General features: G+C 52.5%; 52 protein-coding genes and 1 tRNA gene (1 of these 53 only partly in view). 26 read left to right on the forward strand and 27 right to left on the reverse strand.

Features of this window, described 5'->3' with window-relative positions; translation table 11 throughout:
* The 5 genes from OGX94_RS04660 to OGX94_RS04680 form a co-directional block, all read right to left on the reverse strand.
* Nucleotides 1-142, reverse strand: partial view of a hypothetical protein gene (locus OGX94_RS04660; protein ID WP_162604169.1) — the 5' portion only. The gene continues 95 nt to the left of window position 1, outside the view; only the first 142 of its 237 coding nucleotides appear in the window; its start codon is at nt 140-142; the stop codon falls past the left edge of the window.
* 602 nt (nt 143-744) lie between these two features.
* Nucleotides 745-821 (reverse strand) — tRNA-Pro (locus tag OGX94_RS04665).
* A gap of 91 nt (nt 822-912) precedes the next feature.
* Nucleotides 913-2,607, reverse strand: a complete 1,695-nt coding sequence (eptB, locus tag OGX94_RS04670) for a kdo(2)-lipid A phosphoethanolamine 7''-transferase (protein WP_003827412.1) — start codon at nt 2,605-2,607, stop codon at nt 913-915.
* 210 nt (nt 2,608-2,817) lie between these two features.
* Complete coding sequence (locus tag OGX94_RS04675; protein ID WP_063941883.1) at nt 2,818-4,020, reverse strand: L-lactate MFS transporter; 1,203 nt, start codon at nt 4,018-4,020, stop codon at nt 2,818-2,820.
* Between the two features lie 251 nt (nt 4,021-4,271).
* Nucleotides 4,272-4,973 carry an autotransporter outer membrane beta-barrel domain-containing protein gene (locus OGX94_RS04680; protein WP_003827405.1) on the reverse strand — a complete coding sequence of 234 codons (702 nt, stop codon included), beginning with the start codon at nt 4,971-4,973 and terminating at the stop codon, nt 4,272-4,274.
* A gap of 159 nt (nt 4,974-5,132) precedes the next feature.
* Here OGX94_RS04680 and tag point away from each other — a divergent pair, with 159 nt between their 5' ends.
* Nucleotides 5,133-5,702: a DNA-3-methyladenine glycosylase I gene (gene tag / locus OGX94_RS04685; protein WP_003827403.1), complete on the forward strand. Its 570-nt coding sequence runs from the start codon at nt 5,133-5,135 to the stop codon at nt 5,700-5,702.
* A complete protein-coding gene (locus OGX94_RS04690) occupies nt 5,692-6,132 on the forward strand; it encodes an N-acetyltransferase (RefSeq protein WP_003827401.1) in 441 nt (146 codons plus the stop codon). Before tag ends, OGX94_RS04690 begins: the two co-directional genes overlap by 11 nt.
* Here the strand turns inward: OGX94_RS04690 and OGX94_RS04695 are convergent.
* Nucleotides 6,101-8,434 (reverse strand): molybdopterin guanine dinucleotide-containing S/N-oxide reductase, encoded by a 2,334-nt coding sequence (locus OGX94_RS04695; protein WP_257662193.1) that lies wholly within the window; start codon nt 8,432-8,434, stop codon nt 6,101-6,103. The two genes, OGX94_RS04690 and OGX94_RS04695, sit on opposite strands and share 32 nt — an antisense overlap.
* A gap of 159 nt (nt 8,435-8,593) precedes the next feature.
* Here OGX94_RS04695 and OGX94_RS04700 point away from each other — a divergent pair, with 159 nt between their 5' ends.
* The 6 genes from OGX94_RS04700 (at nt 8,594) to ghrB (ending at nt 14,509) form a co-directional block, all read left to right on the forward strand.
* Nucleotides 8,594-9,256, forward strand: a complete 663-nt coding sequence (locus OGX94_RS04700) for an OmpA family lipoprotein (protein ID WP_257662192.1) — start codon at nt 8,594-8,596, stop codon at nt 9,254-9,256.
* A gap of 104 nt (nt 9,257-9,360) precedes the next feature.
* A complete protein-coding gene (locus OGX94_RS04705) occupies nt 9,361-10,377 on the forward strand; it encodes a LacI family DNA-binding transcriptional regulator (protein ID WP_100271779.1) in 1,017 nt (338 codons plus the stop codon).
* Nucleotides 10,378-10,476: 99 nt separating this feature from the next.
* Nucleotides 10,477-11,226, forward strand: a complete 750-nt coding sequence (locus tag OGX94_RS04710) for a sugar phosphate isomerase/epimerase family protein (RefSeq protein ID WP_126956459.1) — start codon at nt 10,477-10,479, stop codon at nt 11,224-11,226.
* A gap of 3 nt (nt 11,227-11,229) precedes the next feature.
* A complete protein-coding gene (locus OGX94_RS04715) occupies nt 11,230-12,168 on the forward strand; it encodes a sugar kinase (protein WP_003827390.1) in 939 nt (312 codons plus the stop codon).
* 64 nt (nt 12,169-12,232) lie between these two features.
* Nucleotides 12,233-13,513, forward strand: a complete 1,281-nt coding sequence (locus OGX94_RS04720; protein WP_048215328.1) for an MFS transporter — start codon at nt 12,233-12,235, stop codon at nt 13,511-13,513.
* Between the two features lie 21 nt (nt 13,514-13,534).
* Nucleotides 13,535-14,509, forward strand: coding sequence for a glyoxylate/hydroxypyruvate reductase GhrB (gene ghrB, locus OGX94_RS04725; RefSeq protein ID WP_063941887.1), 975 nt, complete (start codon nt 13,535-13,537; stop codon nt 14,507-14,509).
* 58 nt (nt 14,510-14,567) lie between these two features.
* On the opposite strand, the gene OGX94_RS04730 is transcribed toward ghrB, so the two are convergent.
* Nucleotides 14,568-15,278, reverse strand: a complete 711-nt coding sequence (locus tag OGX94_RS04730; RefSeq protein WP_003827386.1) for a DUF3053 domain-containing protein — start codon at nt 15,276-15,278, stop codon at nt 14,568-14,570.
* A 380-nt stretch (nt 15,279-15,658) separates the two neighbouring features.
* Here OGX94_RS04730 and OGX94_RS04735 point away from each other — a divergent pair, with 380 nt between their 5' ends.
* The 3 genes from OGX94_RS04735 (at nt 15,659) to cueP (ending at nt 17,169) form a co-directional block, all read left to right on the forward strand.
* Nucleotides 15,659-15,949, forward strand: coding sequence for an HTH-type transcriptional regulator (locus OGX94_RS04735; protein ID WP_003827383.1), 291 nt, complete (start codon nt 15,659-15,661; stop codon nt 15,947-15,949).
* Between the two features lie 279 nt (nt 15,950-16,228).
* Nucleotides 16,229-16,441 carry a transcription antiterminator/RNA stability regulator CspE gene (gene cspE / locus OGX94_RS04740; protein ID WP_000014594.1) on the forward strand — a complete coding sequence of 71 codons (213 nt, stop codon included), beginning with the start codon at nt 16,229-16,231 and terminating at the stop codon, nt 16,439-16,441.
* Between the two features lie 188 nt (nt 16,442-16,629).
* A complete protein-coding gene (cueP, locus tag OGX94_RS04745; protein WP_003827382.1) occupies nt 16,630-17,169 on the forward strand; it encodes a copper-binding periplasmic metallochaperone CueP in 540 nt (179 codons plus the stop codon).
* 66 nt (nt 17,170-17,235) lie between these two features.
* Here cueP and glyS read toward each other — a convergent pair whose 3' ends face one another.
* From glyS to OGX94_RS04760, 3 genes are all read right to left on the reverse strand, one after another.
* Nucleotides 17,236-19,305: a glycine--tRNA ligase subunit beta gene (gene glyS / locus OGX94_RS04750; RefSeq protein WP_257662191.1), complete on the reverse strand. Its 2,070-nt coding sequence runs from the start codon at nt 19,303-19,305 to the stop codon at nt 17,236-17,238.
* Between the two features lie 9 nt (nt 19,306-19,314).
* A complete protein-coding gene (gene glyQ, locus OGX94_RS04755) occupies nt 19,315-20,226 on the reverse strand; it encodes a glycine--tRNA ligase subunit alpha (protein ID WP_001168551.1) in 912 nt (303 codons plus the stop codon).
* 95 nt (nt 20,227-20,321) lie between these two features.
* Nucleotides 20,322-20,630: a YsaB family lipoprotein gene (locus OGX94_RS04760; protein WP_020996059.1), complete on the reverse strand. Its 309-nt coding sequence runs from the start codon at nt 20,628-20,630 to the stop codon at nt 20,322-20,324.
* A gap of 172 nt (nt 20,631-20,802) precedes the next feature.
* Here OGX94_RS04760 and OGX94_RS04765 point away from each other — a divergent pair, with 172 nt between their 5' ends.
* Nucleotides 20,803-21,798 (forward strand): acyltransferase, encoded by a 996-nt coding sequence (locus tag OGX94_RS04765; protein WP_149335507.1) that lies wholly within the window; start codon nt 20,803-20,805, stop codon nt 21,796-21,798.
* Here the strand turns inward: OGX94_RS04765 and yiaB are convergent.
* The 3 genes from yiaB to xylA all read right to left on the reverse strand — a co-directional run bounded on the left by yiaB (nt 21,795) and on the right by xylA (nt 25,176).
* Nucleotides 21,795-22,160, reverse strand: coding sequence for an inner membrane protein YiaB (yiaB, locus tag OGX94_RS04770; RefSeq protein ID WP_003827369.1), 366 nt, complete (start codon nt 22,158-22,160; stop codon nt 21,795-21,797). The two genes, OGX94_RS04765 and yiaB, sit on opposite strands and share 4 nt — an antisense overlap.
* Nucleotides 22,161-22,327: 167 nt before the next feature.
* Nucleotides 22,328-23,782 (reverse strand): xylulokinase, encoded by a 1,455-nt coding sequence (gene xylB, locus OGX94_RS04775; protein ID WP_257662190.1) that lies wholly within the window; start codon nt 23,780-23,782, stop codon nt 22,328-22,330.
* Between the two features lie 71 nt (nt 23,783-23,853).
* Nucleotides 23,854-25,176: a xylose isomerase gene (gene xylA / locus OGX94_RS04780; RefSeq protein WP_257662189.1), complete on the reverse strand. Its 1,323-nt coding sequence runs from the start codon at nt 25,174-25,176 to the stop codon at nt 23,854-23,856.
* Nucleotides 25,177-25,537: 361 nt separating this feature from the next.
* Here xylA and xylR point away from each other — a divergent pair, with 361 nt between their 5' ends.
* The gene (gene xylR, locus OGX94_RS04785; protein ID WP_003827365.1) at nt 25,538-26,716 is read left to right on the forward strand and encodes a D-xylose utilization transcriptional activator XylR; all 1,179 of its coding nucleotides are present in this window, start codon (nt 25,538-25,540) and stop codon (nt 26,714-26,716) included.
* Nucleotides 26,717-26,760: 44 nt separating this feature from the next.
* Here xylR and OGX94_RS04790 read toward each other — a convergent pair whose 3' ends face one another.
* Complete coding sequence (locus OGX94_RS04790) at nt 26,761-27,585, reverse strand: protein bax (RefSeq protein WP_003827364.1); 825 nt, start codon at nt 27,583-27,585, stop codon at nt 26,761-26,763.
* A gap of 316 nt (nt 27,586-27,901) precedes the next feature.
* Between OGX94_RS04790 and malS the strand changes: the two genes are divergently transcribed.
* Together malS and avtA are read left to right on the forward strand one after the other, a co-directional pair.
* Nucleotides 27,902-29,932 (forward strand): alpha-amylase, encoded by a 2,031-nt coding sequence (gene malS, locus OGX94_RS04795; protein ID WP_257662188.1) that lies wholly within the window; start codon nt 27,902-27,904, stop codon nt 29,930-29,932.
* A 176-nt stretch (nt 29,933-30,108) separates the two neighbouring features.
* A complete protein-coding gene (avtA, locus tag OGX94_RS04800; protein ID WP_003837697.1) occupies nt 30,109-31,359 on the forward strand; it encodes a valine--pyruvate transaminase in 1,251 nt (416 codons plus the stop codon).
* A 34-nt stretch (nt 31,360-31,393) separates the two neighbouring features.
* Here the strand turns inward: avtA and OGX94_RS04805 are convergent, their stop codons facing one another.
* On the reverse strand, nt 31,394-31,867 hold the full coding sequence (locus OGX94_RS04805) for a 4Fe-4S dicluster domain-containing protein (protein WP_008786443.1): 474 nt from the start codon (nt 31,865-31,867) through the stop codon (nt 31,394-31,396).
* A gap of 117 nt (nt 31,868-31,984) precedes the next feature.
* The gene (gene yiaJ / locus OGX94_RS04810; protein WP_003827359.1) at nt 31,985-32,800 is read right to left on the reverse strand and encodes an IclR family transcriptional regulator YiaJ; all 816 of its coding nucleotides are present in this window, start codon (nt 32,798-32,800) and stop codon (nt 31,985-31,987) included.
* Nucleotides 32,801-33,017: 217 nt separating this feature from the next.
* On the opposite strand from yiaJ, the gene yiaK reads away from it, so the two are divergent.
* From yiaK to araD, 8 genes are all read left to right on the forward strand, one after another.
* The gene (gene yiaK, locus OGX94_RS04815) at nt 33,018-34,016 is read left to right on the forward strand and encodes a 3-dehydro-L-gulonate 2-dehydrogenase (protein ID WP_003827358.1); all 999 of its coding nucleotides are present in this window, start codon (nt 33,018-33,020) and stop codon (nt 34,014-34,016) included.
* An 11-nt stretch (nt 34,017-34,027) separates the two neighbouring features.
* Complete coding sequence (locus OGX94_RS04820; protein WP_103014694.1) at nt 34,028-34,492, forward strand: YhcH/YjgK/YiaL family protein; 465 nt, start codon at nt 34,028-34,030, stop codon at nt 34,490-34,492.
* 14 nt (nt 34,493-34,506) lie between these two features.
* On the forward strand, nt 34,507-35,439 hold the full coding sequence (locus OGX94_RS04825; protein WP_164562374.1) for a DUF4862 family protein: 933 nt from the start codon (nt 34,507-34,509) through the stop codon (nt 35,437-35,439).
* A 31-nt stretch (nt 35,440-35,470) separates the two neighbouring features.
* Nucleotides 35,471-36,790: an MFS transporter gene (locus OGX94_RS04830; protein ID WP_003827355.1), complete on the forward strand. Its 1,320-nt coding sequence runs from the start codon at nt 35,471-35,473 to the stop codon at nt 36,788-36,790.
* Nucleotides 36,791-36,888: 98 nt separating this feature from the next.
* The gene (locus tag OGX94_RS04835) at nt 36,889-38,391 is read left to right on the forward strand and encodes an FGGY-family carbohydrate kinase (RefSeq protein ID WP_257662187.1); all 1,503 of its coding nucleotides are present in this window, start codon (nt 36,889-36,891) and stop codon (nt 38,389-38,391) included.
* Nucleotides 38,391-39,053 (forward strand): 3-keto-L-gulonate-6-phosphate decarboxylase UlaD, encoded by a 663-nt coding sequence (gene ulaD / locus OGX94_RS04840; RefSeq protein WP_126956584.1) that lies wholly within the window; start codon nt 38,391-38,393, stop codon nt 39,051-39,053. The genes OGX94_RS04835 and ulaD overlap by 1 nt, the downstream gene beginning before the upstream one ends.
* Complete coding sequence (locus tag OGX94_RS04845) at nt 39,046-39,906, forward strand: L-ribulose-5-phosphate 3-epimerase (protein WP_003827352.1); 861 nt, start codon at nt 39,046-39,048, stop codon at nt 39,904-39,906. The genes ulaD and OGX94_RS04845 overlap by 8 nt, the downstream gene beginning before the upstream one ends.
* Nucleotides 39,900-40,598, forward strand: a complete 699-nt coding sequence (araD, locus tag OGX94_RS04850) for an L-ribulose-5-phosphate 4-epimerase (protein WP_286568812.1) — start codon at nt 39,900-39,902, stop codon at nt 40,596-40,598. The genes OGX94_RS04845 and araD overlap by 7 nt, the downstream gene beginning before the upstream one ends.
* Before the next feature lie 77 nt (nt 40,599-40,675).
* Here araD and OGX94_RS04855 read toward each other — a convergent pair whose 3' ends face one another.
* On the reverse strand, nt 40,676-41,491 hold the full coding sequence (locus OGX94_RS04855; protein ID WP_257662186.1) for an AraC family transcriptional regulator: 816 nt from the start codon (nt 41,489-41,491) through the stop codon (nt 40,676-40,678).
* A 252-nt stretch (nt 41,492-41,743) separates the two neighbouring features.
* Here OGX94_RS04855 and OGX94_RS04860 point away from each other — a divergent pair, with 252 nt between their 5' ends.
* Both OGX94_RS04860 and OGX94_RS04865 read left to right on the forward strand, forming a co-directional pair.
* The gene (locus OGX94_RS04860; protein ID WP_148361329.1) at nt 41,744-43,144 is read left to right on the forward strand and encodes an MFS transporter; all 1,401 of its coding nucleotides are present in this window, start codon (nt 41,744-41,746) and stop codon (nt 43,142-43,144) included.
* A gap of 10 nt (nt 43,145-43,154) precedes the next feature.
* Nucleotides 43,155-45,110, forward strand: a complete 1,956-nt coding sequence (locus tag OGX94_RS04865) for a glycoside hydrolase family 127 protein (RefSeq protein WP_257662185.1) — start codon at nt 43,155-43,157, stop codon at nt 45,108-45,110.
* A gap of 99 nt (nt 45,111-45,209) precedes the next feature.
* On the opposite strand, the gene OGX94_RS04870 is transcribed toward OGX94_RS04865, so the two are convergent.
* Nucleotides 45,210-45,950: a MipA/OmpV family protein gene (locus OGX94_RS04870; RefSeq protein WP_003827347.1), complete on the reverse strand. Its 741-nt coding sequence runs from the start codon at nt 45,948-45,950 to the stop codon at nt 45,210-45,212.
* Between the two features lie 121 nt (nt 45,951-46,071).
* On the opposite strand from OGX94_RS04870, the gene OGX94_RS04875 reads away from it, so the two are divergent.
* On the forward strand, nt 46,072-47,034 hold the full coding sequence (locus OGX94_RS04875) for a LysR family transcriptional regulator (RefSeq protein WP_197385434.1): 963 nt from the start codon (nt 46,072-46,074) through the stop codon (nt 47,032-47,034).
* Between the two features lie 7 nt (nt 47,035-47,041).
* On the opposite strand, the gene OGX94_RS04880 is transcribed toward OGX94_RS04875, so the two are convergent.
* The 9 genes from OGX94_RS04880 to OGX94_RS04920 form a co-directional block, all read right to left on the reverse strand.
* A complete protein-coding gene (locus OGX94_RS04880) occupies nt 47,042-48,178 on the reverse strand; it encodes an HlyD family secretion protein (protein WP_257662184.1) in 1,137 nt (378 codons plus the stop codon).
* 5 nt (nt 48,179-48,183) lie between these two features.
* Entirely contained in the window at nt 48,184-48,507 is a 324-nt protein-coding gene (locus OGX94_RS04885; protein WP_003024200.1) for a DUF3302 domain-containing protein, read from the reverse strand.
* A 251-nt stretch (nt 48,508-48,758) separates the two neighbouring features.
* Nucleotides 48,759-50,297, reverse strand: coding sequence for an aldehyde dehydrogenase AldB (aldB, locus tag OGX94_RS04890; protein WP_003827344.1), 1,539 nt, complete (start codon nt 50,295-50,297; stop codon nt 48,759-48,761).
* 92 nt (nt 50,298-50,389) lie between these two features.
* Nucleotides 50,390-51,541 carry an L-threonine dehydrogenase gene (gene yiaY, locus OGX94_RS04895; protein ID WP_003827343.1) on the reverse strand — a complete coding sequence of 384 codons (1,152 nt, stop codon included), beginning with the start codon at nt 51,539-51,541 and terminating at the stop codon, nt 50,390-50,392.
* 188 nt (nt 51,542-51,729) lie between these two features.
* The gene (gene selB / locus OGX94_RS04900; protein WP_003827342.1) at nt 51,730-53,574 is read right to left on the reverse strand and encodes a selenocysteine-specific translation elongation factor; all 1,845 of its coding nucleotides are present in this window, start codon (nt 53,572-53,574) and stop codon (nt 51,730-51,732) included.
* Complete coding sequence (gene selA / locus OGX94_RS04905; protein ID WP_003827341.1) at nt 53,571-54,962, reverse strand: L-seryl-tRNA(Sec) selenium transferase; 1,392 nt, start codon at nt 54,960-54,962, stop codon at nt 53,571-53,573. Before selA ends, selB begins: the two co-directional genes overlap by 4 nt.
* A 98-nt stretch (nt 54,963-55,060) precedes the next feature.
* The gene (locus tag OGX94_RS04910) at nt 55,061-55,669 is read right to left on the reverse strand and encodes a glutathione S-transferase (RefSeq protein ID WP_286568817.1); all 609 of its coding nucleotides are present in this window, start codon (nt 55,667-55,669) and stop codon (nt 55,061-55,063) included.
* 97 nt (nt 55,670-55,766) lie between these two features.
* Nucleotides 55,767-56,903: an HlyD family secretion protein gene (locus tag OGX94_RS04915; protein ID WP_003827339.1), complete on the reverse strand. Its 1,137-nt coding sequence runs from the start codon at nt 56,901-56,903 to the stop codon at nt 55,767-55,769.
* Nucleotides 56,904-56,905: 2 nt separating this feature from the next.
* The gene (locus tag OGX94_RS04920) at nt 56,906-57,268 is read right to left on the reverse strand and encodes a DUF3302 domain-containing protein (protein WP_003827338.1); all 363 of its coding nucleotides are present in this window, start codon (nt 57,266-57,268) and stop codon (nt 56,906-56,908) included.
* Between the last annotated feature and the right edge of the window lie 403 nt (nt 57,269-57,671).

Consider the following 57,671-nt stretch of genomic DNA (forward strand, 5'->3'; position numbering starts at 1 on the left):
CCAAATGTGATGTTTGTTGTTTTACCCTTTGCAGTGGGTTTGCACCGCCTGGCCTTTTTTGTTTTTTACCCGGCCGGGTCGGCGTTAAGAGGATGGGGATTCCGTTCACATAAGCGACTGAGTTGCAGTGCGGATTCTCCATGAAATGCCCCTCATACCCTACAATCTGTCAACAGAATGTGAAAACGTCAATACAGGTCACCGTGATTTACGCCAACGGTGAGAATTCACAAACAAAGATTAAAAAAAGTGCGGAAGGACATTTTCAGCAGGGAAATTTGTGCTACGCGTACTATGCCAGAATAAACATCTTCATATTTCGCAACATTTGGTGATTAACATTTATGCAATTTATTCAAACTTTCTAAATTAATGCTGCATATCTGAGCGATTAATACCATGAACGTTAAAGCGCACAGCGTAAAATGCCAGCTTCAGCCATAAGTAGCGCAAAAAAAGTTTCAAGCAAATATAAAAAAAGGCAATGGAATATGTCACAGAATCGTTAACAGTCAGTGGGAAGTGGTGCACAATTTTTGCAGATAAAATGAAGGTCAAACATGGGGTCGGAAAAACAAAAAATACGCCCTGCCAGCGCTTTGCCTGTAGGCCGGATAAAGCGCTTGCGCCGCCATCCGGCAGTGTCTGTTATAGCGTGATGTTTTGCCTGATGGCACTTCGCTTATCAGGCCTACAAAAGCCACAAATGCAAAAAGCCCGCTCAGAGAGCGGGCTTTTTAAATTTGGTCGGTGATAGAGGATTCGAACCTCCGACCCCTTCGTCCCGAACGAAGTGCGCTACCAGGCTGCGCCAATCACCGAATGCGGGGCGCATCTTACTGCTCAGCTGCGCGCCCGTCAATCCCTTAGTATCAAAATGCCATTTGATCGGTGAGAAAGTCAGCAGCTCAGTTACTGGGCTGTAGCCTTATTCGCGTCCGGGATACGGCACCAGTTGTTATTCTCGTTAATACCACCATTTGGCGAGGTATAACCGAGGCAACCCAAAATGGTGTCGTACAGTTCAACATGACGACGCGGCACCTTCATATCAGCTTCTTGCTTAAGGTGTGCAAACGCCTTCGCATGGTCGGGGTCTTCCAGATACTTGTCAGACATCCACACCATCATAGGAACGCGGAACTGCTCAGGTGGCGCCATTTTACGCGGCGTACCGTGCAGGTGCTCGCGCTCGTTAATCGACTCACCGTGATCGGCGGCGTAGAACACGATCGCTTTCTTATCGCGTAGTTGATCAAACACTTTGGTAATAAAGTGATCAACATAGGTTACCGAGTTATCGAATGAGTTGATCATCTGGGCCTTCGAGCAGCCACTATCAACATTGACACATTCCGGCTTCCACTGCGCATATTCGCGGGTGTAGCGCTGGGTGTAGTTAAAATGCGAGCCCTTAGTATGCAGAATAATCAGATGCTTGCCACCATCTTCATTATTTTGTAGAGACTGCTGCATCTCGGTAATCAACAGCATATCGTCAACGTTCTTGCCACGGTTGCGCGGCTCTGCGCCAATCTGCTCACGATAGGCGATGTTCTCCGCCATGGTGTTACTGTAGAACCACATCTCGCTTTGCATCGCGTAAAGATCGGTCTTGAACCCTAACTGGCCGAGCACGGAGAAGACGTTTTGTTCTTTCAGAGTACGCTGCGGGTTTTCTTCTGCCCCACCCTCACGCACGAACATACAACGCAGCGAAAGTTTTGTTGCCGTATCACAGGAATATCCACGGAAGGCGGCCAGATTTTTCTCCTGGGCGAGCCTTGGCGTGGTATTACGCTCATAGCCAAAAATCCCCATATGATCCCAGCGGGTCGTTTCGCCGATAATAAAGACCACATAGGTGTCGTCGAGGTTTTTGGGGGCAACATAGGTAAACTTCTTCGCCGGGTTCATCAACGATTTGTTGTCTGAGGATTCATCCACCTGTGCCCAGGCGTACAGACCCAGCGCGGAGAGCCAGTTTGACGGCAGATAGGAATTCGCCACTACCCCGCCATAGCTGGGTAAATCGATTCCCGTTGCTCGCTCAACGCTTCTCTGTTGCATGCTCAGCAGGCGAATCGGCGCCCATACCATCAAGCCAGCCAACAATACCACCGCCACGCTACGCCATCTCATGCCAGGTGTACGGATCTGTTTCATCAGGGTATAGCGGCAGCGATTACTCCAAATCAGAACCAACGGTAAAATGCTGACCGAAACCAGCCACACGACAAAATGCCAGCCAACAACTTCTTTCGATAAATCAATATCCGTGGTCATTACGGAGGCAATAATACCGTAACCAATTACCACATTCAGGAAGGTCATGTAATAGCTGGCACCGGCAGAACACAGCACCACTAAGGTTGTCAGGACACGCCAGGCGCGCCGACCAAATAAAGAGAGAAGCCGTAGTAAAAAGAAGGTCACCAGAACAGTGCCGGCTAATTCAACAACCGCAGAGAGTCCTTTCCAGACGGTAAACTCGTGTGCATATCCGCTAAAGCGCCGGAAAAATACAGCACAGTTCATAAACAAACCGATATAGATTGCCAGCAGGAAACTGAGTTTCTGCTGCGTCATCGACTTAATGTATCTCATGCAAACAAACCCTGGGAATCGGGATAAAAACACCCTGTGCAGTAGTCAAACAGACCAGGCAGGGGAAAATGCGACAACAGCAGAGGTGAAATGTCTACGGGCGCGGGTAAGTAGACCACAGGAGGGTGAAAAAGTGCTTATGGAGAATGCAAATGGCGCATATATTTTTGTAAATATATGCGCCAGGTATTAATCAGACTACTAATAGGTTTAGGCGTGCGCCTCGGTATATACGCTACGCTGTGGCTGGCGGATGGTGGTGGAGAGTGCCAGTGAGATAATTAACAGCGCAAAGATAACGCAGAAGGTCACATAGAAACCGCCGAACAGCGAGGCGATAATGGAACCACAAATGCTGCCGATACCGAAACCTAAGTAAATGACACCGTAGTTTTTAGCCAGGTTGTTCAAACCGAAGAACTCGCTCACCAGTGACGGGAACACGGTGATGGTACCGCCAAAGTTAAATGCTACACAGGCAATCGCCGCAAAGAAGGTCACATCATTCAGCGGGGCGAACAGCAGTGCCGCCATACCGACCAGCGAAACGACCTGCCCAATGGTGATAACGCGAATACGAGAGATTTTGTCGGACAGAATCCCCAGAACCAGACGACCGGACAGGTTAGCTATAGAAATGACGGTAACCGCATTTGCCGCCGTTGCCACATCCATATGCGCCAGGCTTTGTGCAATATCTTTCGCCACGCCAATCACATACAGCCCACTCATACACGCCGTCAGGAACATCACTGCCAGCATCCAGTACTGCGGTTTACGCATGGACTGCGCCAGGGTGTAGTCATTCTCAACCACGCCATTTTTCGTTTTCACTTCCTGATTCGGCGCGTCTTTCATCAGCGTGGAGCCAAATACGATCATCACCAGCACAATCGCGCCCCAAATCATGAAGGTTTTTTCCAGACCCACAGTGCTCAACAGTTGGCTGTCGATGAATTTAAAACCGAGGCTGCCAAGACCGTAAGAACCGATGGCAAAGGCGGAAATCAGCCCTTTACGCTCAGGGAACCATTTTACACAGTTGGAAAGTGTTAACAGGTAGCCTGCTCCATCCGCCAGACCGACCAATACACCGGCGCTCAGCCACAGCATAATCAGGCTGTCAGAGTGGGCGGTTAAGAAGAAGCCGACACCCAGTAAAATACCGGAGGCCATGGTGACGCGTTTCACGCCAAAACGTTCCTGCAGTTTCCCGGCGACGGAAGAAGAAATTGCCAGCCCGAGGCTCAGCAGGCCAAAGGAAAAGGCAACCTGACTCACTGGCGCATCAAGCTTAGAAGAGAGCGCACCGTTAAACAGGCTCCAGGTATAAACAGAACCTAAAGCAAATTGAGTAATGATGGTGCCGATCAGTGTCAGCCAGCGGGTACGCTGATAATCAGAAGTTTTCATGGCAGTCTTCCTGCATAAACAAAATGGGAAATTCTCTGCCAACAACCATACCGAAGCGCTTTTATGAGCAGGAGAAAACGGCATGAAATGCCGCCAGGACGGAATGAAATGCCTGGAATGTGGAATGAATGACGAGACAAAAAGTCGGGTTACTGAATTTTATCGCATGAGTTAGTACACGCTATCGCTGGAGTGCGTGTGATTGTTGATCTCAACATGTAATCAAGATGTTTATGTGCTGATTACTTACGTTAAAATTTGGCGCTCACTCCCATGGTGTACATATAGTCACTGTTGTTGGTGCTGTTTTCAGCCTGCGAAAGCGCTGCGTAAGCCGCCATGTGCGGGTTCAAGAGCATATCCGCACCGACGGTGACATCCACCCAGTTACCATCCTGACCCGCTGCTGACATGCGGCTGAGACCCGACTGCGCCTTCCAGATATTCTCGCCAAACTGCTGGTTATAGCTGATTTGCGCCCACGGTCGCACATCACCGAACTGCGAATTGACTCGCCAGCCCAACGAGCTCACGCTGGCATGCCACAGCGGATCGTTCTGCGTTACCGAAGTCGCGCTGTCGCCAAATTCGTTGTAAGTAGATGTGGTTGAACCGTCATAATGCAGTGCGGCAACCGGACCGGTCGTTACCTGCCTGGACAGCGGGAAGTTCCAGCCCATACTCATGCCGCTGGTCGCATCCATAGGCGTCTCATCCGCAAGATTCACCACGGGACCCGCCACGTTCTGAGTGGAACGAATACGTTCTTCCAGAATGTCGTTATAACGTGGTTGGTGATCGCTGTCCCATGTATAACGTTCAGCCGTATGCCCTGACATAGCATCAACGATATATTCTTGTTGCCAGCCATATGCTGTATTGATGGACAGCGCACAAACTACGACGCTCGCCAGAGTTAACCTTTGGCGACCACTACTGTTTCTTATAATCATCAACGCGACTCCAGAAAAGAGCCGAATTCGGCGATATTATTGTCATTGTGTGAAGGATATCGGGCCCATCAGGCCCTGTATTAAATATTGTCTTTTTAGCTGGCGCGTCAAGGCGGGCCGAATGAAATTTTTACGCCAGTAAAAACAGCGAGGAAGAATATGCAGCGTTGCGGATGGGTCAGCCAGGATCCACTTTACATTGCCTACCACGACAAGGAATGGGGCGTCCCCGAAACTGATGGTAATAAACTGTTCGAAATGATCTGCCTGGAAGGTCAGCAGGCCGGGTTATCGTGGATTACCGTACTCAAGAAACGGGAAAATTATCGCCACGCTTTCCACCATTTTGATCCGGAAAAAGTGGCGGCCATGACCGAAGAGGATGTGGAAAGGCTGGTACTGGATGCCGGCATTATTCGTCATCGCGGAAAAATTCAGGCCATTATCGGCAACGCTCGCGCTTTTCTGACGATGGCGCAAAACGGAGAGTCGTTTAGCGAATTCGTCTGGTCATTTGTTGATAACCAACCGCAAGTGACTCGCGCCGCCAACCTGAGTGATATTCCCACCTCCACGCCTGCGTCAGACGCGCTGTCTAAAGCGTTAAAAAAACGTGGATTTAAGTTTGTCGGCACCACCATTTGTTACTCCTTTATGCAGGCGTGCGGCCTGGTCAACGACCATGTCACCAGCTGCATCTGTTATCCGGGAGAACAACATGATTCGTGAATCCAAGGCTGAAGATCTGCCGTCAATTCTGGCGCTGTGGATGGAAAGCACAATCCATGCCCATCCGTTTATCGAAGAGCGCTACTGGCGCGAAAGTGAATCCGTGGTGCGGGATGTTTATCTGCCAGCCGCGCAAACCTGGGTTTGGGAAGAAGAAGGCGAGCTCAAAGGCTTTGCCAGCGTGATTGATGACCGCTTTCTCGGCGCGCTGTTTGTCGCACCTGCCGCCATCAGAAGCGGGATCGGCAAAGCGCTGGTGCAGCATGTCCAGCAGCGCTTTTCGATACTCAGCCTTGAGGTCTACCAGAAGAATCAATCAGCGGTGAACTTCTACCATGCGCTGGGTTTTCGCATTGAAGACGGCGCATGGCAGGAAGAGACTCACCACCCCACGTGGATTATGGGCTGGCAGGCGGATCAAACGCCGTAAGCGCCAACATTGGTCCGCTATATTTTTCAAGCCACGCCAGCGCAGTATTGCCCGCGCAGCCATTCCCCAACTTCGAGCTGGGGAGATCTTTGGTCAGCACGTTGACGGCGCCATTTTTACAAATACCGTTCACTGCGAGATCCAAATCAGGCCACGCGCCTTCATGAATACAGATGACGCCGGGTTTAATACCCGCCGTCACCACCGCGCCCGCCAGAACTTGCCCGCGCTGGTTCCACACCCTGACCGTATCGCCATCCGCAATGCCGCGCGCGTGGGCGTCCTGCGGATGAATCGTTATCGGCTCACGATCCGCTACCGCGTACTGCTCACGTAGCGCACTGTAGTTAAGCTGACTATGCAAACGGTGCGCCGGATGGGCGGAAAGCAGCTGTAGCTGGTCCGGTTCGGCGTTACCGAACCACTCATCCGGCTCCAGCCACATCGGGTGCCCCCCGCAGTCCGCGTAACCGTAACCTGCAATCCTCGCGGAGTAGATTTCAATTTTTCCGCTGTCCGTTTTCAGCGGATGCGCCTGCGGGTCGCGGCGAAAATCCGCAAAACGGATAAACTGTGCGCTGGCGGCGTTTTCCGGCATTTCGATCAGGGCGTTGCGCTGCCAAAACTCGGCGAAAGGCGGCAATGTCACATGCTGACTGGCCCCACGTTGCCCGGCAATATTGTAAAAAGTCTCCAGCCACGCCAGTTCGCTTTTACCTTCGGTGAACCGTTCATATCCGCCCTTTTCCCAGCGCTCACTCAGCTCGGCAAAGACATCAAAATCATTTCGCGCTTCGTCCTGCGGCGGTACGACCTGCTTCATCGGCACCAGGTGCTGGTTGCTGTAATCGCCGGTCATGGTCAAATCATTACGCTCAAAGGAGGTGGTTGCTGGCAGCACGATATCGGCATGCTTTGCTGCTGCGGTCCAGAAACACTCCGAGATGACCACCAGCTCCGGTTTTTGCCAGGCGCGAATTAAACGGTTAGTGTCCTGATGATGGGTGAAGTTAGCGCCACCCGCCCACCACAACATGCGAATGTCCGGGAAATGACGGTCCATGCCGTTGTGCTGGTAAAAACCACCGGGGTTCTCCAGCGCTTCAACAATTCGTGCCACCGGAATTTTATCTACCGCGTCGGTGCCGCCTTTAACGCTGCCCTGCATTGAAGCCAGTACCGCAGCCCGGCGCGTTGGGTTGCCGCCGTTGGCAAAATGGTACGACAGCCCAAAACCGCCGCCTGGCGTCCCGATTTGTCCGAGCATGGCGGCCAGGGTGACAATCATCCAGTGTTTCTGCTCGCCATACTGCTGGCGCTGCATGCCCCATCCGGCCATCAGCATGGTGGTATTTTGGTGAAATATCGCCGCAAGTTCGCGTATCTTCGCCGCCGGAATGCCACAAATATCTGCCGCCCATTCTGCCGTTTTTGCAACATCATCAGATTTACCCAGAAGATAGTCGGCAAAACGGTCATATCCGGTGGTACACCGGGCGAGAAAGTCCTCGTCATGCCAGCCGTTTTCCACCAGCGTATGCGCGATGCCCAGCATCAGCGCTACGTCGGTCCCCATATGCGGGGCAATCCATTCCATCTTATCGCCAAAGAAATCGACGCTTTCCGATCGCATCGGATCGATACAGATCAACCGTTTACCGCTGTCGCGCAATGCCTCAAAGTACGCGAGGCCCTGCTCATCGGACGCGTTCCAGGCAATCTTGAGAGTGTTGAGCGGATTGGCGCTCCACAACACCACCACTTCGCTGTTCTCCAGCACCACCGGCCAGCTGGTTTGCTGCTGGTAAACTTCGTTCCCGCCCACCACGTACGGCATGATCGCCTGCGCAGCCCCCGTCGAGTAATCCCCCAGATGCCCGGTATAACCGCCCGCCAGCGCCATATAACGCTGTAACAGGGTCGCCGCTTTGTGTAACACGCCGTTGGAACGCCAGCCGTACGAACCGGCAAAAATTGAGGCCGGGCCGTAGCTGTCACGGATGCGTTTATGCTGCGTATGGATAAGATTCAGCGCGTCGTCCCAACTGACGCGAACAAACTCATCCTGCCCACGTACGCCCTGTGGGTTCTCCGGCGAGGCGAGAAACCCTTTACGCACCATCGGAAAACGTACCCGCGTTTTACTGTGAACCTGGTCGCGCACCACGGTTTGCAAAGAGTTGGGATGAGCGGTGGGCAGCGCGCCACGCGAGGAGAAAACCGTCTCACCATCAGTGTCGACGAGGATTGGTCCCCAGTGGGCGGCGGTTAACACCGAGTAATGTGCGGGTGAATTAGCCAAGATGGCGCTCCTGAATGCGATGTGACGGCTTATTTATTATGCCGTTCAATGTTACTTACAAATTTCAGAGTCTTCCCTGGAATTTTCTTCATGTTCACACGTCATAATCAACCGCCACGGTCGCTGTGGCAAAGAAGAAAAAGTCATTAAGGAATTAAGATGAAGAAACGTGTATTTGTTATTGCTGCCATCGTGAGCGGCGCCCTGGCGGTTTCTGGCTGCACAACAAACCCTTACACCGGCGAACGCGAAGCGGGTAAATCCGGCATTGGCGCAGGTATTGGCTCTCTGGTCGGCGCGGGTATTGGCGCACTCTCTTCTTCGAAGAAAGATCGCGGCAAAGGCGCACTGATTGGCGCAGCGGCTGGCGCGGCCGTTGGCGGTGGTATCGGCTATTACATGGACGTGCAGGAAGCGAAACTGCGCGAAAAAATGCAGGGAACGGGCGTCAGCGTGACGCGCAGTGGCGATAACATCATTCTGAACATGCCAAACAACGTCACCTTCGACAGCAGCAGTGCCAACCTGAAGCCTGCGGGTGCTAACACCCTGACCGGCGTGGCGATGGTACTGAAAGAGTACAATAAAACCGCCGTCAACGTGCTGGGCTTCACCGACAGCACCGGTAGCCAGGATCTGAATATGCGTCTGTCGCAGCAGCGCGCAGACTCCGTTGCCAGCGCCTTGATCACTCAAGGGGTCGCAGCTAACCGCATCCGCACTCAGGGTATGGGCCCAGCAAATCCAATCGCCAGCAACAGCACAGTGGAAGGTAAAGCGCAAAACCGCCGCGTAGAAATTACCTTAAGCCCGATCCAGTAACGTTTTGTGCCGGATGGAGACAGTCCGCGTCCATCCGGCATGAAGCACTTGCCATCGTTGATTTTCGCGTTAAGGTGTTGTCACCAAATTCAGGGAAATCAGCGATGAGCAAATCAACACGGGCAACCATCAGCGATGTGGCGAAAGCTGCAAAAACCGGCAAGACCAGCATTTCACGTTATCTCAACGGTGAAAAGCACCTGCTTTCCGACGCGCTGCTGGCCCGCATTGAACAAGCCATTGCCGATCTCGACTACCGTCCCAGCCTGATGGCAAGAGGCCTGAAACACGGTCGTACCCGCCTGATTGGCCTGATCATCGCCGATATTACTAACCCCTACTCCGTCAACGTGCTAAGTGGTATTGAAGCCGCCTGCCGCGATAAAGGCTTTACTCCGCTGGTGTGTAACACCAACAACGAAGTGGATCAGGAACTGCATTATCTCGACCTGCTGCGCAGCTACCAGGTCGAAGGGATTGTGGTCAACGCCGTCGGGATGCGCGAAGAGGGGCTGAACCGCCTGCAACAGTCTGCGCTGCCGATGGTACTGATTGACCGTAAAATTCCCGATTTCGCCTGTGATATGGTCGGGCTGGATAACACCCAGGCGGCAACGGTTGCCACCGAACATCTGGTCGAACAAGGTTTTGAAGCCATCCTGTTCCTCAGCGAACCACTCGGCATGGTGAATACCCGCCGCGAACGCCTGAGCGCTTTTCGCACCACGCTCGCGCAATACCCCGGTGTTATCGCGCAAAATGCCGAAGTCCCGCTCACGGACAATACGCAACTGGACGACACCCTGCGCCAGTTTCACCAGCAGCATCGTGGCATGCGCAAAGCCGTTATCTCTGCCAACGGTGCCCTCACGCTACAAGTAGCCCGCGCCCTGAAACGCATTGGCCTCAACTGGGGGAGCGACATTGGCTTACTCGGCTTTGACGAACTGGAATGGGCAGAGCTGGCGGGCGTTGGTATTACCACGTTGAAACAACCCACCTGGCAGATTGGTTACACCGCCGTTGAGCAGGTTGTGCGCCGGATTGATGGCGGCTCCGCTGCCATTCAGGAACAGGTCTTCTCCGGCGAGCTGATCGTGCGCGGCTCTACCGCCCGTTAAATTACCTTCGTGATGGTGATCATAAATTCGACATCATAGGCTTTTCTTTGGAACCGGTTCCACCTAGCGTTATAACAAGAACGCTAGTCTGGAGTTTCCATGAAAAGAAAAATTATGGTGGTCACCGCCGCTTACGGCCACGACCAGGTACGGGCCGCAGGCGGGCAAACGGCAATGCTGCCCATCATCGCTGAAGCCGGTGCTGACGGCGTCGAAATCCGCCGCGAGCTATTAACCGACGCCGAGCTGAAGACGCTGTCAACGATGGCTTCTGCGATCGAAATCTTCGGCCTGCTGGCCTGTTACTCAGCGCCTGAACCGTTGTTCCTTGAGGATGGTAACCTCAACCCCCGTCTTCCAGAACTACTTGAGGAAGCGCAGGCCTTGCAGGCACTGTGGTTAAAAGTCTCCCTCGGCCATTTTTCCCATACCGAACAGTTCGACGTTCTACGCCAATGGCTGGACAACAGCGGAATGGAGCTGGTTGTCGAGAACGATCAGACCGACTGCGGACGCCTGCAGCCAATGCAGCGCTTTAACGAAGCCTGTCAGGCGCAAAACCTGCCGATATCTCTGACCTTCGATATGGGCAACTGGCTGTGGGTGGGCGACTCCCCAGAAGAAGCAGCACAAAACCTGGCGTCAACCGTTGGCTATATCCATGTCAAAGCCGCAGTTGCATATCACGACAGCTACCGCGCCGTACCGCCTGATGAAGCCGATCCGCGCTGGCTGGCGCTGCTAAAAACGCTGCCCAACGATGTCCCACGCGGCATTGAGTTCCCCCTGGAAGGGCAGGATTTGGTGGCGGTTACCCGCCGCTACGTTGAGCTGTTACGCGAGGAGTAACGCATGAAAAATTCACTGGATGTGGTCACTATTGGTGAAGCGATGGCGATGTTTGTCGCCACGCAAACCGGCGAACTGGCGGATGTGGAGCAGTTTATCAAGCGCGTTGCAGGTGCTGAGCTTAACGTAGCGACCGGTCTTGCTCGTCTGGGCCTGAAGGTCGGTTGGGTGAGCCGCGTTGGCAACGACAGCTTTGGCCGTTTTATCGTTAAGTCGCTGGAAAAAGAAGGGATTGATGCGCAGGGAGTCACCCAGGACGGGCGTTACGCTACCGGCTTTCAGCTTAAATCTAAGGTTGAAAATGGAACCGATCCCATTGTGGAATATTTCCGTAAAGGTTCCGCTGCCAGCCACCTCAGCATTGAAGATTATCACGAGGCCTATTTCGCCAGCGCGCGCCACCTGCACCTGAGCGGCGTAGCAGCAGCACTTTCTGCCAGCTCTTATGAACTACTGGCGCATACCGCCCGCACCATGAAGGCCCAGGGGAAGACCATCTCGTTCGACCCGAATTTGCGCCCGGTATTGTGGAAAAGCGAAGCCGAAATGGTGGAAAAACTGAACCGCCTGGCATTCCAGGCAGACTGGGTTTTACCAGGGTTAAAAGAGGGCATGATTTTAACCGGTCAGCAAACGCCTGAAGCCATCGCCGACTTTTATCTGCGCCATGGCGTGAAGGCCGTGATCGTGAAAACCGGGGCTGATGGCGCCTGGTACAAAACCGCCAGCGGCGAACAAGGCTGCGTGGCACCGGTAAAAGTCAACAACGTGGTCGATACAGTCGGCGCAGGCGATGGCTTTGCCGTGGGCGTTATTAGCGCCCTGCTGGAAGGCCGCTCGTTGCATCAGGCGGTGACCCGCGGCAATAAAATTGGCGCACTGGCCATTCAGGTTCAGGGCGACAGCGAAGGATTACCCACACGTGAACAATTAGGGGAATAAACTCCCGGCCAACTCTGTACCCTACATACAGAGGCGGCGTATCAGCATAACCAGAGGGCAGTCTATGAATAGCTCAACTAATGCAGCAAAACGCTGGTGGTACATCATGCCAATCGTGTTTATCACGTATAGCCTGGCGTACCTTGACCGCGCGAACTTCAGCTTCGCCTCCGCCGCCGGTATCAACGAGGACCTCGGCATTACCAAGGGGATCTCTTCCCTGCTGGGCGCACTGTTTTTCCTCGGCTATTTCTTCTTTCAGATCCCGGGCGCAATTTACGCTGAACGCCGCAGCGTACGAAAACTGATTTTTGTCTGTCTGATCCTCTGGGGCGCATGCGCGTCGTTAACCGGCATGGTCAGCAATATTCCAATGCTTGCCGCCATCCGCTTTATTCTTGGCGTCGTTGAAGCAGCCGTGATGCCGGCAATGCTGATTTATATCAGCAACTGGTTTACGAAATCTGAACGCTCGCGCGCAAACACTTTCCTGATCCTCGGTAATCCGGTCACCGTCCTGTGGATGTCCGTGGTTTCCGGTTACCTGATTCAGGCGCTGGGCTGGCGGGAAATGTTCATCATCGAGGGCTTCCCGGCCATCATCTGGGCGTTCTGCTGGTGGGTGCTGGTAAAAGACAAACCGTCTCAGGTCGGTTGGCTGTCAGAATCTGAAAAAGCCGCCCTTCAGGCACAACTGGAAAAAGAGCAGCAAGGCATCAAAGCCGTACGTAACTATAGCGAGGCTTTCCGCTCACGTAACGTCATCCTGCTGTGTATGCAGTATTTCGCCTGGAGTATTGGCGTCTATGGTTTTGTCCTGTGGCTGCCGTCGATTATCCGCAACGGCGGCGCAAACCTGGGGATGGTGGAAGTTGGTTGGCTGTCATCCGTACCGTATCTGGCGGCGACGGCGGCGATGATCCTCGTCTCCTGGGCGTCCGATAAGCTGCAAAACCGTAAGCTGTTTGTCTGGCCACTGTTATTAATAGCCGCTTTCGCGTTTATCGGCTCCTGGGCCGTAGGTGCAGACCACTTCTGGATTTCTTACACGCTGTTAGTTATTGCAGGCGCGGCAATGTATGCCCCCTATGGTCCCTTCTTCGCCATCATCCCAGAAATGCTGCCGCGCAACGTCGCCGGTGGGGCAATGGCACTGATCAACAGCATGGGCGCGCTAGGCTCATTCTTTGGTTCATGGTTTGTCGGCTACCTCAATGGCGCTACCGGCAGCCCGTCCGCCTCGTACATTTTTATGGGGGTAGCGCTTTTTGTCTCAGTGTGGCTAACTTTAATTGTTAAGCCTGCTAATAATTCCCAAATTCCGGTTGGCGCACGCCACGCTTAAATTTAACTTACGGAGATTCGCATGAAGCCGTCCATTATTCTCTATAAAGCGTTACCTGACGATTTACTGCATCGCCTGGAAGAGCATTTTACTGTGACTCAGGTGCCTAACCTGCGCCCGGAAACGGTCGCACAGCACGCCGACGCTTTTGCCAATGCAGAAGGTCTGCTGGGCTCCAGTGAAGCCGTCAATACCGCTCTGCTGGAGAAAATGCCCAGGCTGCGTGCGACATCCACGATTTCCGTAGGCTATGACAACTTCGACGTCGATGCCCTCAACGCGCGTAAGGTGCTGTTGATGCACACGCCAACCGTGCTGACGGAAACCGTCGCCGATACGGTAATGGCGCTGGTGTTAAGCACCGCTCGCCGCGTAGTGGAAGTTGCCGAACGGGTAAAGGTCGGCGAATGGACCAAAAGTATCGGACCGGACTGGTTTGGTACCGATGTACACCACAAAACGCTGGGGATTGTCGGTATGGGCCGCATTGGGCTGGCGCTGGCACAACGTGCGCATTTCGGCTTTAGCATGCCGATTCTCTATAATGCGCGCCGTCATCATCAGGAAGCAGAAGAACGCTTTAATGCACGTTACTGCGACCTCGATACGCTGTTGCAGGAGTCTGATTTTGTCTGCCTGATCCTGCCGTTAACCGACGAAACGCATCATCTGTTCAGCACCGAGCAGTTTGCCAAAATGAAGTCTTCCGCCATTTTCATTAACGCCGGACGTGGCCCGGTGGTCGATGAAAAAGCGTTGATTGCCGCCCTGCAAAAAGGCGAAATTCATGCCGCTGGCCTGGATGTATTTGAGCAAGAGCCATTACCGGTAGACTCACCGCTGCTGTCACTGCCCAACGTGGTGGCCGTACCGCACATTGGTTCAGCCACGCACGAAACGCGCTACAACATGGCGGCCTGTGCGGTGGATAACTTAATCGATGCGCTGCAAGGACGCGTTGAGAAGAACTGCGTAAACCCGCAGGTCGCATCATAAACAAAAGGCCGGGTAGCGCTTACGCTCACCCGGCCTTTCATGTATTACCGTATCTTAATTACTGAGCGGCATTCACCGCAGCAGTCCAGGCCTGATTAAATGCCTGATGCTGAGCAGCCAACGGGCCAATCAGCGTATTGTACTGACTTGCCTGCTGTGACGTTGGGAACTGGATACCGTTGGCGACAAAGCTCACCTGCGTATCCTGCTGCGCCACAAAATCACCAACCTGCACCAACTGCTGCGTGAAAATTTGCGCGGCAGGGATCAGCGGCTGTAAGGCCTCTGCTGGTGCAGTAACAACTTTGTTGTACACCTGATCAAAGACCGGCTTCAGATCTTCGCCCTGCTTCAGCGCGCCATGCGCAGCATCTGCCTGTAGTTTCGCATTCTGCAACTGTTGCCCTAATACACCTAGCGCACCATTTGCCTGACGCAGCGGTTCACGCTGAGTCACATAATCCTGAGGAACACGAATCGCATTTACGCTATCAACCACCGGGCGCAGACCGGAGTCCATCGCCTGATTAACCTGCTGCGAATAGCCATACAGAATCGCGTAATCGGACACAAACGGGCCAAACTGTTTTTTCTGATCGGCGGTCAGCGTTGGTAAACGCTCTCCGCTACGCATTGCAGTATTCTGCAGAAAATCGATAAACGCTTTGCGTTGATCGCCTTCTTTATCAAAACACCCACTCAGGCCAACTACCATTAAGAGCGCCAAAACAGGCGCAAACCAGCGAGAGCAGGACTTACCTGTCGCCATTTTAATACTCCTTTCACCCAAAAATGCGCACAACGACACCCGCGTGCCTGACGTTGACAAGGATAGTCCAGGTCAGCCCCGCAAGATACCCTTTCCGCGTAATCTTGTGGGGGAAAATAACCGTTCCCACCACCGTTCGTTTTGCTAAACAATGCTGCATTTACCACTCGGCGTCATATTTTAGTCATCTTTACAATCGGAATCGATCGTTCGGAGATCCCGACCTTTATCAGTTCGTTAGCCAGCAAAAGATTATCACCTGCGATCCGCTGAAACGAATCCATCACACAAACCTTAAATCCGGCTTCATTTTTTCCGACTACTCTTAATGAGCTTCGAAGAAATTCACGATCCCGCTGTGTGATTTGTAGGAGTTCTCAATGGAATACAAAGATCCTATGTTTGAACTGCTAAGCAGTCTGGAGCAGATTGTTTTTAAAGATGTATCGCAGACGGTCACTCTGCCGCAAAAAACCAACCCTTTCACCGAATTTGAACAGCTACGACGAGGGACAGGTTTAAAAACAGATGATTTTGCCCGAGTGATGGGCGTGACGGTCGCGATGGTTCATGAATGGGAGTCTAAACGCGTAAAGCCTTCCACTACCGAATTGAAGTTAATGCGCCTGATTCAGGCAGACCCTAGGTTAAGTAAGCAACTGATGGATTGAACTATTTTTCAATTTTGCTTAAGAACGGTCCTGTTACAGGGCCGTTCTCTTACGAAGGTTATCCACAAAAAAGAAAATAGTAGTTGCATCCACATGCGTAAAATGAGTTAATGCCCTCAACGGTTTGACGTACAGACCATTACAGCAGTTAGTAAGGCAAGTCCCTTCAAGAGTTATCGTTGATACCCTTCGTAGTGAGCATTTCCTTTACTGTTAAAAAATCTGTAAAGCACGCCATATCGCCGAAAGGCACACTTATTTTTTAAAAGGTAATACACTATGTCCGGTAAAATGACTGGTATCGTAAAATGGTTCAACGCTGACAAAGGTTTCGGCTTCATCACTCCTGACGATGGCTCTAAAGACGTGTTCGTACACTTCTCTGCTATCCAGAACGATGGCTACAAATCTCTGGACGAAGGTCAGAAAGTTTCCTTCACCATCGAAAGCGGCGCTAAAGGCCCGGCAGCTGGCAACGTAACCAGCCTGTAAGCTTAAAAAGCTCAAAAATTCTGAATCCCTGCCAAACGGCGGGGATTTTTTTTATCTGTACTTCGCAGCACATCCCACCTAAACGCTTCTTTGCATTACTTTACCCGTCGCCCCTTTGACCTTTCCCTAAGGGCAAGCTTTATAGTGAGCCAGTCTATATTCCACAATTTTCACAAGGAATTGAAGCTATGTCGAAATCCTCACTGCTGCTGATTTTAGGTTTGCTCACCACTGGTACTGCGTTCGCGGCAACGCCGGAAGCTACTTTTCTGGCCGAACACGGACTTAGCGGGAAATCCGTCGAACAAATCGTAGAAACGATCGATCAATCACCGCAGAGTCGCCCGCTGCCGTACTCAGCGTCCATCACCAGCACCGCGCTGAAGCTCTCTTCGGGCGATCAGGTTTATACCCTGCCGCTCGGTGACAAGTTCTATCTGTCGTTTGCCCCGTATGAATGGCAAACACATCCTTGCTTCAACCACAGCCTTTCTGGCTGCCAGGGCGAAATGCCGGAGAAGACATTCAATGTCAAAGTGACGGATAACAAGGGTGATGTGGTGGTACAAAAAGCGATGAAGAGCGGCCGTAATGGCTTTGTCGGGGTATGGCTACCGCGCAATATGGAAGGCACCATCGCAGTGAGCTACAACGGTAAAACGGCGAAGTATCCTATTAAGACGATGGAAGACAGCCAGACCTGTCTGACAAAATTGCAGTTGCGCTAATAACATAAAAAAATGCCGGATAAGGCGAAGCCGCCATCCGGCATTTTCTAAGTCAGCGCAGGGCCATTACTGCAGCAGAGAAATATCCGCCACGCGCAGGAACAGCTCGCGCAGTTTTTCGAGCATAGACAGACGGTTAATACGCAGATCTTTATCTTCTACGTTGACCATCACTTTCTCGAAGAACGCATCAACCGGTTCACGCAGTTCCGCCAACTCAACCAGCGCTTCCTGGTAACGACCGGCAGCGAAGACAGGCTCCAGCTTATCGCGCAGCACAACCACCTGCATTGCCAGCGCAATTTCTTCCGGCTCTTTCAGCGTCGCCGCATTCACGCGGTCATTCAGCGTCTCTTCAGACTTCGCAAGGATGTTCGATACACGCTTGTTCGCGGCAGCCAGCGCGGACGCGGCTTCCAGCGTACGGAAGTGCGAAACCGCCTTCATACGTGCGTCAAAATCAGCCGGACGAGTCGGACGACGTGCCAGTACGGCCTGAATGGTGTCGACGGTGTAACCTTCGTCCTGATACCAGGCGCGGAAGCGACCGAGCATAAAGTCGATAACGTCATCCACCACGTTGGCGTTGGTCAGCTTGTCACCATACAGATGAACCGCTTCTTCGGTCAGCGTTTGCAGATCCAGATTCAGGTTCTTCTCAACGATAATACGCAGCACACCCAGCGCAGCACGACGCAGCGCAAACGGGTCTTTGTCGCCTTTCGGATGCTGACCAATACCGAAGATACCCGCCAGGGTGTCCATCTTGTCAGCAATCGCCACGGCACAAGCTACCGGGTTCGACGGCAGATCATCACCGGCAAAACGCGGCTGATACTGTTCGTTCAGCGCCACGGCTACATCTTCCGCTTCGCCATCGTGACGCGCGTAGTGCATGCCCATCACACCCTGGGTGTCGGTGAACTCGAAGACCATGTTGGTCATCAGGTCACACTTGGACAGCAGGCCAGCACGCGTTGCGTGGTTAACATCAGCGCCAATCTGACCAGCAATCCAGCCCGCCAGAGCCTGGATACGGTCAGTCTTGTCGCGCAGCGTACCCAGTTGCTGTTGGAACAGCACGGTTTGCAGACGCGGCAGATGGTCTTCCAGACGTTTTTTACGGTCGGTATTGAAGAAGAACTCGGCATCCGCCAGGCGCGGACGAACGACTTTCTCGTTACCGGAGATAATCTGGATCGGATCTTTCGATTCGATGTTGGCAACGAAGATAAAGTTCGGCAGCAGTTTGCCGTCGTTCGCGTAAACCGGGAAGTACTTCTGGTCACCTTTCATGGTGTGTACCAGCGCTTCAGACGGAACTGCGAGGAATTTCTCTTCGAACTTCGCGGTCAGCACTACCGGCCATTCCACCAGCGAGGTGACTTCTTCCAGCAGGCTTTCGCTCAGATCAGCGTTACCGCCAATCTTACGCGCCGCTTCTTCAGCATCGGCTTTGATTTTCGCTTTACGCTCAGCGTAATCCGCAATTACTTTGCCGCGCTCACGCAGGATTTCCGGGTACTGATCGGCAGAATCGATGGTGAATTCCGGTTCGCCCATAAAGCGGTGCCCGCGGATCACGCGATCGGACTGAATGCCCAGAATCGTTGCCGGAATCACTTTGTCGCCCAGCAGCAGGGTCACGGTGTGAACCGGACGCACGAAGTGGACATCAGACGCGCCCCAGCGCATCAGTTTCGGGATAGGCAGCTTCGCCAGTGACGTGGCGATCATGTTTGGCAGCAGCGTTTCTGCGCTTTCGCCTTTTACATGCGCACGGTACAGCAACCATTCGCCTTTGTCGGTAGTCAGACGCTCAGCCTGATCAACCGTGATGCCGCAGCCACGTGCCCAACCTTCTGCCGCTTTGCTCGGTTTGCCTTCAGCGTCAAACGCCTGGGCAATGGCCGGACCGCGTTTTTCAACTTCGCGATCGGGTTGAGATTCCGCCAGATTCGCGACTTTCAGCGCCAGACGACGCGGCGCGGCGAACCACTCAACGTTGCCGTGCGCGATGCCAGCGTTATCCAGCTCCGCGGTAAAGTTTGCAGCAAAGGACTCAGCCAGGCTGCGCAGTGCTTTTGGTGGCAGCTCTTCAGTGCCGATTTCCACCAGAAAAGTTTTCTCAGACATGGCCGCCTCTTATTTGTCTTTGTTGCACATCGGGAAGCCAAGGGCTTCACGGGAAGCGTAGTAAGCTTCTGCCACTGCTTTAGTCAGGGTGCGAATGCGCAGGATATAGCGCTGACGCTCGGTGACGGAGATGGCTTTACGCGCATCCAGCAGGTTGAAGCTATGGGCGGCTTTCAGAATACGTTCATACGCAGGCAGCGGCAGCGGATTTTCCAGCGCCAGCAGCTGCTGCGCTTCTTTCTCGTACTGCTCGAAGCAGGTGAACAGGAAGTCCACGTCGGCGTATTCGAAGTTGTAGGTGGATTGCTCCACTTCGTTCTGATGGAACACGTCGCCGTAAGTGGTTTTACCCAGCGGGCCGTCGCTCCAGACCAGGTCGTAAACGCTGTCTACGCCCTGAATGTACATGGCCAGACGTTCCAGACCGTAGGTAATTTCCCCGGTTACTGGTTTACATTCCAGACCACCAACCTGCTGGAAGTAGGTGAACTGCGTCACTTCCATGCCGTTCAGCCACACTTCCCAACCCAGCCCCCAGGCACCCAGCGTCGGGTTTTCCCAGTTATCTTCCACGAAACGGATATCGTGAATGGTCGGGTCCATACCCAGTTCTTTCAGAGAACCCAGGTACAGCTCCTGAATGTTGTCCGGAGACGGCTTAATCACTACCTGGAACTGATAGTAGTGCTGTAAGCGGTTCGGGTTTTCGCCATAGCGGCCATCGGTCGGACGACGAGAAGGCTGCACATAAGCAGTCGCCATCGGCTCCGGCCCCAGCGCACGCAGGCAGGTCATTGGGTGAGATGTTCCCGCGCCGACTTCCATGTCCAATGGTTGAACGATGGTGCAGCCCTGGCGAGCCCAGTAATCCTGTAAGGTCAGGATCAAGCCCTGGAAGGTCCTGGTATCAAACTTTTGCATATTATTTCGTGCTGGATACGTGTGGATTTAAAGGAAGCGATCAGTATACCCGCTGGCTGCAAGATATACAGTACGAAACGGGAAAAAGGGGGAACTTAGCGCATGGAAAGGTGCAAAAACTGCCCGTCTGCATCAAAAGAACAGACAAAACTCTCTTTACGGAAGGTAGAACCACGCATCTCATAGCTGCCCTGGAATTGTTCCAGGCCGGAGATATCTATTTTCTGCGCGCCAGTGTTGTAGCGTTGCGCCGCCTCATTTTTGCACAATGACTCCATATCCAGCGAACGCGTGGCACTGACCTTAACCTTTTGCGCTTTCTGCGCAGGTGCAGACGATTGTGTGTCAGCGCACGCTACCAGCAAAAGGGCAGCGATCGCGGGAAAGAAATACTTCATCATCATTTTATTACCGCCTGGTTTGCTGGTCAGTCTTATTATTAGTGTCTGGAAACAGATCCTATTTTGAGAATCTCATCAGACCATCTCAAGCTTTAGCGTAAGAACTCGGATTATTCCAGTGAGCTACGTTCGCAAAATATCGGTCAGACTTTTTTTAATGGACACAGAGGAACTGATGCAGCCCAAAATTTTCTGGATTGATAACCTGCGCGGGATAGCCTGTTTAATGGTCGTGATGATCCACACCACAACCTGGTACATCACCAATGCGCAAAGCGTCAGCCCGTTGAATTGGGATCTGGCTAACGTGCTCAATTCAGCCTCTCGCGTCAGCGTTCCGCTGTTCTTTATGATTTCGGGCTATCTGTTCTTTGGTGAGCGTAGCGCCAAACCGCGCCATTTCCTGCGCATCGCGCTTTGCATTCTGTTTTACAGCAGCGTGGCGCTGGCCTATATCCTGCTGTTTACCTCGATCAACGCTGAGCTGTCGCTGAAGAACCTGCTGCAAAAGCCGGTGTTCTATCATCTGTGGTTTTTCTTCGCGATCGCCGTCATCTACCTGGTTTCTCCGCTGATACAGGTGAAAAATATCAGCGGCAAGATGCTACTGGCGCTCATGGTTGTGATTGGGGTGATTGCCAATCCCAATACCGTCTCGCAAAAAATCGGCGGCTTTGAGTGGCTCCCAGTCAACCTGTACATCAGTGGCGATACTTTCTATTACATCCTGTACGGCATGCTGGGCCGGGCGATTGGCATGATGGATACGCAAAAGCGTGCGCTCAGCTGGCTCTGTGCGGCGGTATTTATTACCGCAGTATTTATTATTTCTCGTGGCACATTGCATGAACTGCGCTGGCGAGGCAATTTTGCCGATACTTGGTACCTCTACTGCGGCCCAGCGGTATTTATTTGCGCCGCCTCGCTCCTGACGCTGGTCAAAAATACGCTCAGCACACGTACTCTGCCGCTACTGGGCCTTATTTCTCGCCATTCATTGGGCATATATGGTTTTCATGCGCTGATCATTCACGCACTACGTACCAACGGAATTGAACTCAAAAACTGGCCACCGCTGGATATGCTGTGGATTTTCAGCGCCACGCTGGCGGGAAGCCTGCTGCTGTCCGTATTGTTGCAACGTATCGATACGCGCAGGCTGGTGAGTTAGGTGTCTCCAGGCAACGCCTGATTACGCGAACGCTGCAGTAAAAATTGCCCCATTAAACAGACGAAGAATGCTGCCGGGTATAACCCTATTTCAAAGGGCGCCAACGGGGCATTCCACACCCCCACCAGCAACAACCCTATCGTGATAAGCGCCACCATCTGACACACGGAAGCGAAGCGTTCATCAATTTGATTGAGATTTACTGCACGTTGATAGGCATACGTAACGAACATCCCCGTCATCAATGCCCCCAAAAAATACCCCTTGCCGCTCAGTAACGGGCATGCGCGCCATAAACCGATACTGTAAGTCAGTATGCCTGAGAGGAATAATATCCATGGCAACAGCCTGGTTGTCTTCATTGGGATCTCCTTATCCATCATGGATACAATATGAATAACCCGCTAAAGACAACACAGAAAAAAGCGACTACACAGGACTTTCAGAATACATCCATACGTGTAATTTATTATTTTTGTGGATATATGCATGCGGCAAATTCCCCTCTGCTAGCCAGAGGGGAAAGTGGTCAGGACATCAGCGGTTGTAATTGCTGATAGATACGACGGAAGGTTTCTCGACGCTGTTGATAACGAGCATGACGCTCCGCGTCAGGATAATGCGCCTGCTCCAGCGTAAGCTGAGGCAGTAACTCTGATAACGACGTTTGCGGATTCATGGCAACTTGCGCCAGGCGCGCCGCGCCGAGTGCAGGGCCAACGTCACCGCCGGTACGGTAATCCAGCTGCAATCCGCTGATGTCAGATAGCATCTGACGCCAGTATTCGCTACGTGCCCCGCCGCCGATCAGCGTAATGCTGGCGGGCTGAATGCCACAGGCATGTACCACGTCCATACCGTCAGCCAGCGCAAAACCCACACCTTCCAGCACCGCCTGTGCCAGTTCTGCCGGACCATGCTGATGCGTCAGACCGAAAAATACGCCCTTGGCCTGCGGATTGTTATGCGGCGTACGCTCGCCGGACAAATAAGGTAAAAACCAGACCGGCTCCGCGTGTTCATCCGCCTGTTGCGCAGCGTCAATCAACGCAGGAACGCTCGCCAGTCCGGTTAATTTTGCCGCCCAGTCCAGACACGATGCCGCACTTAACATTACAGACATCAGATGCCATCGCTCAGGCAAAGCATGGCAAAAACTGTGAACCGCACTTTCCGGTTTGCTAAGGAAACCATCACTCACCGCAAAATAGACGCCGGATGTCCCCAGCGAAAGCATCGCCTGACCGGCATTCATCATGCCTACGCCAACCGCGCCCGCCGCGTTATCACCGCCTCCGGCAACCACCGCAACCTCCTGCATTCCCCAGGCTTTGGCGACGTCTGGCAATAAGGTTCCGGTAATCTCGCTGCCTTCATAGAGCGCAGGCATATGTGCGCGAGTCAGTTTACAGGCAGCCAGCATGACATCGCTCCAGTCACGCTTCGCGACATCCAGCCACATTGTCCCTGCCGCATCAGACATATCGCTGGCAAAATCACCGGTCATGCGCAAACGCAGGTAATCTTTCGGCAGCAGGACTTTATCAATCTGGTTGAAAATCTCCGGCTCGTGGCGTTGCACCCACAGCAGTTTTGGCGCGGTAAAGCCAGGCATCATCAGGTTGCCAGTGATCGCTCGAGACTGCGGAACCTGATTCTCCAGCATCACGCACTCTTCAGCACAGCGACCGTCGTTCCATAAGATAGCCGGACGCAATACCTTCTGTTGTTCATCCAGTAGCGTCGCACCGTGCATCTGCCCGGCAATCCCCAACGCTTTCACCTTGCGGAGTGAATGCTGCTGACCCAGTGCTTTTACCGCGCGATCCGTTGCCAGCCACCACTGCTCAGGGTCCTGTTCTGACCATAACGGATGCGGGCGCGAGACGGTGAGTTTCTCCGTTTGTGAAGCCACCACATCGCCCTGCTCATTGAGCAGAATAGCCTTTACGCCTGATGTGCCAAGATCTATCCCGATATACATAAGGCATCGTTCCTTAAAGAAAGGCCCGGTAGCGCTAGCTGACCGGGCTTACGGACGTTCTCAGAGACCCGTTATTTGTCGAACAAATAATGGTTTACCAGATTTTCCAGCAATTCCTGATGACCGCTCTGGTGCACTGGCGCCAGGTTGTGTTGTTCAGCGTACTGCGCAATTTCTGTCAGCGTCATCTGGCCTTTCAGAATTTGCTGGCCCAGCTCACCATTCCAACCGGCATAACGTTTAGCCACACGCTGATCCAGGCCACCGTCTTCAATCATACGGGCCGCAATTTTCAGCGACAGTGCCATGGTATCCATCGCGCCAATATGACCATAGAACAGATCGTATTTATCGGTGCTCTGACGACGTACTTTGGCATCAAAATTCAGGCCGCCGGTGGTGAAGCCACCCGCTTTCAGGATTTCGTACATCACCAAGGCATTCTCTTCTACGCTGTTCGGGAACTGGTCGGTATCCCAGCCCAGCTGTGCATCGCCGCGGTTGGCATCGACAGAGCCAAACAGACCCAGCGCGATAGCGGTGGCGATTTCGTGATGGAACGAATGGCCTGCAAGCGTAGCGTGGTTGGCTTCAATATTCAGTTTGATCTCTTTTTCCAGACCGAACTGCTTGAGGAATCCGTACACGGTCGCCGCATCGTAGTCGTACTGGTGCTTGGTCGGTTCCTGCGGTTTCGGCTCGATAAGCAAAGTGCCCTGGAAACCAGTTTTGTGTTTGTGTTCCACGACTAATTGCATGAAACGACCAATCTGCTCACGCTCCTGACGCAGATCGGTATTCAGCAGCGTTTCATAACCTTCACGACCGCCCCACAGAACGTAGTTTTCACCACCTAACTTGTGCGTGGCATCCATGGCCGTAACCACCTGCGTGGCTGCCCAGCTGAACACTTCTGGATCTGGGTTTGTGGCCGCACCCGCACCGTAGCGTGGGTTAGTGAAGCAGTTTGCTGTACCCCACAGCAGCTTCACGCCGCTCTGTTCCTGTTTTGCCGCCAGCACATCAACCATCTGCGCAAAGTTGTTTTTGTACTCTTTCAAAGACGCACCTTCCGGCGAAACATCCACGTCATGGAAGCAGTAGTAAGGCAAGTTCAGCTTGTGGAAAAACTCAAATGCCACATCCGCTTTGCGTTTCGCCAGCGCCAGAGCTTCACCAGGCTGCTGCCATGGACGATCGAAAGCGCCCATACCGAACATATCCGCCCCGTTCCAGCAGAAGGTATGCCAGTAGCAGGCAGCAAAACGCAGATGATCTTCCATGCGCTTGCCCAATACGATTTCGTCAGGGTTGTAATGGCGAAATGCGAGCGGGTTGGTGGATTGAGTGCCTTCAAAACGAACACGATCGAGTTGGTCAAAATAAGCCGGCATAATAAGCTCCATAATCAGGTAATACGGTAAGTAAACTGCGATGTAGCTATACTGGAATTTCCTGATTTATTGCTCAATTACGTTATTTCACACCGCTATTAAGAGAATACCCAAACGTGCGCTGGCTCCCAAAAAAACGCTCTGAAAAACGAAATAAAAAAGCGATCGCGATCGAAGGTTAGCCAATAAACAAAAAACCGTAATGCGCAGATAAAAAATGGCAATTGTCATCCCACTGGCAGTATGTGAATTTTGCGTAGCACCAGGCAAATAAGAAATTTGTCACGCTTCATCAAGCAGTCGTACCTGCGATTTTGCTAGTATCGACAGGCCCACGTTAACCTTTCCAGGACAGGTTCTTATGTTTGATAAACGTCACCGCATCACTCTGTTATTTAATGCCAATAAAGCCTATGACCGCCAGGTGGTAGAAGGAGTGGGTGAATATTTACAGGCATCGCAATCCGAGTGGGATATATTCATTGAGGAAGATTTCCGCGCCCGTATCGATAATATTAAAGACTGGTTAGGCGACGGCGTTATTGCTGATTATGACGATGATGACATTGCACAATTACTTGCCGATGTGGAGGTTCCCATTATCGGCGTTGGAGGCTCCTACCATCTGGAGCAAGATTATCCCCCAGTACATTACATCGCCACCGATAACCACGCGTTGGTAGAAAGCGCTTTCCTGCATCTGAAAGAGAAAGGGGTTAACCGCTTTGCGTTTTATGGTCTGCCTTCTTCAAGCGGCAAACGCTGGGCCGCGGAACGTGAATATGCGTTTTGCCAGCTGGTTGCCAAAGAGAAGTACCGCGGCGTTGTCTATCAGGGGCTGGAAACCGCACCGGAAAACTGGCAGCACGCGCAAAATCGTCTGGCGGACTGGCTACAAACACTACCGCCGCAAACCGGTATTATCGCCGTTACCGACGCGCGGGCACGGCACGTCCTGCAAGTCTGCGAGCACCTGCATATTCCAGTACCGGAAAAGCTGTGTGTGATTGGGATCGACAACGAAGAACTGACCCGCTATCTGTCGCGGGTGGCGCTGTCATCCGTGGCCCAGGGGGCCAGGCAGATGGGGTATCAGGCCGCTAAACTCTTACATCGTTTACTGGCAAATGAAGAGCTGCCGCTGCAACGTACACTGGTTCCTCCGGTGCGCGTCATTGAACGCCGCTCAACCGACTACCGTTCATTAACCGATCCGGCGGTGATTCAGGCGATGCACTTTATCCGCAACCATGCCTGTAAAGGTATTAAGGTTGAACAAGTGCTGGATTCAGTGGGGATTTCTCGTTCGAATCTGGAGAAGCGTTTTAAAGAAGAGGTCGGAGAGACTATCCACGCTGTGATTCATGCCGAAAAGCTGGAAAAAGCGCGCAGCCTGTTGATTTCTACCACGCTTTCAATCAACGAAATTTCACAGATGTGCGGCTATCCGTCTCTGCAATACTTTTATTCGGTCTTTAAGAAAGAGTATGACACGACGCCCAAAGAGTATCGCGATGTGAACAGCGAAGTGTTGCTGTGAGGAATATTGCCGGATGCGGCGAAGCCGCCATCCGGCACACAGAGTTACATATGCGCGGCGATTAAACGCTGGTTATCCTGATACATTGCGAACAGATAGTTGTTGTAGCTCTGTCCTTTAGTGGAATAACCCTTCAGTTTATGAATCATCGCGGTAGCGGTGACTTCCTGATCGGCTTTACGCAGCTGCGCACGTGACTTACGGAAAGAAGAGTAAGCCGGATGCGTGTTCAGGTTAATGACGTAGGCATTCACCGACTCTTTCACCGATTCAAACTGTGAGTAGCCTTTCACTTTACCCGGTGCATTGTTACAACGACCTTTGCCACATTTCATGCCAAACAGGTTGTTGTTGCTACGCGCCAGCTTCGACGTACCCCAGCCACTTTCAGCCGCAGCCATGGTTGCCACCATACTGGTCGGGATAATGTCTACGCGCTCAAGCAGCGTATTCCACGGAATTTTACGCGTGTTGCCAGACCAGTTCACCTTGTAGCGCTTCGCGATGTCTTTCATACGCGTACGCTCAGTCGGTGACCAGCGGTTCTGGTACTGTTTTGAAATCAGCCAGTTACGGTCCGCCGTAATGGCAGCATTTTGACTGGTAATATAAGGCATAACCGTCCGGAGAAACGCTTTTTTCCTTGGTGTTCCGGAAGGGTATTTTCGCAAATCAGGAAGTGAACTACTCTTTGCACTATTGCGAGAATACTCTTGTTTACTGCTTACCTGTGTATTACTTGTCTTGATTACCTGGGGCTTGTGACTCGTTGTCGCCGTGTGTGTCTTTGCCAGCACCTCACCCGAAAATGCAACGGTGAGTAACATAAGAATCATTGCCCCATATCGTCGAATGGGAGTCAATATCATTAGGTCTCCTGGTCGGATTTATACATTCCAACACCTTATATTTTTCACAAAAATGAGAGATGAATCTCAAATCATATCAAAAATAGCCGTCAAGAGCACCCAAAGGAATAGTCCAATTCTGAAACCATGTCACGCATTAACGGTTCAGGGGGCTATTAATTCGAAGAAAATGTGGAGGTTATCGCAAAATAAGTTCATTTTTTGCGCGCGATCGCTCACCCTCACTTCTCCTCCTGGCGGAATCGACTCAAAGGAGGAGTTTCCGGCCTGATTTCACTGGCAAACTGGCGAAAATTGCAGCACCAAGGACAGCATTATGAAACTTGCCGCCGTTGCGCTGGCGCTCATGCCCGGCATTGCCATCGCCTCATCATGGACTTCTCAGGGACTCCCCACCTTCGAAGCGGAAGGTACGGGTAAATTCGTCAGCCATGCAGCGTTGACGAAGGGTACTCGTCCTCTAATCCTGAATTTTGACCAACAGTGCTGGCAGCCTGCTGATGCAATAAAACTCAACCAGATGCTGTCGCTAAAACCGTGTGAAGGCGCCCCGCCGCAGTGGCGCTTATTCAAAGACGGCGATTACACGCTGGAAGTGGATACCCGCTCCGGAACGCCAACGTTGATGCTCTCGGTAAAAAGCGCCGCTGACCCTGTCACGACCCAGATTCGCCAGTGCCCGAAATGGGATGGTTCGCCGTTAACACTGGATGTGAGCCAGACCTTTCCGGAAGGTGCCGTGGTACGTGATTTCTACAGCCAGCAAACGGCAACGGTAAAAAATGGGTCGATTACCCTACAGCCTGCTGCAGCCAGTAACGGACTGTTGCTGCTGGAACGGGCGGAAACTGACGCCCCAGCCGCTTTCGACTGGCATAACGCTACGGTGTACTTCGTCCTGACGGATCGCTTTGTAAATGGTGACCCAAGCAACGACCACAGCTACGGGCGTCGCAACGACGGCATGCAGGAAATTGGCACTTTCCACGGGGGCGATTTGCGCGGTCTGGCCAGCAAACTCGACTATCTACAACAGTTAGGCATCAACGCCCTGTGGATCAGCGCGCCGTTTGAGCAAATCCACGGCTGGGTCGGCGGTGGCACCAAAGGTGATTTCCCCCATTATGCTTACCACGGCTATTACACTCAGGACTGGACCACGCTCGACGCGAATATGGGTAATGAAGCTGACCTGCGTGCGCTGGTTGACGGTGCGCACCAGCGCGGCATTCGCATCCTGTTCGATGTCGTCATGAACCATACCGGCTACGCCACGCTGGCGGATATGCAGGAGTATCAGTTTGGGACCCTGTACTTGTCGGGCGATGAACTGAAAAACACGCTCGGTGAACGCTGGACGGACTGGAAGCCAGCCGCCGGGCAAAGCTGGCACAGCTTTAATGATTACATCAACTTCAGCGATAAAGCAGGCTGGGAAAAATGGTGGGGGAAAAACTGGATCCGCACCGATATTGGCGATTACGACAATCCGGGTTTTGACGACCTGACCATGTCGCTGGCTTTCCTGCCCGATCTGAAAACCGAATCCACCACGCCTTCCGGGCTACCAAACTTTTATCAACACAAACCGGATACGCACGCTAAAGCTATTGCTGGTTACAAGCCCCGCGATTATCTGACCCACTGGCTCAGCCAGTGGGTGCGTGATTACGGGATTGACGGGTTTCGGGTCGATACCGCCAAACACGTCGAACTTCCCGCCTGGCAGCAGTTAAAAACACAGGCCAGCGCGGCACTGGTTGAATGGAAGAAAGCGAACCCGGATAAAGCGCTTGATGACAAACCTTTCTGGATGACCGGCGAGGCCTGGGGTCACGGCGTGATGCAAAGCGACTATTACCGTCACGGCTTTGATGCGATGATCAATTTCGACTATCAGGAGCAGGCGGCAAAGGCCGTCGATTGTCTGGCGAGTATGGATCTCACCTGGCAACAGATGGCGGAAAAATTGCAGGATTTCAACGTTCTGAGCTATCTATCCTCGCACGATACGCGTCTGTTCCGCGAAGGTGGAGACAAAGCCGCCGAGCTATTGCTGCTGGCGCCAGGCGCGGTACAACTCTTTTACGGCGACGAGTCTGCCCGGCCCTTTGGACCAACAGGTTCAGACCCATTGCAGGGTACGCGCTCAGAAATGAACTGGCAGGATGTTACCGGGGAATCTGCTGCCAGCGTCGCTCACTGGCAACGCATCAGTCAGTTCCGGGCCAGACATCCCGCCATCGGTGCGGGTAAACAGACCACGCTGACATTGAAGCAGGGATACGGATTTATCCGCGAGCATGGCGACGATAAGGTGATGGTGGTGTGGGCCGGTCAGCCCTGATCCCAACAGGCTTCTCGCTGTGAATACAGCGGGAAGCTCAACACAAAATAAAAAACCAGCCAGGTAAACATCTGCAGCATAAAACATCAATCCAGCCCCTCCCCCCTGATTTGCACCCTGCCATAGGTAGCGCTATGGTTAGCCACTTTACTACTCAGTTCGACAGACCCCCTGCTATGACATTCTCACTTTTTGGCGACAAATTTACCCGCCATTCAGGCATCACCCGCCTGATGGAGGACCTCAACGACGGTTTACGCACCCCAGGCGCCATCATGCTCGGCGGTGGTAATCCGGCGCAAATTCCAGAGATGCAAAATTACTTCCAGTCTCTGCTGACAGATATGCTGGCAAACGGCAAAGCCACTGATGCGCTTTGCAATTATGACGGTCCGCAAGGGAAAACCGAGCTACTGTCTGAACTGGCGAAACTGCTACGTGAGAAGCAGGGTTGGGATATCGAGCCACAAAATATTGCACTGACAAATGGCAGTCAGAGCGCGTTTTTCTACTTATTCAATCTGTTCGCCGGACGCCGCGCTGACGGAACAACGCAAAAAGTGTTATTCCCGTTAGCGCCGGAATACATTGGCTATGCCGATTCCGGGCTGGAAGAAGATCTCTTCGTCTCAGCACGTCCGAACATTGAGCTGCTACCGGAAGGCCAATTTAAGTATCACGTTGATTTTGAACACCTGCATATCGGTGAAGAAACGGGCATGATCTGCGTGTCGCGCCCCACTAACCCGACAGGCAACGTGATCACCGACGACGAGCTGATGAAGCTGGACCGGCTGGCCAACCAGCATGGGATCCCACTGGTGATTGATAACGCCTATGGGGTACCGTTCCCCGGCATCATTTTTAGCGAAGCACGCCCGCTGTGGAACCCCAACATTGTGTTGTGCATGAGCCTTTCCAAGCTGGGTCTGCCGGGTTCCCGCTGCGGTATCATTATCGCGAATGAAAAAATCATCACTGCGATTACCAATATGAACGGCATCATCAGCCTTGCACCTGGCGGGATGGGACCGGCGATGATGTGCGAGATGATTAAACGTAACGATCTGCTGCGCCTGTCCGAAACGGTTATCAAGCCGTTTTACTATCAGCGCGTTCAGGAGACGATTGCGATTATTCGCCGCTACTTGTCTGAAGATCGTTGCCTTATCCATAAACCTGAAGGCGCGATTTTCCTGTGGCTATGGTTCAAAGATTTACCGATCACTACCGAACTGTTGTATCAGCGCCTGAAAGCGCGCGGCGTACTGATGGTTCCTGGTGACTACTTCTTCCCAGGTCTGGATAAACCCTGGCCGCATACCCATCAGTGCATGCGGATGAACTACGTACCAGAACCTGAGAAAATCGAAGCTGGCGTGAAGATTCTGGCTGAAGAGATCGAACGCGCCTGGCTGGAAGGCTAACGCAAACCCGACCCAGGTGTGGGTCGGGCTCACTTCACAGCGGCTGTGAACGCAGGCGCTGGCGCTGAATACTGACGGCATCAACACACTGCAACGCGCTGGTCGGGCAGGCTTCTACACACGCAGGCCCCGCCTCGCGATGCCAGCACAAATCGCATTTTATCGCCTGCACCCGCGACGAACGGGCAACGACATTCATTGCCCCAAACGGGCAGGCCAGCATACAGCTTTTACAACCAATACAACGTGCCTGTTCAACGAAGATATGCCCATGTTCACGACGAATGGCGTGAGTTGGACAAACATTCGCACAGGGAGCGTCTTCGCATTGATGGCAGGCGACCGCCGTGGTAAAGGCGTCGTCTTTGATTACCCGAATCCGCGGGATAAACGCAGAAGAAGAGACCGACGCACAGTCCTGGTTTTGCTGATGCGCGACGACACAGGCAACTTCACAGGTACGACATCCAATACATTTTGCCGCATCCGCCATAATAAACGCGTTCATTGCCCCCTCCTTCTGCGTGAAAACCACAGAGTGCCAGAGAGACCGCCCCTGACGCTTTGATCGGACAGGGGAAACGGTTAAATAGTGTCAGGTGCCTGAACGACGCCTGGCATGTGCCTAATCGCGAACGGTAAAACCCAGCTCATTTGAAATGGCCTGCGCGGTTTCCCGTAGCGGCTTGAGTAGATTTTTTTCCCCTATCTGCTTAAGTCGCGAGGTAGAGAGTGAAATTGACACTGCGTACGGCACCCGACCATGAATATCAAACACCGGCACGGCAATACAGGAAACGCCCAATTCGTTCTCTTCCCGATCCATCGCCATACTGCTTTCGCGGATCTGCGCCAATTCGTCGTACATCGCCGGTAAACCGGTAATGGTATTGCGGGTCAGCGGCTGAATAAGATCCTGATGGCTCTCCCAGTAAGATTTCACGTAATCCGCATGCCCAAACGCCATGTAAATTTTACCCATCGCGGAGCAATACAGTGGCATATGTTGACCGATATAAGCGCGAGTACGCAGCATGCCCGTCGTCGGTTCCAGCTTATAAATCAGAATCGCGTGGTCATCTTCACGGCTGGAGAAGTTGATTGTTTCACCAGTAGCAATATTCAACGCTTCGAGGTGCGGAGCGGCAACATGGATGATATTCAGTGACGACAGTGCCTTCTGCCCAACGGCGATAAATTTGGTGGTCAGCCTATAGCTACCCGCAGCAGGTGCAGGCGTGACATATCCGCAGGACTGCAGCCCTTGCAGGAGTCGATGCACAGTACTTTTGTTCAGCCCGGCCAGTTCAGACAGATGGGCCAATGGGCACCCATTCGGATAGTTACTCAGAATCTCAATCAACATCAAACCACGGAACAGGCTCTGACTTCCGGCTGGCCTCTCTTTGTCTTGCGTCATTTCACTCTCTTTTGTGCCCATCGCTTCCGCTCCCCTTTTCGTCGCGCTCTGATGGTAGCGCAAAGTGTGTTTCAGTTCACGATCTGAACCGAAAAAACACAACTATTTGATTTTGATGATTTTAAAAAATAGACCACCCCGTTGATCTGTCAAAATTTGATCGCTATATTTGAAATCATATTTCGCATAGTGAAATTTAGAGATAAAAAAGCGATCAAATTTAAACAAGGAAACAGGAATGAAAGTCACTTTTGAGCAGTTGAAAGATGCGTTCAATCGGGTACTGCTGGCACGCGGTATTGCCGTTGAAACCGCCGATGCCTGTGCCGAAATGTTTGCGCGCACTACCGAGTCCGGCGTTTATTCGCACGGTGTGAATCGTTTTCCTCGTTTTATTCAGCAATTGGATAACGGCGACATCATTCCTGAGGCCAAACCGCAACGCATTACCAGCCTGGGGGCGATTGAACAATGGGATGCTCAGCGTTCGATCGGCAATCTGACGGCGAAAAAGATGATGGACAGAGCCATTGAGCTGGCCTCCGATCACGGTATTGGCCTGGTCGCACTGCGTAACGCCAACCACTGGATGCGCGGCGGCAGCTATGGCTGGCAGGCGGCGGAGAAAGGTTACATCGGTATCTGCTGGACTAACTCGATTGCCGTCATGCCGCCGTGGGGTTCGAAAGAGTGCCGCATTGGCACTAACCCACTGATCGTCGCGATCCCCTCATCGCCAATCACCATGGTTGATATGTCGATGTCGATGTTCTCCTACGGCATGTTGGAAGTGAATCGCCTGGCCGGTCGCGAACTGCCGGTAGATGGTGGCTTTGATGATGAAGGCAATCTCACCAAAGAGCCGGGCGTTATAGAAAAAAACCGTCGCATATTGCCAATGGGTTACTGGAAAGGTTCAGGTCTGTCGATTGTGCTGGATATGATTGCCACTCTGCTTTCTGATGGCTCTTCCGTTGCGGAAGTCACCCAGGATAACAGCGATGAATATGGCGTTTCACAGATATTTATCGCCATTGAAGTGGATAAGCTGATTGATGGCGCCACCCGTGATGCCAAGCTACAGCGGATTATGGATTTCATCACCACCGCCGAACGCGCAGATGAAAACACGCCTGTCCGTCTGCCGGGCCACGAGTTTACAAAGCTACTGGAAGAAAATCGCCGGAACGGTATCACCGTTGACGACAGCGTCTGGGCAAAAATTCAGGCCCTGTAAGGAGCAACACCATGATCTTCGGACATATTGCTCAACCTAACCCATGCCATTTGCCTGCTGCGATTGAAAGGGCGCTCGACTTTCTGCGCACCACAGATTTTCGCAAACTGGAGCCGGGCGTGGTGGAGATCGACGGTAAAAATATCTTCGCGCAAATTATTGATTTAACCACGCGTGACGTTGCCGAAAATCGTCCTGAGGTGCATCGCCGCTATCTGGATATTCAGTTTCTGGCCTGGGGTGAAGAGAAAATCGGGATTGCCATTGATACCGGGAATAACCAAATCAGTGAATCGCTATTAGAACAGCGCGATATTATTTTTTATCACGCCAGCGAACATGAATCTTTTATTGAAATGATTCCGGGAAGTTACGCCATATTTTTCCCGCAGGATGTTCATCGTCCAGCATGTCATAAAACTGTCGCCACACCGATCCGCAAAATAGTCGTGAAGGTTGCTATTTCAGTTTTATAAAAGGAGCACAAAAAATGAAAGCTAACACTACCGGTTATATTATCGGTGCGTACCCCTGTGCACCCTCATTTCACCAAAAGAGTGAAGAGGAAGAGAAGGAATTCTGGCGACAACTCTCCGATACCCCGGATATTCGCGGACTGGAGCAGCCCTGTCTTGAACATCTGCACCCGTTAGGCGACGAATGGTTATTACGCCATACGCCGGGCGACTGGCAAATCGTGGTCACGGCCATTATGGAAACCATGCGCCGTCGCGGTATTAATGGTGGTTTCGGGCTGGCCTCCAGCGATGAAGAACAGCGTAAAGCCTGCGTGGCGTATTACCGTCATCTGCAGCAGAAAATCAACCATATCAATGCGGCCAACGGCGGAAAAGTGATTGCACTGGAGTTGCATGCTGCCCCGCTGGCGGGCAACCCGAACGTCGCTCAGGCCACCGACGCGTTTGCTCGTTCGCTGAAAGACATTACCCGCTGGGACTGGTCCTGTGATCTGGTGTTGGAACATTGCGATGCCATGACAGGCCCCGCGCCACGCAAAGGATTTTTACCGTTAGACAACGTGCTGGACGCGATAGCCGGATATGACATCAGCGTGTGCATTAACTGGGCGCGCTCGGCTATTGAAGGGCAGAGCCTCACTCTACCGCTGACCCACACGCAGCAGACCAAACGGGCTGGGAAACTGGGCGCACTGATGTTCTCCGGCACCACGCTTACGGGGGAATACGGCGAGTGGCAGGACTTACATGCACCGTTTGCCCCTTTCTGTCCAGAAGGTCTAATGACCACAGAGCATGCCCACGAATTATTCGCCTGCGCAGGAGCTGAGCCATTGCAATTTTCTGGCATTAAATTGCTGGAAATAAATGCCAGTGCAGATGTGAACCATCGTGTAGCGATATTGCGCGACGGTATCGCCGCATTAAATAAAGCAAAACTATAAAAATAAAATACTACTCTACGAGAATATTAATATGAACATGACCTCTCGCCCTACACTTCAAGACATACCCCGTCAGCGCTGGCTACGGATTATTCCACCTATTCTCATCGCCTGTATTATTTCTTATATGGACCGCGTCAATATCGCATTCGCGATGCCCGGCGGAATGGATGAGGAATTAGGTATTTCCGCCACCATGGCCGGTCTGGCCGGCGGTATTTTCTTTATCGGCTATCTGTTTTTGCAGGTTCCAGGCGGAAAAATTGCCGTTCACGGCAGCGGCAAGAAATTTATCGGCTGGTCCTTGGTTGCCTGGGCGGTCATTTCCGTTCTGACGGGCTTAATCACAAATCAGTATCAACTGCTGGTTTTGCGCTTCTTACTCGGCGTTGCCGAAGGCGGCATGCTGCCGGTCGTGCTGACGATGATCAGTAACTGGTTCCCCGATGCAGAACGCGGTCGCGCCAATGCGATTGTGATTATGTTTGTGCCGATTGCCGGGATCATCACCGCCCCGCTCTCGGGTTGGATCATTACCGTTCTCGACTGGCGTTGGCTGTTTATCATTGAAGGTTTATTGTCTGTCGTCGTCCTGGTGCTGTGGGCCTATACCGTTTACGACCGTCCACAGGAAGCGCGCTGGATCTCTGAGGCCGAGAAAAATTACCTCGTTGAGACGCTGGCCGCCGAGCAAAAAGCCATTGCCGGAACCGAAGTCAAAAATGCCTCTCTGAGTGCAGTGCTGTCCGATAAAACCATGTGGCAGCTAATCGCGCTGAACTTCTTCTATCAGACCGGGATTTACGGTTACACCCTGTGGCTGCCGACCATACTCAAAGAGTTGACGCACAGCAGCATGGGACAGGTCGGCATGCTCGCCATTCTGCCATACGTCGGCGCAATTGCCGGGATGTTCCTGTTCTCTTCACTCTCTGACCGCACCGGTAAACGCAAGCTGTTCGTCTGCCTGCCGCTGATTGGCTTCGCCTTGTGCATGTTCCTCTCTGTGGCGCTGAAAAATAACGTCTGGCTGGCTTATGCCGCGCTGGTCGGCTGCGGATTCTTCCTGCAATCGGCTGCGGGCGTGTTTTGGACTATTCCGGCGCGTTTGTTCAGCGCAGAAATGGCAGGTGGCGCACGTGGGGTCATCAACGCTCTCGGCAACCTCGGTGGCTTCTGCGGCCCTTACGCGGTCGGCGTTCTCATCACCCTGTACAGCAAAGATGCGGGCGTTTACTGCCTGGCCATTTCACTGGCTCTGGCCGCGCTGATGGCGCTGCTGCTGCCAGCGAAATGCGATGCCGGCGCCGCGCCGCTAAAGACGCTGAATCCACATAAACGTACAGCTTAAAACAATGCCCGGTGGCGCTTCGCTTACCGGGCCTACAGCTAGCAACCGTCCCAGGCCGGATAAGCGCAGCGCCATCCGGCAAAAATGAGATAACAAAGATGAGTGAGAAAGCGACCTTCTGGCTGGGTATTGATTGCGGCGGTACATATCTGAAAGCAGGTTTGTATGATGCCAAAGGTCATGAACAGGGAATTAACCGGCAATCGCTGCAGACAATATCGCCATTACCAGGTTACGCCGAACGCGATATGCACCAACTGTGGCAACAGTGCGTCGCGACCATTGCCGGGCTGTTAAAGCGTACAGGCGTGTGCGGTGAGCAAATCAAAGGCGTCGGCATATCCGCTCAGGGCAAAGGTCTGTTCCTTCTCGATAAGCAAGATAAGCCGCTAGGCAATGCCATTCTCTCTTCTGACCGACGCGCGATGGACATCGTTCAGCGCTGGCAGCAGGATGGGATCCCTGAGCAGCTCTACCCGGTCACCCGCCAGACATTGTGGACCGGGCATCCGGCATCGCTCCTGCGCTGGGTGAAAGAGAACACCCCTCAGCGCTACGCGCAAATTGGAAGCGTCATGATGGGTCATGACTACCTGCGTTGGTGCTTAACCGGCGTCAAAGGCTGCGAAGAGAGCAATATCTCCGAGTCGAACCTCTACAACATGACCACGGGTCAGTACGACCCGAGGCTGACCCAGTGGCTGGGCATCAGTGAAATCGACAATGCCCTGCCCCCCATCGTTGGTTCAGCAGAAATATGCGGGGAAATCACCGCTCAGACAGCCGCCATCACCGGTCTGGCGGCGGGTACCCCCGTCGTCGGCGGACTGTTTGATGTGGTTTCCACCGCACTCTGCGCCGGTATCGAAGATGAACGCACCCTCAACGCGGTGATGGGTACCTGGGCCGTCACCAGCGGGATCGCTCACGGCCTGCGCGACCACGAGCCCCATCCCTATGTCTATGGTCGCTATGTAAATGACGGGCAGTACATCGTTCACGAAGCCAGCCCAACCTCTTCCGGCAATCTGGAATGGTTTACCGCCCAGTGGGGCGAACTCTCTTTTGATGAGATTAATCAGGCCGTTGCCAGCTTACCGAAAGCCGGTAGCGAGCTTTTCTTTCTGCCCTTTTTGTACGGCAGCAACGCCGGGCTGGAGATGACCAGCGGCTTTTATGGCATGCAGGCTATACACACTCGTGCCCACTTATTACAAGCCATCTACGAAGGCGTGGTTTTCAGCCATATGACCCACCTGAACCGCATGCGCGAACGTTTTCCGCAGGCACATACCCTGCGCGTTACTGGAGGTCCGGCCCACTCCGACATCTGGATGCAAATGCTGGCAGACGTCAGCGGTTTACGTATCGAATTGCCACAGATTGAAGAGACCGGCTGCTTTGGCGCTGCGCTCGCCGCCCGCGTAGGCACCGGCGTTTATCACAATTTCAGCGACGCGCAGCGCAGCTTACAGCACCCGGTTCGCACACTGCTGCCAGACGCTACGGCGCATGCGAGCTACCAGCGTAAATACCGCCAATACCAGAATTTAATTACCGCACTACAGGGCTATCACGCCCGCATTAAGGAGCACGAATGATGAGTCGACCATTACTGCAACTGGCGCTCGACCACACCAACCTGCAGGCGGCCCAACACGATGTCGCACTGCTACAAGAGAGCGTCGATATCGTTGAGGCAGGGACGATTCTCTGCTTAACCGAAGGCCTGGCTGCCGTGAAAGCGCTGCGTACTCAGTGTCCAAATAAAATCATCGTCGCCGACTGGAAGGTGGCCGATGCGGGTGAAACCCTCGCACAGCAAGCATTTGGCGCTGGCGCTAACTGGATGACCATCATCTGCGCTGCCCCACTGGCGACGGTGGAGAAAGGCCATGGCGTCGCGCAGTCCTGCGGCGGCGAAATTCAGATGGAACTGTTCGGCAACTGGACGCTGGATGATGCCCGTGACTGGTATCGCGTTGGGGTTCGCCAGGCAATTTACCATCGTGGCCGCGATGCTCAGGCCAGCGGACAACAATGGGGAGAAGCGGATCTGGCGCGCATGAAAGCGCTTTCCGATATCGGTCTGGAGTTGTCGATTACCGGCGGGATTACGCCCGCCGACCTGCCGCTGTTTCGCGATATCAACGTTAAAGCCTTTATCGCCGGACGCGCGCTGGCTGGGGCGCAAAACCCAACGCAGGTTGCCGCTGAATTCCATGCGCAAATCGACGCCATCTGGGGAGCACAGTATGCGTAATCATCCGTTAGGTATCTATGAAAAAGCGCTGGCGAAAGACCTCTCCTGGCCGGAGCGTCTGGTGCTGGCGAAAAGCTGCGGTTTTGATTTCGTCGAGATGTCGGTGGATGAAACCGATGAACGTCTGTCGCGTCTCGACTGGAGTCCTGCTCAGCGTGCATCGCTGGTGAGCGCAATGTTAGAAACCGGCGTGGCAATCCCTTCAATGTGCCTGTCCGCCCACCGTCGGTTTCCCTTTGGCAGCCGCGATGAATCAGTCCGTATTCGGGCACGCGACATCATGACCAAAGCCATTCGTCTCGCGCGCGATTTGGGTATCCGCACTATTCAACTGGCAGGTTACGACGTCTATTACGAGGAACATGACGAAGGTACGCAGCAGCGTTTTGCCGAAGGGCTGGCATGGGCAGTCGAGCAAGCCGCCGCCGCGCAGGTCATGCTGGCGGTAGAAATCATGGATACCGCTTTTATGAACTCAATTAGCAAGTGGAAAAAGTGGGATGAAATGCTGTCATCGCCGTGGTTCACCGTCTATCCGGACGTGGGCAACCTCAGCGCATGGGGTAATGACGTCACTGCCGAATTGACGCTGGGCATCGACCGTATCGCCGCTATCCACCTGAAAGACACGCTGCCGGTAACCGAAACCCATCCGGGCCAGTTTCGCGATGTGCCTTTTGGCGAAGGGTGCGTGGACTTTGTTGGTATCTTCAAAACGCTGCATGAGCTGAACTATCGCGGGTCGTTTCTGATTGAAATGTGGACTGAAAAAGCAAAAGAGCCGGTACTGGAAATTATCCAGGCACGACGTTGGATAGAAGCACGTATGCAGGAAGGAGGATTTCCATGTTAGAACAACTGAAAGCCGATGTGCTGGCGGCCAATCTGGCGCTTCCGGCTCATGGTTTAGTCACCTTTACCTGGGGTAACGTCAGCGCTGTGGATGAAACGCGTAAGCTGATGGTGATTAAGCCGTCCGGCGTGGAATATGACGTGATGACCGCCGACGATATGGTGGTGGTGGATATTGCCAGCGGCGACGTGGTTGAAGGCAGTAAAAAACCCTCATCTGACACGCCAACCCATCTGGCGCTGTACCGTCGCTACCCTGAGATCGGTGGGATCGTCCATACTCACTCACGCCACGCGACGATCTGGTCACAGGCGGGTCTTGATCTCCCGGCATGGGGCACCACGCATGCCGATTATTTCTATGGTTCAATTCCGTGTACCCGGCTGATGACCGTTGAGGAAATCAATGGTGAATATGAATATCAAACCGGTGAAGTGATCATTCAGACCTTTGAGCAACGCGATCTCAATCCGCTGCAGGTTCCGGTAGTGTTAGTACATTCACACGGTCCGTTTGCCTGGGGTAAAGATGCCGCAGACGCTGTACATAACGCAGTGGTACTCGAAGAATGCGCCTACATGGGGCTTTTCTCGCGCCAGTTAGCTCCGCAGTTGCCGGATATGCAGCCTGAGTTGCTGGATAAACACTATCTGCGTAAACACGGTGTGAATGCGTATTACGGGCAAAACTAACGTCCGGTGGCGCTGTGCTTGCACTGGTCTGTCATTTTGTAGGCCGGGTAAGCATAGCGCCACCCGGCGATCCTCATTTACGCCGAATTAATATGCTCTTTGCAGTAGCGCCGTTTCCACGCCGCAGGCGTCAGGCTGGTATGTTTACGAAAGATTTTGCGAAAGTAACCCACATCATTAAACCCACATTTAATCGCCACATCGGTAAGCGACAGCGAGTCACTGATCAACAGCTTTTCTGCCGCCCTTACCCGCTGGCGATGCAACGCTTCAGTTAGCGTCAGCCGGAAAACGCTCCGGAATACACGCCCCAGATAGTCGGCATTGCAATGCAGTTCTTTCGCCAGAGTTGAAGCACTAATCGACAGGTGGAACTGGGTGTGGATTATTTGTTGCGCTTTCCATGCCAGCGCATTACCGGGGCTATCTGCGGGTTGCTCGCTAGCCGCCGCGGAGATTTGCTGCAAAATCAGCAGTAGGATCAGTTCCAGCGCTATGCTGCGATGAATATTTTCCTGCTCGCGTAAGAACTGGCGAAACAGCGAAATAATATATTGTGGCTCGCTAACCCGGGCATGCTGAGGAATCGCAAGCAACGGTTCTGTAAGTGAAGCATCGTTTTCTGCTGTCACCTCAAAGTGTAGCCAGTAAAATTTCAAATCAGCCGGAAACTGTCCCACACCAATATGCGAACGCTGCGGCCATAGCAGCAAACTTTCTCCGGCATTCACGCAAAAAACGGTCTGGCCTTCGCGAATCGTTAATGTCCCTTTTTCGACAAAGATAATTTCCCAGGATTGCAATTGCCGCGCCGGATGGCTTCCCACGCCTCGGGAAATAAATAGCCCACCATTTTGCACTTTAATCGGAAGAGACATGGATAATTCGAGCATATATATTCAAATTCCCGCTTATTGCATTATTTAAACCGATCTTTATCATTGATTATTCACGATAAACTTGCTTTTCGCCGGATCGAAATCACATTTTTATAATGAAGTCGGAATTGTTATCTTTTTATACTTTTCTCTTCCCTTGTTGACCCAAACATTTCGTGCAGAATAAATAACGTACTTTGCAAATTACAAACAAATAACCCGCAACGTAGCGGGATACTTTCTGAACATCCTCTCCGGGAGTTATTTATGACTTCGGCTCCGATCACGACATCTGATTTGGCACAGCGTGCCCAGGACGACAAATTATCCCTGCGTGAAAAAATAGGTTATGGGTTAGGCGATGCTGGCGGGACGGTAATTACCTGTCTGATCATGAACTTCCTGACATTTTTCTACACCGATGTCTTCGGGTTAACGCCCGCGCTGGTCGGCACATTGTTTATTGCCCTGCGCGTATTTGATGCCATTTCCGATCCGATAATGGGCATACTTGCCGACCGCACGCAAAGCCGCTGGGGGCGTTTTCGCCCATGGCAGCTGTGGGTGGCAATTCCCATTGGCATCATTGGCGTACTCACGTTTACCGTCCCTGACGCCAGCATGAGCGTAAAAATCGCCTGGGCATTCGGCACCTATCTACTGCTTTCTGTCGGCTATACCGCCATCAACGTACCGTATTGTGCGCTGATCAACACCATGACGACCCGCCATAACGAGGTGATCGCCTGTCAGTCCTGGCGCTTTGTGCTGTGCGGCGTGGCGGGATTCCTTGTCTCCGTTGGTCTGCCGTGGATGGTGGATATTCTGGGTCAGGGCAATGCCGCGCAGGGTTATCAGTTCGGCGTGGGCATCCTGTGCGCCATCGCTGTGGTGATGTTCCTGTGCTGCTTCTTCTGGGTTCGCGAGCGTGTGCCGCTGGCGATGATGGGGAAATTTACCCTGCGTGAACACATTGGTGGGCTACGCAAAAATGACCAGTTGCTGCTGATGCTGGTGATGTCTTTCCTGCTGATTAACGTCTTCAATATTCGTGGCGGCGGGTACATGTATTTCATTACCTACGTGCTGGAAGGCAGTACAGCTTACACGTCGCTGTTTTTCACCATGGTGACCTTTGCGTCCATCATCGGTTCAGTGGTTGTCAGCCCGCTGACCCGCCGTATAGATACCGTCAAACTCTATTACTACACCAACCTGGTGCTGGCAGCCCTGGCAGTGATGATGTGGTTCCTGCCAACCGGTTCGGCTTATCAAACATTATGGCTGGCGGTGATCCTCGGCAACGGCATTATTCTGGGCTTCACGCTGCCACTGCACTTCTCGCTGATGGCCTTTGCCGACGACTACGGCGAGTGGAAAACCGGCGTGCGTTCTTCCGGCATGAATTTCGCCTTCAACCTGTTTTTCATCAAGCTGGCCTGGGCCTCGAGCGCGGGGATCATCAGCCTGCTGTTTATTTTTGTCGCCTATCAGCCAGGCGCTGGTAATCAAACCTCCAGTTCGCTGCAAGGAATTACCGCGATGGAAACGCTGCTGCCCGCACTGTTCCACCTGCTGCTGGCGCTGTCTGTCCGCATCTGCAAACTCAATAATCCGATGATGTCGCGCATTGCCACCGATCTGCGTCAGCGTCATGTACAGCCTTAAGGAGCACGAAATGAACGTACTGGAAGTCGACCTGCATAAGCTCACCGTCAGCGATCCGTTCCTCGGACAATACCAACAGTTGGTCCGTGATGTCGTGATCCCCTACCAATGGGATGCGCTCAATGACCGCATTGCAGAGGCGGAACCAAGTCATGCAATAGAGAACTTTCGTATCGCCGCAGGACTGCAGGATGGCGAATTTTACGGCATGGTTTTTCAGGATAGCGACGTAGCGAAATGGCTGGAGGCAGTCGCCTGGTCCCTGTGCCAGAAATCTGATGCGGAACTTGAGAAAACCGCAGATGAGGTCATCGAGTTGGTAGCCGCTGCGCAGTGTGAAGACGGCTATCTCAATACATACTTTACAGTAAAAGCCCCGGATGAACGCTGGACTAACCTTGCCGAGTGTCATGAGTTGTACTGTGCAGGTCATTTGATCGAAGCAGGCGTCGCGTTCTTTCAGGCGACGGGAAAACGTCGTCTTTTAGACGTAGTGTGCCGCCTGGCAGACCACATCGATAACGTTTTCGGGCCTGGAGAGAATCAACTGCGCGGCTATCCGGGACACCCGGAAATTGAGCTGGCGTTAATGCGCTTATACGAAGTGACCCAGCAACCACGCTATATGGCGCTGGTAAATTACTTTGTGGAACAGCGCGGCGCGCAACCCCATTTCTATGATGAAGAGTACGAAAAGCGTGGCCAAACCTCTTACTGGCATACTTACGGCCCGGCATGGATGGTGAAGGATAAACCCTATAGCCAGGCTCATCAGCCCATTTCAGAACAGCAAACGGCGATCGGTCATGCAGTACGTTTTGTTTATCTGATGACCGGCGTGGCGCATCTGGCACGCTTGAGCCAGGACGAAGGCAAACGTCAGGATTGCCTGCGTCTGTGGAAAAACATGGCCCAGCGTCAGTTGTACATTACCGGCGGGATCGGTTCACAAAGCAGCGGCGAGGCGTTTAGCAGTGATTACGATCTGCCTAACGACTCCGTGTATGCGGAAAGCTGCGCCTCAATCGGTCTAATGATGTTCGCCCGCAGAATGCTGGAGATGGAGGCAGACAGCCAGTATGCCGACGTGATGGAGCGCGCCCTGTATAACACTGTATTGGGCGGGATGGCGCTCGATGGCAAGCACTTCTTCTATGTGAACCCGCTGGAAGTGCATCCTAAATCATTAAAATTCAATCATATTTATGACCACGTGAAACCCGTTCGTCAGCGCTGGTTTGGCTGCGCCTGTTGCCCGCCGAATATCGCCCGCGTGTTAACCTCAATTGGTCATTACATCTACACACCACGTCAGGACGCGCTGTATATCAATATGTACGTGGGCAATAGCATGGAAGTCCCCGTGGCGGATGGCTCGCTCAAGCTGCGCATTAGCGGGGATTATCCATGGCATGAGCAGGTGAAAATCGCCATCGAATCACCGCAGTCGATATATCACACCCTGGCCCTGCGCCTGCCAGACTGGTGCACCGCACCGCAGGTTTTACTGAATGGTCAGCCAGTTGAGCAGGATATTCGCAAAGGCTATTTGCACATCAGCCGAACCTGGCAGGAAGGCGATACGCTCAGTCTGACCCTGCCAATGCCGGTGCGTCGGGTGTACGGAAATCCATTAGTGCGCCATGTTGCTGGTAAGGTCGCTATTCAGCGTGGACCGCTGGTGTATTGCCTGGAGCAAGCCGACAACGGCGAGGAATTGCATAATATGTGGTTGCCAAAAGAGAGTGAGTTCAGAGTATTCGAGGGTAAGGGGCTGTTCAGCCATAAAATGTTAATTCAGACTGAAGGCGTGAAGCAAAGTACAGCCGATGCAGCACAACAATCGTTGTGGCACTACGATGTTTCCCCAACTTCGCGTCAGGCGCATACATTGACGTTTATTCCGTGGTTTAGCTGGGCAAACCGTGGTGAAGGCGAAATGCGTATCTGGATAAACGAGCAGTAATTAAACCGTGCCGGATGGCGACGCTTCACGTCTTATCCGGCCTACAAAACCCATCCACGTAAGCCTGATAAGCAAAGCGCCATCAGGCACATATTTAAATCAGAAACGCCAGGTCAGACCGGACATAAAGGTGAAGCTGTCATCGCGATCAACCATTGGGCTATTTTTAATGTCATCCGGCAGTGCGCTATAGTTGGCGCTTGCCAGCAGCGTCAGGTTAGTGGTCAATGCGTATTTAGCGGACAGGCCAACATACGGTGTCCAACTATCGCCTGGGGAATAGCTTGATAAGCCACTACGACGGGACTCATTACCCGATATGCCGTAGTAGTATTCATTGAATTTTTCGTCATAGTAGAGCACGCCAATCGATGGCGTCAGCGTCAGCTTGCCCATCGGCATTGGACGGAACAGTGAAACTTCCCCTACCCAGCCATTACTGTTGTCCAGCACATCCGCAGCGGCGGAGACTTTCACGCTACCCCATCTTTCATGGTGATACCACGCGGCACCCGCCATTGCAGTTGCGTCACGCTTATCCAGCTTTTTCATCGCATGATCGTCATTATCGCCGGGATCAAACTCAAGCGGCATATAAGAGGCAGTAATACTAAATTCATTACTTTCACTCTTAGACAAAATATAACCTAGCGTTGTTTGCCTAAAATAAAATGATTCACTTTCGTAACTGACAAGCGGTACTGCGTGAACATTATCATTATATCCGCGATAAGGTGATTCATTATATACAGCACCAGCGCCAATAGAAAACTCTGCGGCAGTTGCACTCGCCATAAAAGAAAAGGCGAGCAGCGCCACAATATTGTGTTTAATTAACATGCCAACATTCCATTTTAAAATAAGCTACAAAGCTGGTGCATAATAATGCTTACAATTTCATCGGTGCAAGGTTCATATTTATATAGTAATATATAAAAAATTATATATATTGGGCTTGGCGATGAATAAATTACAACTTAAACACCGGGAGCTGAAGATTATTTCGGTAATCGCTGCCAGTGAAAATATCAGTCATGCCGCTACTGTTCTCGGCATCGCGCAGGCCAATGTCAGTAAATATCTTGCTGATTTTGAATCAAAAGTTGGATTAAAGGTGTTTGACCGCACCACCCGGCAGCTGACCCTCACGCCGTTTGGTATAGCGTTACTTCCTTACATCAATGACATGTTAGACAGAAACGAGCAGTTAAATAATTTCATTGCTGATTATAAGCACGAGAAACGTGGCAAAGTAACGGTATATGCCCCAACCGGTATTATTGCTTACTTATCGCAACATGTTATTGCAAAAATCCAGAATATCGGCGGCATTAGCCTCTCACTTAAAACATGTAACCTTGAACGAAAGGCATTTTATGAGGGTGTCGACTTTCCTGATGATTGTGATGTTTTAATCACCTATGCACACCCTAAAGATGAATCACTGGTCGCTAGTTTCATTACCAAATATGCAGTAACGGCTTTTGCCAGCCCTGAATATATCAAAGAACATCCTATTAAGAGTCCGGATGAACTGGAAGAACATTCCTGCATCCTTATTGATTCCATGATGATAGATGATGCCAATATCTGGCGCTTCACCTCCGCTGGCAGCAAGGAAATGCACGATTATCGGGTGACCGGAAATTATGTCTGCGACAATACACAGTCTGCACTGGCGCTGGCACGTAACCATCTGGGCATTGTTTTTGCGCCGAATGCGAGTGTACAAAAAGACGTTCAATCAGGATTGCTGGTTCCATGTTTCTCAGAACAACATGAATGGTGGCTGGATTTGGTGGCGATTTTCCGCAAGCGCGAATATCAGCCATGGCGGGTACAGTTTATTCTTGATGAGATGCTGGCAGAGATCCGCCAGCAGCTTACTCAGTCGCTGGAGCAGCAGACTGAGCAAGCAAAATAGCCTGCGTCTAATGGTCGAGATACAGGTAATGCACCCAGCTGGTCATCCGTAGTAAGACCTTGCGCATGACCGACACATGTTCGAAGTGGTCAGAGTAAACGGCGACCTGGGCGTAAATCCCATCAGGTAACGCGTTCACATCCGCATTGTCGTTCAGCTCAATCGTGGCGATCACCCCTTCCGAACCGGGCGTAGAGTTTAAAGATTGCAGTGCCCCGTTCGACTGGTATGTACCACCCGGTACTGCCGGACTAATGGCGGCCAGTTTACCGCTAAACACCTTACCCGGCAGAGCGTTAAACACCACTTCCGCTTCATCGCCTGGCTCCAGCCGCAACAGCGAGTTTTGACGGAACTGGGCGATAATTTGTCTTTTTTGATCCGGGATGAATACCATTACCGGACGCATCGGCAGTGCGGCGGCATAGGTTCCTGGGCGCATCAGCACCTGCGTGACGTAACCATCGCTGGGCGCGCGTACCACGGTCTGGTCCAGGTTGAACTCTGCTTCCGCTAGCTGTGCTTTCAGGCTGGCAATTTGCGAATTCTCACCCAGTACCAGGCTGTCTAACTGACTCTGAATTTGCTGCTGTTCTGCAACGGAGGATTTCACCGAGGCTTCCTGCGCCAGGTAGTTTTGGCGCGCCGCATCTATATCGCGTTCAGAAAAAGGATTCACCTTCGCCTGACTCCCCTGCGCATAGCGCTGGTAATCTTTTGCCAGTTTGTCACGCGTGGCCTTTGCCCGCTGCGTGTTGGCTTTCATTTCGTCTAACTGCGCAACCAGAGCCTGCTCTTTATGCTGTGCGGTGACAATATCAGCCTTCAGGCGATCGACCCGCGCCTGATAACGCCCTGGATTAAGCTTAAACAGAACCTCGCCTTTTTTGATTAGCGTATTCTTCTTATCCGTCACTTCTGTCACTACACCCGTTACCTGCGGCACCACGGGAATAGAAATTACCGCTTTTTGTGCCTTAAATGTATACGGATGGTTATAATTCATCAGTAATATAAGTCCGCAAACAATGAATATACCGCCTAATGCCGCGGTAGGAACTGTCCATTTATTTACAGGGATTTTAAAAATTCTAAATATTGACCATGCACACGCCACATAGGTCAGAACAATCAGTAAATCCATCGATATTACTCCGCCGGAGAGGTCTTGGCCTCGCCCAGTTTCTTTTCCAGATCCGCAACCCTTGCCTGAAGCTGGATCAGGGAAGAATCCGCGCTCTGCATACCCCATCCGCGCTCCGGGCGATAAAGCGTTGCCCAGATCCATAAAAAGGGCCAAATAACATGTAAGGTAAACAAACTAACCCAACCCGCAACATGTATTGCGTCGGCATGAGGATGGTTACGTTTCTTTGCAATTAGATAGGGAATATCATGCAGAATAATAATCCCGTAAAAAATGACCAGGAATACAAAAATAAGCACTCCTAATGCAAAATAATTAAGGAACATATTTGCCTCAGGGATTTAAATTAAGAATTTCGGATGCAATTTGATTTAAACAATAGAGTTGATAATAGTATTGGAATGACCAGATTGGATGCAATTATCTTATTTATATAACGATATATGGGTTTATATATACCCCGTCGTCTTTTGAGCTGCTTCTTTGTTGGTTGCGTTCGTTCACCCCAGCCACTTACCTGAGGACATAACTTGATGCCCGGTACGCTAAACGCGACCGGGCAGTAGGTGACGTGAAATTAAAACAGCCCCAGTGGTTTATCAGAGTAGCTCACTAACAGGCATTTGGTTTGCTGATAATGCTCAAGCATCATCTTATGCGTCTCGCGCCCGATACCCGACTGCTTGTAGCCGCCGAACGCCGCATGTGCCGGGTAAGCATGGTAACAGTTGGTCCAAACTCGCCCCGCCTGAATCCCACGTCCCATTTTGTACGCCAGATTTCCATTACGACTCCAGACGCCAGCGCCAAGCCCATATTGGGTGTCATTAGCGATTTCCAGCGCCTCTTCCATGGTTTTAAACGTCGTGACAGCCAGCACCGGCCCGAAGATCTCCTCCTGGAAAACCCGCATGTTGTTCTTACCAAACAGAATGGTCGGTTCGAGGTAGTACCCCTCTTTTAACTCGCCATCCAGCTGCTTGCGCCGCCCGCCGGTGAGAACATCTGCTCCTTCTTTCTTACCAATGTCGATGTAATTCAGAATGGTTTCCAGTTGACCATGCGACACCTGCGCGCCCATTTGCGTCACGCTGTCTAACGGGTTGCCGCTACGGATACTTTCCACCCGACGAATGGCTCTTTCCATAAAACGTTCGTAAATGGATTCTTGTACCAGCGCACGACTCGGACAGGTACATACTTCGCCCTGGTTGAAGGCAAACAATGCAAAACCTTCCAGCGCTTTGTCAAAGAACGCATCTTCTTCATCCATCACGTCCGCGAAGAAGATATTGGGTGATTTCCCGCCCAGCTCCAGCGTAACAGGGATAATGTTCTGCGTGGCGTACTGCATGATCTGCTGCCCGACTTCCGTTGAGCCGGTAAACGCCACTTTCGCAATACGTTTTGACGTCGCCAGATACTCACCGATTTCCCCCCCTGCGCCGTTGACCACGTTCACCACGCCAGGCGGGAGCAGATCGCCGATGACTTCCATCAGCAACAGTACGGACAGCGGCGTCAGGCGCGCGGGTTTCAGCACCACGCAGTTACCGGCTGCCAGGGCGGGCGCCATTTTCCAGCTGGCCATCAATAGCGGGAAGTTCCACGGGATAATTTGCCCTACCACGCCAAGAGGTTCATGGAAGTGATAAGCCACGGTTTCGCTATCAACCTCGCTGATTCCCCCTTCCTGTGCACGAATACAGGACGCGAAATAGCGGAAATGGTCAATAGCCAGCGGCACATCTGCCGCGCTGGTTTCACGGATGGGTTTACCGTTATCCCAGGTTTCTGCCGTCGCCAGCAGTTCCAGGTTTTGCTCCATACGATCGGCGATTTTGAACAGAATCGCCGCTCTGTCCTGCACGGATGTCTGCGCCCACTTGTCTTTTACTTTGTGCGCGGCATCCAGTGCCAGATCGATGTCCTTTTTGCCGGAAGAGGCCACTTCGCACAGTAGTTGCCCGGTCACCGGTGTCAGGTTTTGGTAATACTCACCGTCCGCCGGGGCGACCCAGTCACCGCCGATAAAGTTATCGTATCGGGCTTTTAACTTCAGAGGGTAACCATACTCGCCGGGGTAAATACGCGTTGAAGGGGGGTTATTGGTCATGACCGTCTCCTTGCTGTAGGGGTACTACAAGGGTAGACGGGGCTGGCGAATAATTCGCCAGCCTTTTACTGCTTTACGACAGGTATCACGAATTACATGGCAGCACGATAAATCGCCATGATTTCTTCATGTGTCGCCTGAATCGGGTTAGTGAAACCACATGCATCTTTCAGGGCGTTAGTCGCCAGAACGGCAAAATCTTCTTCTTTCACGTTCAGCTCACGCAACCCGGCTGGAATATTCACTTTCTGCGCCAGTTCGCGGATCGCCGCGATGCAGGCTTCTGCCCCTTGCTCTTCGCTCAGACCAGCAACGTTCACACCCATTGCCGAGGCGCAATCGCGCAGGCGGGCGGCAGCCACTTTGCTATTAAATACCTGTACATGCGGCAGCAGTACGGCATTACATACTCCGTGTGGCAAATCGTAGAAGCCACCCAGCTGGTGCGCCATCGCATGCACGTATCCCAGAGAGGCATTGTTAAAGGCCATACCTGCGAGGAACTGCGCATAGGCCATGGCTTCGCGCGCCTGAGCATTGCTGCCCTCTTCCACGGCGACCGGCAGGTTTTCTGCAATCATGGTGACGGCTTTAAGCGCGCACGCATCGGTAATAGGGGTCGCGGCAATAGAAACATAGGCTTCAATAGCGTGAGTCAGCGCATCCATACCGGTAGCCGCCGTCAGAGACTTCGGCATACCGACCATCAGCGAGGAGTCATTGACGGACAGCAGCGGTGTAACATGCTTATCCACAATCGCCATTTTAATGTGGCGTACTTCATCGGTAATGATGCAGAAGCGGGTCATTTCAGATGCCGTACCCGCCGTGGTGTTGATGGCAATCATCGGCAGTTGCGGTTTTGCAGAGCGGTCAACGCCTTCGTAATCACTAATATCGCCGCCGTTAGCCGCCACCAGCGCAATCCCCTTCGCACAATCGTGCGGGGAACCGCCGCCGAGAGAAATAACACTATCACAGTCATTTTCTTTCAGCATTTTCAGGCCAGCAGCAACGTTACTGGTCGTAGGGTTAGGATGCGTACCATCATAAATTACGCTGAAAATATCACGTTCCTGCAGCGCTTTTTGAATTTCACTCGCCATACCTAATTTCGCCAGCATGGCGTCCGTGACAATCAGCGTACGGCGAAAACCATATTCCGCCATTGTATTCATTGCATCTTTTAATGAACCAGCGCCAATTACATTCACAGAAGGAATAAAAAATGTTGAAGCAGCCATTGTACGATCCTTAATTACTCAAAAGAGGTAGGAAGCATACGAGTGAAATTTCCAACAAAATATGATCGTGGTTGTTATTTTAATAACACTCACAATTAAAAAGCACATTAGGTTCATAATCTAATGTGCTTATTTCAATCAACATCTATTTTGTATTAATTCATTTAATCCATGAATTAATTGTTTCATTATTTTTCAGGGAACAGCAATGCATCGCGTAATAAATGATCATTTCCCCGACGACGAGTAAAACCAATGCGGTCAAAATATTCCAGAATCTGAATAGCCAATTTGCGCCCGACGTTAAGTCTGTCGCGAAAATCAGCTGCACAGGTCGATCCCCGTTCCTGATCCAGTTCGCGGATCATATTGGCAAAGGCCACAATTCGATCGTTACGGTAATAACGATCTTTCACGATCGCGGTAATGATGCCTTGCTGCGCCGCCTGACGTAATGCCACACGCATCATCTGCTCATCCGTGCCCGTCTGTTTTGCCAAATCGCGCACCCACCATGGCTCATCGCCAAAAAGCGGTTCTACTTTTTGCCAGATTGCCAACTGCTCATCGCTGAAACCCGCCTTATGTTCCGGCAAATGCAACCAGCCATGATGGCTATGGATGGCGCCACTCTCGCGCATCTTTTCAATCAGCAGCAAGACCAGCGCTTCGTCTTCCATCGGCAAAGCCATACGGCGCAGGCGCTCGCGCCCGGGCCCTGGTTCATCACGGTGCTGCTCATGGTAGGTCGCCAGCGTATCGAGAACTTTCCGCTGCCAGCGCGCGGCAACGGGGGCATTCAACAGGCTGTATCCCGCCTGAATAAATCCATGTTGCTCAATCAACGGACGCATACCGTTGCCATTGAGCTGACGCGCCCAGGCAAAGTCAGGAATATTCACCGCCCCACGCGTCAGGTGCAGCGCCAGAGCGTCACCGTCAGTCTGCGCGTTTTCCAGCGCCGACAGCCACTGCAAATACTCCGGCTTACGTTTTCCGCGACGCGGCGGATTGAGCGTGACCACGCGCGCGCCAGCCAGCGTCGTACGGGCAGAAATATCGCGCAGCACCAGACGGTCGTTATCGGCGAGCCAGAGTGGTGTATCAAACACCAGTTCCGCCAGTGTCCCTTCAAGCAGCGAGATACGCCCGGTAACATGGCTAGCCGCGTGGTGAATATGCAGCGGTTGCCACTGCATCAGCGGCGCGGCATGTTCTAAAGAAACAATCACGCGGGTAAAAGCCTCTGGCGGCGCATCGGAAAGCAGCCAGTCGCCACGGTTTAGTTCTTCTTTTTGCGCATCGCCGGCAATATTCAGCGCAATACGTTGTCCCGCTTGCGCGCGGTCGGTGGCCTGATTTTGTGCATGCAGGCTACGTACGCGCATCGGTTTGTTGACGCCCGTGAGCCACAGCGTGTCACCGACATTCACTTCACCGCTGAGCGCCGTCCCGGTCACCACCAGCCCTGCGCCTTTGACCGTAAAGGCGCGGTCAATCGCCAGGCGGAAGCTGTGATCGCGGGCATGCTCGCGCGACGTTAATTGCAACAAATGGTCACGCAGTTCCTCGATGCCACGGCCTTCACTGGCCGCAGTGACGAAAAGCACCGACTCCGCGAAACCATAATTCCCCAGCGTGGCCTGAATCTCCGCACGCACCTCTTCAATTCTTGCTTCGTCTACGCGGTCGGCTTTCGTGAGCGCCACGGTGATCTGCGGATTGCCCGTCAGCTGCAGAATTTGCAAATGCTCACGGGTTTGCGCCATTACGCCATCATCACACGCCACCACCAGCAACGCGTGATCGATGCCGCCGACCCCCGCCAACATGTTGGACAGAAACTTTTCGTGTCCAGGAACGTCGATAAACCCCAGCACCCGCCCGTCCGGCTGCGGCCAGTAGGCATAACCGAGATCGATGGTCATGCCGCGCTTTTTTTCTTCCGGCAGACGGTCGGCATTTACGCCAGTAATCGCCTGTAATAACGTTGTTTTTCCGTGGTCAACGTGTCCGGCGGTTGCAATAATCATTTCAGCATCATCTCCATAAACCGGGTCTCGTCTTCAAGGCAGCGCAGATCCAGCCATAAGCGGCCATCATAAATTCGCCCAATAATCGGCACGGGCAGCGTACGCCAACGGGCTGCCAACGCTTCGAGGCGGCTCCCGCGCCCGTCATGTGGGGTAAAGGTTAGCGCCGCGCTGGGCAGCCTATCAACAGGTAGTGAGCCGCTGCCAATCTGCGACAGGCAAGGCATCACATTCAGGGCGAACTCATCACCGTAATGTTCTGCAAGCTGTGCCTGTAATTGCTGTGCCTGCGCGTGGATTGCCTCTTGTGAGCGGGTGAGCTGGCGCAACGTCGGCAACTTCGCCGCCAGTGCTTCAGGGTGCAGGTAGAGCCGTAGCGTCGCTTCCAGAGCAGCCAGCGTCATTTTATCTGCCCGTAATGCGCGTTTCAGCGGATGGCTCTGCAAACGAGCGATCATCTCTTTTTTACCGACAATTATCCCGGCCTGCGGCCCGCCCAGCAGTTTATCGCCGGAGAAACTCACCAGACTGACGCCAGCAGCAATCAGTTGCTGCGGCATCGGCTCCTGCGGCAAGCCATACTGGCTGAGATCGACCAGCGAACCGCTGCCCAAATCCGCCACCACCGGAACATCCAGCTCCTGGCCAATGACGGCCAGCTCCGCCTCATCCACCGACTTTGTGAAGCCTTCAATGCTGTAATTACTGGTATGCACTTTCATCAGCAGAGCGGTATTTTCATTCACCGCCTGGCGGTAATCTTTCGCATGCGTCCGGTTGGTGGTCCCCACCTCGCGTAGAATGCATCCGGCCTGACACATGACGTCCGGAATACGAAACGCGCCGCCTATTTCCACCAGCTCGCCGCGAGACACAACCACCTCTTTGCCGTTCGCCGTGGCAGCCAGCATAAGCAGAACAGCTGCCGCATTGTTATTGACGATACAGGCGTCTTCCGCCCCCGTCAGACGGCAGAGTAAATCCGCCAGGGCCCGATCCCGATGTCCCCGACCGGCATCATCCAGACTGTATTCCAGCGTCACCGGCGTGCGCATCGCCTGTACCACCGCCTCAATTGCTTCTTCGGCCTGCGACGCGCGACCAAGGTTGGTGTGCAGCACCGTTCCGGTCAGGTTAATCACTGGACGCAGTGCGCTTTGTGATTCTCGTTCCAGCCGGGCACTGGCTTCTTGCGCCCAGTCTTCACACCATGCCGGGAGCGCATGCGTGTCGCGAATAGCTTCTCTGGCTTCGTCGAGCATGTGACGCAGCAGGTCAACCACCCGGGTATGACCGTGAGATTCACGTAAGGCTGAGAAGGCGCTATCGCGCAATAAACGATCGATAGCAGGAAGCTGGCTGTAGAGTGAACGCAAGTCGCTTGTCATGAAAGGGCCTGGCTGTTGGTGACCCTCTCCACCGTAGAGAGGGATATCGATATAGGAAGGATTGTACCGTGACTTTGCTCAGGCGGACATAATACGCATCAAGCCTTTGGCGGTTCTGTACGGGCAAAACTCTCGCGTTGAAAGAGCGTTTCCACCAGTTTGACCAGACGCGGACGGTCCACACACCAGCCAGGTGCGACCCGACGGAAATTGAGATAACCGACGGCGCAGGCAATCGCAATGGTTGCCAGGTTAACCGTATCCGTTTTCAGTGTACCGCCCACCAGATAGCCTTCCAGCACATCCAGACTACGGGTGATCTTCTCACGCTGACGTAACAATTCAGTTTCTGACTGCTGCGCTGCAGGGCGAGCCTGTTCGCGCACCGAAACTAAACCGGCATCCATAATACCGTCTGCCAACGCTTCCAACTGGCGTACCTTCAGCGCAGCCAGCGGATCACGCGGCAGCATGGCTGGTGCAATATCCAGTAGCTCTATATATTCCGCGATGACAGGAGAGTCAAACCAGTACTCGCCCTCATCGGTGACCAACGCAGGTACTTTGCCTAACGGGTTATAGCGCGCCACGCCGCTATCCGCGTTGTAGGGGAGTTCATTCACAAATTCGAAAGTGATGCCCTTTTCCAGTAACAGAATCGAAATTTTACGTACAAAAGGGCTGGTATAGCTGCCAATGAGTTTCATGCCGGGTCCTTTTTGCCAACAAAAAAGCGGTGCCCAACGATAGTGGGACACCGCTTAGTATGGCTCAGGTCACTGAAAATGGCAGGTGATGGCAGTCTCAATGATCCAAATAAAGGTAATGCATCCAACTGGTCATGCGCAGCAGCACTTTACGCATTACCGACACGTGGGCGAAATGGTCGGAATAGACCGCGACCTGGGCATAGATACCGTCCGGCAGCGCATCCACATCGGCATTCGGATCCAGCTCAATTGTTGCCAGCACGCCATCGGTACCCGGCACCACCGTTAAGGACTGTAACGCCCCCTGCGCCTGATAAGAACCACCCGGAACGACCGGAAGAATACTGGTTAGCTTGCCGGTGAAAACCTGGCCAGGCAGCGCGTTAAACACCACTTCCGCTTCATCGCCTGGTTTAAGGCGCAGCAGCGAGTTCTGGCGGAATTGCGCCACGATTTGCCGTTTTTGTTCAGGAATAAACACCATTACCGGACGCAAAGGTAATGCTGCTGCGTAAGTCCCCGGACGAATTAAAATCTGCGTGGCATAACCGTTGCTGGGGGCACGAACTACCGTCTGTTCAAGATTATATTTAGCCTCGGCGAGCTGGGCACGCAGGGATGCAACCTGAGATTGCTCCCCGTTGACCATACTGTCTAATTGACTCTGAATCTGCGTCTGTTCTGCCACCGAGCCTTTGACCAGCGCATCCTGTGCCAGATAGTTTTGCCGGGCGTTATCGATATCGCTTTCAGAGAACGGGTTAACCTTCGCCTGGCTGCCTTTCAAATAACGTTGATAATCCTTATACAAGCGATCACGTTCCGCAGACACGCGGGTAGTATTAGCGACCGCTTCCGACAGTTGCGCTTTTAGGTTGTCGATATTATGCGTCGCGGTTACCAGGTCGGCCTGCAGTCTGTCTACACGCGCCTGATAACGTACCGGATCGAGCTTAAACAGCACATCGCCTTTTTTAATGAGCTGATTATTCTTATCCGTTACCTCACTAACAATTCCTGTGACTTGCGGAGTGACCGGAATTGAAATAACCGCTTTTTGCGCCGTAAAGGTATACGGGTGGTTATAGTTCATTAATAAAATCAATCCCGCAACAATGAACACCCCACCTAATGCAGCGGTAGCAAGCGTCCATTGGTTTACCGGAATACGGAATATTTTAAAGATGGCCCAGGCAAAGGCCACATAGGTCAGGACTATCAACAAATCCATGATTAAATCTCCGGAAAGGTGGAGTTATCGGTTTTTTTCTCCCCATCCAGTCTTTTTTCCAACTGGGTGATTCGCGCTGCCAGCGCGGCAATCTCAGGGTCTGACTCCTTTCCGGTCGGTGTGATGTGTGACTGCATTCCCCATCCCTTTTCAGGCTGGTAGAGCGTGGCCCAGATCCACAGGAACGGCCAAATAACATGAAGAGTGAACAAGCTCACCCATCCTGCAGTATGGATGGCATCGGCATGGGGATGGTTACGTTTTTTAGCCATGTTATAGGGAATATCATGAATGGCGATGATTCCGTAAAACAGAACCAGAAAAACGAAGATCAGCACGCCCAGTGCGAAATAATTTAGAAACATACCTGCCTCGAATTCACGCTAATTAGAGTTTTTTTATGCCGGCAGCCGTATGCACCCTGGCTGATGTTTTGAACATAACTGCAGTTAGGGGTTTTCGCCATATCACAAAAAAAATATTTTTTCTGGCGAGAAGTTGCTTTGTTTTGCAATAAAAATGTCAGGAGTAGAATCTGCCGCAGATCACATCTGCTCAAATCCAGATGAAAATACTTTGCGATCCACATCACAAAGATTCAACAAACAGCAAAACCAAAAATGTGAATTAGTTCACATTTAATCCCCATTTTTCATTAAATCTAACCTTGTGATGTTTTTTTGTACCGTTAATTTGTGATTCAAATCACATTAACTAACGCCATACACCCTATATTTACGTGACGAATGTCACATAAAAGTCCGTCGA

It is taken from the genome of Citrobacter sp. Cpo037, from assembly GCF_030332945.1.
In the GTDB taxonomy this organism is placed as follows: Bacteria; Pseudomonadota; Gammaproteobacteria; order Enterobacterales; family Enterobacteriaceae; genus Citrobacter; species Citrobacter portucalensis.

Coding starts and splice junctions, on each gene's coding strand:
- eptB (WP_003827412.1), bottom strand. CDS start 2,607: ATGAGATACATTAAGTCGATGACGCAGCAGAAACTCAGTTTCCTGCTG.
- OGX94_RS04675 (WP_063941883.1), bottom strand. CDS start 4,020: ATGAAAACTTCTGATTATCAGCGTACCCGCTGGCTGACACTGATCGGC.
- OGX94_RS04680 (WP_003827405.1), bottom strand. CDS start 4,973: ATGATTATAAGAAACAGTAGTGGTCGCCAAAGGTTAACTCTGGCGAGC.
- tag (WP_003827403.1), top strand. CDS start 5,133: ATGCAGCGTTGCGGATGGGTCAGCCAGGATCCACTTTACATTGCCTAC.
- OGX94_RS04690 (WP_003827401.1), top strand. CDS start 5,692: ATGATTCGTGAATCCAAGGCTGAAGATCTGCCGTCAATTCTGGCGCTG.
- OGX94_RS04700 (WP_257662192.1), top strand. CDS start 8,594: ATGAAGAAACGTGTATTTGTTATTGCTGCCATCGTGAGCGGCGCCCTG.
- OGX94_RS04705 (WP_100271779.1), top strand. CDS start 9,361: ATGAGCAAATCAACACGGGCAACCATCAGCGATGTGGCGAAAGCTGCA.
- OGX94_RS04710 (WP_126956459.1), top strand. CDS start 10,477: ATGAAAAGAAAAATTATGGTGGTCACCGCCGCTTACGGCCACGACCAG.
- OGX94_RS04715 (WP_003827390.1), top strand. CDS start 11,230: ATGAAAAATTCACTGGATGTGGTCACTATTGGTGAAGCGATGGCGATG.
- OGX94_RS04720 (WP_048215328.1), top strand. CDS start 12,233: ATGAATAGCTCAACTAATGCAGCAAAACGCTGGTGGTACATCATGCCA.
- ghrB (WP_063941887.1), top strand. CDS start 13,535: ATGAAGCCGTCCATTATTCTCTATAAAGCGTTACCTGACGATTTACTG.
- OGX94_RS04730 (WP_003827386.1), bottom strand. CDS start 15,278: ATGGCGACAGGTAAGTCCTGCTCTCGCTGGTTTGCGCCTGTTTTGGCG.
- OGX94_RS04735 (WP_003827383.1), top strand. CDS start 15,659: ATGGAATACAAAGATCCTATGTTTGAACTGCTAAGCAGTCTGGAGCAG.
- cspE (WP_000014594.1), top strand. CDS start 16,229: ATGTCCGGTAAAATGACTGGTATCGTAAAATGGTTCAACGCTGACAAA.
- cueP (WP_003827382.1), top strand. CDS start 16,630: ATGTCGAAATCCTCACTGCTGCTGATTTTAGGTTTGCTCACCACTGGT.
- glyS (WP_257662191.1), bottom strand. CDS start 19,305: ATGTCTGAGAAAACTTTTCTGGTGGAAATCGGCACTGAAGAGCTGCCA.
- glyQ (WP_001168551.1), bottom strand. CDS start 20,226: ATGCAAAAGTTTGATACCAGGACCTTCCAGGGCTTGATCCTGACCTTA.
- OGX94_RS04760 (WP_020996059.1), bottom strand. CDS start 20,630: ATGATGATGAAGTATTTCTTTCCCGCGATCGCTGCCCTTTTGCTGGTA.
- OGX94_RS04765 (WP_149335507.1), top strand. CDS start 20,803: ATGCAGCCCAAAATTTTCTGGATTGATAACCTGCGCGGGATAGCCTGT.
- yiaB (WP_003827369.1), bottom strand. CDS start 22,160: ATGAAGACAACCAGGCTGTTGCCATGGATATTATTCCTCTCAGGCATA.
- xylB (WP_257662190.1), bottom strand. CDS start 23,782: ATGTATATCGGGATAGATCTTGGCACATCAGGCGTAAAGGCTATTCTG.
- xylA (WP_257662189.1), bottom strand. CDS start 25,176: ATGCCGGCTTATTTTGACCAACTCGATCGTGTTCGTTTTGAAGGCACT.
- xylR (WP_003827365.1), top strand. CDS start 25,538: ATGTTTGATAAACGTCACCGCATCACTCTGTTATTTAATGCCAATAAA.
- OGX94_RS04790 (WP_003827364.1), bottom strand. CDS start 27,585: ATGATATTGACTCCCATTCGACGATATGGGGCAATGATTCTTATGTTA.
- malS (WP_257662188.1), top strand. CDS start 27,902: ATGAAACTTGCCGCCGTTGCGCTGGCGCTCATGCCCGGCATTGCCATC.
- avtA (WP_003837697.1), top strand. CDS start 30,109: ATGACATTCTCACTTTTTGGCGACAAATTTACCCGCCATTCAGGCATC.
- OGX94_RS04805 (WP_008786443.1), bottom strand. CDS start 31,867: ATGAACGCGTTTATTATGGCGGATGCGGCAAAATGTATTGGATGTCGT.
- yiaJ (WP_003827359.1), bottom strand. CDS start 32,800: ATGGGCACAAAAGAGAGTGAAATGACGCAAGACAAAGAGAGGCCAGCC.
- yiaK (WP_003827358.1), top strand. CDS start 33,018: ATGAAAGTCACTTTTGAGCAGTTGAAAGATGCGTTCAATCGGGTACTG.
- OGX94_RS04820 (WP_103014694.1), top strand. CDS start 34,028: ATGATCTTCGGACATATTGCTCAACCTAACCCATGCCATTTGCCTGCT.
- OGX94_RS04825 (WP_164562374.1), top strand. CDS start 34,507: ATGAAAGCTAACACTACCGGTTATATTATCGGTGCGTACCCCTGTGCA.
- OGX94_RS04830 (WP_003827355.1), top strand. CDS start 35,471: ATGAACATGACCTCTCGCCCTACACTTCAAGACATACCCCGTCAGCGC.
- OGX94_RS04835 (WP_257662187.1), top strand. CDS start 36,889: ATGAGTGAGAAAGCGACCTTCTGGCTGGGTATTGATTGCGGCGGTACA.
- ulaD (WP_126956584.1), top strand. CDS start 38,391: ATGAGTCGACCATTACTGCAACTGGCGCTCGACCACACCAACCTGCAG.
- OGX94_RS04845 (WP_003827352.1), top strand. CDS start 39,046: ATGCGTAATCATCCGTTAGGTATCTATGAAAAAGCGCTGGCGAAAGAC.
- araD (WP_286568812.1), top strand. CDS start 39,900: ATGTTAGAACAACTGAAAGCCGATGTGCTGGCGGCCAATCTGGCGCTT.
- OGX94_RS04855 (WP_257662186.1), bottom strand. CDS start 41,491: ATGCTCGAATTATCCATGTCTCTTCCGATTAAAGTGCAAAATGGTGGG.
- OGX94_RS04860 (WP_148361329.1), top strand. CDS start 41,744: ATGACTTCGGCTCCGATCACGACATCTGATTTGGCACAGCGTGCCCAG.
- OGX94_RS04865 (WP_257662185.1), top strand. CDS start 43,155: ATGAACGTACTGGAAGTCGACCTGCATAAGCTCACCGTCAGCGATCCG.
- OGX94_RS04870 (WP_003827347.1), bottom strand. CDS start 45,950: ATGTTAATTAAACACAATATTGTGGCGCTGCTCGCCTTTTCTTTTATG.
- OGX94_RS04875 (WP_197385434.1), top strand. CDS start 46,072: ATGAATAAATTACAACTTAAACACCGGGAGCTGAAGATTATTTCGGTA.
- OGX94_RS04880 (WP_257662184.1), bottom strand. CDS start 48,178: ATGGATTTACTGATTGTTCTGACCTATGTGGCGTGTGCATGGTCAATA.
- OGX94_RS04885 (WP_003024200.1), bottom strand. CDS start 48,507: ATGTTCCTTAATTATTTTGCATTAGGAGTGCTTATTTTTGTATTCCTG.
- aldB (WP_003827344.1), bottom strand. CDS start 50,297: ATGACCAATAACCCCCCTTCAACGCGTATTTACCCCGGCGAGTATGGT.
- yiaY (WP_003827343.1), bottom strand. CDS start 51,541: ATGGCTGCTTCAACATTTTTTATTCCTTCTGTGAATGTAATTGGCGCT.
- selB (WP_003827342.1), bottom strand. CDS start 53,574: ATGATTATTGCAACCGCCGGACACGTTGACCACGGAAAAACAACGTTA.
- selA (WP_003827341.1), bottom strand. CDS start 54,962: ATGACAAGCGACTTGCGTTCACTCTACAGCCAGCTTCCTGCTATCGAT.
- OGX94_RS04910 (WP_286568817.1), bottom strand. CDS start 55,669: ATGAAACTCATTGGCAGCTATACCAGCCCTTTTGTACGTAAAATTTCG.
- OGX94_RS04915 (WP_003827339.1), bottom strand. CDS start 56,903: ATGGATTTGTTGATAGTCCTGACCTATGTGGCCTTTGCCTGGGCCATC.
- OGX94_RS04920 (WP_003827338.1), bottom strand. CDS start 57,268: ATGTTTCTAAATTATTTCGCACTGGGCGTGCTGATCTTCGTTTTTCTG.